This is a genomic window from Klebsiella sp. CN_Kp104 (assembly GCF_040064515.1).
Classification (GTDB): domain Bacteria; phylum Pseudomonadota; class Gammaproteobacteria; order Enterobacterales; family Enterobacteriaceae; genus Klebsiella; species Klebsiella aerogenes.
In genome coordinates this window covers 1-57,273 of the sequence record NZ_JBEAII010000030.1, presented here as the reverse complement: position 1 = coordinate 57,273, position 57,273 = coordinate 1, and the positions used below count along the sequence as shown (strand labels likewise).

Here is a 57,273-nt window from a genome sequence, read left to right as displayed (position 1 = left end):
TGTAGTCCTCACGCACGATCAGGCTGGCGTTGGTATAGGCTTCGGTGTATTCACGGTTGAATTTTTCGTTATTCAGCAGATACAGGATGACGCCCGACAGGAAGGTTATGTCGGTACCGGAACGAATCGGGGTATAGAAATCAGCCACCGACGCCGTACGCGTAAAGCGCGGATCGATAACGATGAGCTTGGCGCCGTTATGAATTTTGGCTTCCATCGCCCAGCGGAACCCCACCGGATGCGCTTCTGCGGCGTTACCGCCCATCACTACGACCAGGTTGGCGTTTTTAATATCAACCCAGTGGTTGGTCATCGCACCGCGACCAAATGTTGGAGCAAGACTTGCTACCGTTGGTCCGTGTCAGACACGCGCCTGGTTATCCACCGCCAGCATCCCGAGGGCGCGGGTGAATTTCTGCGTTAAATAGCCGGTTTCGTTACTGGAAGCGGAGGCGCACAGCATACCGGTGGTCAGCCAACGGTTAACGGTAGTGCCGGCGCTGTTTTGGGCGATAAAGTTGGCGTCACGGTCTTCTTTCATCAGCTTCGCGATGCGATCGAACGCTTCGTCCCAGCTGATTTGCTGCCATTTATCAGAACCTGGCGCGCGATATTCCGGGAATTTCAGGCGGCTTTCAGAATGGATAAAGTCCACCAGACCGGCCCCTTTCGGGCAGAGCGCACCACGGTTTACCGGATGGTCCGGATCGCCTTCGATATGGAAAATGGATGCTTTGGCGTTTTTCGCACCGTCGCCGAGGCTATACATCAATAGCCCGCAGCCAACGGAACAGTACGTACAGGTGTTGCGGGTTTCGCGAGTACGCAGCAGTTTGTACTGCCGGGTTTCCGCGAGCGCAGTAGCCGGGGCAAAGCCCAGCGCTGCTGCCGTCGTGCCTGCCATACCGCCAGCGCAGATCTTAAAGAACTGCCTTCTGCTGACCTGCATGGTTCGCTCCTTGTTTCGACATTGTCACATGTAGTTATTTACTTTGCGGTGAAGGCCGCAAAGGTTCAGAATTGAGTTAATTTCCCTCGGTCCTGGAGGGATATAAAAACAGAATACCACATTGTGTGTATGCCTGTTCCAATACGGTTAAATGAAAGTGAATAAGAACCTTCCTGAACAAATCAAAAATGTGACAGATGTCACAGGTTATCGCCAGGTTACCCTCTGGAAACGTGAGGATTTGCAACATCCTCAGCCAGACGAGGTAGCAGAAGAGGTACCCGTCGCTCTGGTTTATAACGGCATCTCGCACGTCGTCATGATGGCGACGCCACGTGACCTGGAACATTTCGCCGTCGGTTTTTCCCTATCTGAAGGGATTATACAAAGCCGACAAGAGATCTACGGGATGGACGTGGTACAGGCCTGTAACGGGGTAGAAGTGCAAATCGAACTCTCCAGCCGCCGGTTTATGGGGCTGAAAGAGCGCCGCCGGGCGCTCGCCGGGCGTACCGGCTGTGGAGTATGTGGCGTCGAGCAGCTAAATGATATCGGTAAGCCCGTTGAGCCACTGCCCTTTAGCCAGACTTTTGCGCTCTCTCATCTCGATCGCGCGCTCAAACAGTTAAATGAGGTTCAGCCAATCGGCCGCCTGACCGGCTGTACGCACGCCGCCGCGTGGGTGCGCCCTGACGGCGAACTGGCGGGCGGGCATGAAGATGTAGGCCGTCACGTTGCGCTGGATAAACTGCTGGGTCGCCGTAGTGCAGAAGGAGAGGGCTGGCAGCAGGGCGCGGCCTTAGTCTCCAGCCGCGCCAGTTATGAGATGGTACAGAAGGCCGCGATGTGTGGGGTGGAAATTCTGTTTGCGGTCTCCGCGGCGACGACGCTGGCGGTGGAAGTCGCCGAACGTTGTAATCTGACGCTGGTGGGGTTCTGCAGGCCAGGCAGAGCGACGATTTATACTCATCCGCAGCGTCTTATTGCCGGTTAAATGTTGGTCAGTTTTTTTGAAAGATGACAGCAAATCCTTCCGCTTTTAGTTACGGGATGTGAAGACTATTATTTATCACATCAAGGCACGGTGCCTTATCCAAACAACTAAATGAAAGGGTTTATATCATGAAAAGCATCAAAACTTTTGTCGCTGTTATCGCTCTGGCCGCTTCTTTCGGTTCTTTCGCCGCGCAATCCGTGACCGCCACCGCCTCCACTATGGACGCCGCGGAAGCGAAAATCGCCGCTCAGGCGCAGGCTGCCGGCGCGTCTTCTTACACCATTACCGAAGCGTTTAACGGTAACCGCGTGCATATGACCGCTGAACTGAACAAATAAGTTAGCAAGTAACTACCGTCGAAAGAGCGCCTCAGGGCGCTTTTTTAGTTTATGCCCGCCAGGCGTAGCAACGCCGTCACCACTGCCGCGGCGATAATCACCACGATAAGCGGCATCTTGCGCCAGGCAAGGAATACGGCAAAACCGACGCCCAGTACCCGCGCCATGCCGGAAAAATGCTCGCCTTCATAAAAGGTGGTCGCCAACGCCACGGAAAATAGCAACACCGTCGCGGCATCAGAAAGCAGCGCCTGCGAGCGCTCGGAAAACGCTAAACGACTGCCAAGCTTTGCCCCACCCAAACGCATCAGATATGTGCCGATCGACAGAATCGCGATCCCGGCGATAAACAGCGTCATATTGCCCATTATTTTTTCCTCGCCAGTAAGCCAAACAATGAGAGCAGAACCGGTAATCCAACCGGTGCGAAGGGCACGGCGGCCAGCGAAATAACCGCGCCGCTGCAGGCGCGAATCAGTGTGGTACGTTTTTTAAAAGCCGGTACCACCAGCGCCAGCAGGATGGCCGGGAATACCGCATCCAGGCCGATGGTTTCTGGAGCGGGTAACAATTTCCCGACCCCGGCGCCCAGCAGGGTACCGAGCGGCCAGATGAGCGCCACACCCAGGCCACAGAGCCAGTAGGCGGCTTTCCGTTGCTCCGGGGTTTTCTGCGACAAGCCGAACACCACGCTCTCATCATTCATAATGTGGCAGCCGAGCAGGCTGGCGGCGCGTGCGCCGACCAGATCGCGCACGGTGACGCCAAAAGGAACGTGGCGGGCGTTCACCAGTAAGCCTGCTGCTGCGGCGGCGAGAGGGTTACCGCCGCTGGCGACAATACCGATAAACATAAACTCAGAGGCGCCGGCCAGCACCGTAATGGAAAGGACAAACGGCACCCACAGCGGAAAACCGTAGGCCATCGCTAATGAACCGTAAGACATGCCGACCACACCAACCGCCAGGCATACCAGAACGATTGCTTTAATGGTGTCCCCACTGAGACAGGAAAATTTGTAACGCATACGCTTTAGCCATATCGAACGAATTTCCATTATAATGAACGCAACAGAATGGTTTTTCAAGGCGAACGATTCGTTCGATATAAAATACGAGGAGCGGTGTATGACACAGCCCATCAGCGTAATTGCTAAAAGCCTGACGCGCGAGCGCTCGCGCACTGGACTCTCACTGGCGGAGGTGGCGCGCCGCGCCGGGATAGCCAAATCGACCCTGTCACAGCTGGAATCCGGCAATGGCAACCCTAGCCTGGAAACATTGTGGGCGCTGTGCGTGGCGTTGGATATTCCCTTCGCCCGTTTGCTGGAACCGCAGGCCAACCAAACCCAGGTGATTCGCCGCGGCGAAGGCACCAAAGTGGTTGCTGAACAGGCCAACTATCAGGCCATTTTGCTGGCGGCTTGCCCTCCCGGCGCGCGTCGCGACATCTATCTGTTGTTGACGCAGCCCGGCGCCGATCGGATCTCGCACCCGCACCCGCCCGGGTCGGTCGAACATATTATTATCACTCAGGGGCGCGCGCGCGTTGGCCTCACCGAAGCGCCAGAAGAGCTGGGGGAAGGGGATTACATCTGCTACCCGGCCGATCGGGAACATCTCTTTCAGGCGCTGGAGCCGGATACCCAGGCGCTGCTGGTGGCAGAGCAAAATTAGTCATAATCTGCGCATTTTATTCTGATGCGCAGAAGATTATTTCATTTCCCATTAATGATTGAGTGAATTATTTATTCACTCATTTTCTTTATTGTTTTTCCATTTTTGTTTCCTTCCGTTTTGCCTGAAAACATGGGATTGATGTCACTCTTCCTGCCGGAAGGGGTTCGTATACTTAATTCGTGACATTGGGGCCTATTATGTTTTTAGAAGAACGTAGAAAGCATATCCTAAAATATTTAAACGATCATGAGCGTGGTTTTGTTAATTATTTTGCTGCTTATTTTAGTGTTTCAAAAGAAACCATTCGCAGTGATTTAAATATTCTTGCAGAAATGGGATTGGTGCAACGTTGTTATGGCGGAGCGATTATTTCCCGGCACAATTTAAAGGCTGAGCTTATTTCTGAAACCGGTGATAGTTTCGGCGTGCTGCTGCAGCCGATTAACCATCGGAAACCTACGGCGAGCGGTCAGCAGAAAGGAAAATCGATGAACGGCAAAGTGTGTGTATTCGGCTCATTTAATGTGGATATCGTGGCCCGAGTGGAGCGTTTTCCGCGCGGCGGGGAATCGCTACTGGCGCTCGCCAGCAGCCTTGGGCCCGGTGGCAAGGGGGCGAATCAGGCGACGGCGGCCAGTAAAGCCGGCGCGCAGGTCCATTTTGTCGCTAAGGTGGGCAAGGATCAGTTTAGCCACCTGGCGGCCGATCATCTCACTCGTTCAGAAATACACTCCTATACGCTTTATCAATCTGAGAGCGAACCTACCGGCAATGCCATTATTTATGTTTCGCAGGAAAATGGCGAAAATATGATTGCTATTTACTCCGGCGCCAATACTACAATAACTCATAATGAGATTGAGGCGATTATTCCTGAACTTAGCGCCTCCGACGTTTTACTTGTTCAGCTTGAGAATAATTTTGATGCCACTCATTCGCTAATAAAAATAGCCAGGGAACTCGGTAAGACAGTCATTCTCAATCCGGCGCCATACTCGGCGGAAATTATCAAAAGCATTCCTTATATCGATGTGATTACACCGAATGAAACCGAGGCTTCATTATTATCCGGTATCGACATTCACGATGTTGATACTGCCAAAGAAGCCGCGCTGCGCATCGCTGAATTAGGCGCAAAGAAAGTGCTGATTACCATGGGATCGCGCGGGGCGCTGCTGCTGGATAATCGCCAGTTTAGTCAAATTCGCGCCTTTCCGGCGGTTACCGTCGATACCACCGGCGCTGGCGATGCGTTTAATGGCGCGCTCGCCGCCTCGCTGGCTGCCGGCAACACCCTGGTTCAGGCTGCGACCTGGGCTTCTGCTTTCGCCTCTCTGGCCGTCGAGCTGGAGGGGGCTTCCAACATGCCTGACTTTGCGCAGGCAAATGCCCGACTCCGTACCCTCTAATCCAGGAAAAATACGATGAAAACGATTAACGGTGTTGTACCCGTCATGCTGACCCCTTTTACCGCTGACGACCAGATTGATTATCCGGCGCTGGCGAAGCTGATCGACTGGTATCTGGCAAAAGGCGTGGATGCGCTTTTTGCCGTCTGCCAGTCCAGCGAAATGCAATATCTCAACTTACAGGAGCGTGTCGAGCTGGCGCGTTTCGTGGTGCAACGCGTGGCGGGGCGCATTCCAGTCATTGCCTCGGGCCATATCAGCGATGATCTGGCGGCGCAAAAAGAGGAGTTGCTGGCAATGGCGCAGACCGGCATTGATGCGCTGGTGCTGGTCACTAATCATCTTGATCCGCGTAATGAGGGCAGTGAAGTCTTTTTCGCTACCCTGCAATCGCTGTTGGCGGCTTTACCTTCTTCCATGCCGCTGGGGCTGTATGAGTGCCCGGCGCCGTATCGCCGCCTGCTTAGCGACGACGAGTTCGCCTGGTGCGCCAACAGCGGTCGTTTCGTGGTGCTGAAAGATGTGAGCTGCGATCTGCCTACCGTTGAGCGCCGCGTGCGTCTGGCGCAGGGAACCCCGCTAAAGGTCATCAACGCCAATGCTGCGATCGCCTGGCCGGCGATGCTGGCGGGCGCCGAAGGTTTCAGCGGCGTGTTCACCAACTTCCATCCCGAACTGTATAGCTGGCTGTGGCGGGAAGGCAAAAATCAGCGGGCGCTGGCCGATGAACTGGCGATATTTCTGTCGCTGGGCGCGGTAACCGAAACGCTGGGCTACCCGAAAAACGCCAAAATTTACCATCAGCGCCTCGGGACCTTCGACAGTATCGCCTGCCGGGTTAATAAAGACGATGTGCTGAGCAAATTCTGGGGGCTGACGGTGATCCTCGACCAGATCCGCGCCGGGACTGAACTGTGGCAGCAGCGGATCGCCGGCTAAGGGAGGGATCATTATGATCGTATCGAGTCTGCAGGCGTGGCCTGCGCAACAGGCCGCGTTTCATCCGGCGATCCGCCAGGCGCTGGCGTTTATCGCCAGCCAGGATTTCCAGCGCTTCGCGCCGGGGAAAATCGACCTGATCCCCGGGAAACTTTTCTGCCTGCTGCAGGAGATGGAGAGCGTGCCTTTCGCGCAGGCACAGCCGGAGTCGCACAAGCAGTTTATTGATATTCAGTATCTGATTTCCGGCGAGGAGCGGATGGGTGTCAGCCGCGCAGAAAGCGGCTGTCCTCGCGTTACCGAGGATCGGACGCCGCAGCAGGACATCCTGTTCTGGCACGTCGAAGATGAGGAGATGCAGATAACCCTGAAGCCCGGCATGTTCGCCATTTTCTTTCCCCAGGACATCCATCGTCCCTGCTGCCATCCGCGCGATGGCGAGCGGCAACATATCCGTAAAGCGGTGATGAAAATCGATCGCGCCTTGCTGGAGGAGGGTTTATGAGTTCGCTAAATCAAACGGCGGCTGAAGCGATTGCGGCGCCGAAACTCTCGCGTCGACGTTGGGGCATTATTTTAATCCTGCTGCTGGCCGCGGTGGTCAATTACCTCGATCGCGCCAACCTGAGTATCGCGAACACCACCATCGCCAGGGAGTTTGGCTTCTCTGGTACTGAAATGGGGCTGCTATTGTCAGCGTTTCTCTGGCCCTATGCGCTGGCGAATTTGCCCGCCGGCTGGCTGGTAGACCGTTTCGGCGCGAAGAAAATGTTCAGCGGCGCGCTGGGATTGTGGTCAGCGGTAACGTTCTTAATGGGTTTCGTGAATACCTATAGCTTCTTCTATGGTTTGCGCATGCTGCTGGGCGTGGCGGAGTCACCGTTCTTCACTTCCGGTATCAAGATCACCCAGAGCTGGTTCTCGGAGAAAGAGCGCGGGCTGCCGACATCGATTATCAATACCGGTTCGCAAATCGCCAATGCGATAGCGCCGCCGGTGCTGACTATTTTGCTGTTATGGATCGGCTGGCGCGGCATGTTCATGGTTGTCGGCCTGCTCGGACTGCCATTGTTGCTGGCGTGGCTTAAATTTTATCGCGACCCGGACGCGCGCGAGGCGATGCTGATAAACACCGGCAAAGTCATGCGTCCCGAAGGTGAGCAGCCGAAGGTCAGCTGGGGCGAACTGTTTCGCCGGAAAACCACGTGGTTCATGATTGCCGGTAACTTCTGCATCATGTTTACCATTTGGGTTTATCTGACATGGCTGCCGGGATATCTGGAAACCTCGCTGGGCTTTAGCCTCAAGCAGACCGGTTTTATCGCCTCGATTCCTTTCTTTGCCGGTATTATCGGTGTGCTGTGTGGCGGGATGCTTTCTGACAGACTGGTGCGTAAAGGGATGAACGCCGTTACCGCGCGTAAAGTGCCGATTGTGGCGGGTGCCGCGCTGGCGGCCTGTTTCGTGATGCCGATTCCGTTTGTTGATAATAGCGGCGTTGCGATCGCCCTGCTGACGCTGGGCTACTTCTGTTCACAAATGCCTTCCGGCGTGATCTGGACGTTAGCGACCGATATGGCGCCGAAAGAACAGGTCGCCTCATTGGGTGCTATCCAGAACTTTGGCGGCTTTCTCGGCGCGGCGCTGGCGCCGATTATCACCGGCATTATTCTTGATGCTACCGGGCACTTTACCAACGTATTTATTCTCGGTGGAATACTGCTGTTTATGGGCGCCTGCTGCTACGGTTTCTTTGTGCGCAAAAATGCCTAATCCCTCTGGTAGCAAAAACGCCTGATTGTTCAGGCGTTTTCTTTATTACGCAAGGTAAAACACTTCACTCAGTTCAGCGCTTAGCGGGCTGTTATCCGGATTCGTCGGCATCACCTCGCGCATATAGCGCCACCAGCGTTGGCAGACCTCGGTTTCCGCCACCGCATTCCAGCGAGCTTCCGATTCAATTTCCACCGTGGCGAATAGCAGATGGCGCTGTTTGTCGAGATAGATTGCATAGTGGTGCGCGCCATGCGCTTTCAGCGTCGCTTCCAGTTCCGGCCAGATGGGATTATGACGGCGCCGATACTCCTCGTGGGCGTCGGGATTGACCTGCATCACGAAGGCTTTACGGATCATAACGCCTCCAGGTACAGCTCGCGTACCTCGTCGCGGCTGGCGCTGCGCGGGTTACAGGGCGCGCAGGGGTCGGCCAGCGCTTTATCCAGCCAGCCTTCGATATCAGCCTTACTCACGCCAAGCTGACTAAAACCTTCAGGAATACCGACTCGTTTGCTCAACGCGCGAATCGCGTTAATCGCCGCCATGCTGGCGGTTTCATCGCTCATGCCGCGCGTATCGACGCCCATCGCCTGGGCGATGCGGGCAAAACGCGCCATCGCGTTCGGGCGGTTAAAGTTTTCGATAATCGGTAGCAGGATGGCATTACAAACGCCGTGCGGCAAATTGTGGGTTGCGCCCGGCTGATGCGCCAGCGCGTGTACCAGACCAAGACCTGCGCTGTTGAACGCCATCCCTGCCAGATACTGGCCGTATGCCATCTGCTCGCGGGCCTGCAGATTGTGCCCGTCATCGACGGCCAGCGGCAGCCACTGGTGAATTAAGCGAATCGCTTCCAGCGCGTTGGCGTCGGTCAGCGGATGGGCGCCAACGGAGACAAACGCCTCGATAGCGTGGGTTAACGCATCCATACCGGTCGCGGCGGTAACCGACGGCGGAATATCCAGCATGACGCTGGCATCGTCGACGGCAATATCCGGGATGATGTTCGGGTCGATGATGACCTCTTTCACCTGACGTTCGCTATCGATAATCACCGCGTTGCTGGTCATTTCGGCGGCGGTTCCGGCGGTGGTGTTAATTGCCACCAGCGGCACGCCGGCATTTTTCACTTTGCCCACGCCGGAATAGGCCGTCGACGGCGCTGGGTTAGCGCTGAGGATTTTCACCGCCTTAGCGGTATCGATCGGGCTGCCGCCGCCGAAGGCGATAATATAGTCACACTTCGCCGCACGGAATGCGGCGATACCTTGCTGAACCAGCGCTTCGGTTGGGTTAGGAAAGACGTTATCGAACAGATGATAAGACAGTTGATGTGCTTCCAGCGCCTGGAAAAGGCTATCGAGCAGGCCCATTTCCACCAGATGACCGTCGGTGACAATCAGCGCTTTTCCCCATTGCTTGTCCGCCACCAGGTTCACCATATCGCCGATCGCGCCCGCGCCATGCAGGCTGATTTTCGGCAGTGCCAACATAAAGCTCATGATTATTCTCCTTAAAAGGCGGCTCGCTTTCTTAGAGCGCCAGCGCGCTGGCCAGCGGCGTGACGCCAAATCGTTGGGCTAACGCAATCAACTCTTCGCGGCTTATCGTCTGTTTCATGCCGCCCATCGAATAGACTTTCACCAATACCTCAGCGGACTTCTCGGCGGTATCGATCAGGCCGAAAGTTTCATCCAGCGTCGGGCCGCTGCCGAAGACGCCGTGGAATGGCCACAGCACCAGAGAATGTTTCTGCATTTCGCCGGCAGTCGCCTGGCCAATCTCGTCGGTACCCGGCACCATCCACGGCAGAATGCCAACGCCGTCCGGGAACACCACCAGGCATTCGGTGCTGCCTTCCCATAGCTTGCGGGTGAACAGATCGCTGTTGTTCTCCAGCACGTAGGTCAGGGCAATCAGGTTGGTGGCATGGCAGTGCATGATCACGCGGTCTTTGCCGCCGGTGGCTTTGATGCGCTCGCAATGCGAAAGGAAATGTGCCGGTAGTTCCGACGTCGGCACAGCTTCTTCCGTCAGTCCCCACAGAATGAAGTAGCCCGCGCCGTCGCTGTCCACTTTCACTACCCCGAGATTGGCGGCGGGATCGAGCTGCACATTACGGAAGAATTTACCGGATCCGGTGACGATAAACGGCTGATTAGCCAGTTCCGGCATCGGCTGGCTTAAGGCGATATAGCGCGGTTGGGGGTGAAAATCGGCTTTGAAGGGCGCGATATCCGCTTCATCCAGGCGCAGCGTCAGATTGCCGCCGTTACGTTCGTCCCAGCCTTTAAGCCAGGCGTCGGAGGTGGCTTTGATCATGCCCTGAACGAACCATGAATTGATAATGTTGTGCATAGTCTTGTCTTTCCTGTTGATTCGCAATAGGTGTGACTCCCCGAATAAGCCCTGTGCGGTGCAATCCGGGGAAGTCAGGCATTAGCCGCGCTGGCTCAGCACGTCTTTTTCATAGGTCCGCACGTTTTCCAGCCACTGGCTGCCTGCCGGGGTATCGTGACGTTGGCAGTACATTTCCCAGATGGCCTGCCACGGCAGCGATTTCTGCTCTTCGAGCAGCGCCAGGCGGGCGGTGTAATCACCGTCGTTTTCCAGCTGGCGCAGCAGCGCCGTCGGCTCCAGCAGCGCGCGCAGCAGGGCTTTTTTCATATTGCGGGTACCGATAACCCACGCCGCGATGCGGTTGATGGAGGCATCAAAGAAGTCGAGGCCGATATGCACGCGGTCGAACAGGTTGTGGCGGATAATTTCGCTGGCGATGGCCTGGGTTTCGTCATCCAGCAGCACCACGTGATCGCTGTCCCAGCGTACCGGGCGGCTGACGTGCAGCAGCAGGCGCGGGATATAGAGCATGGCGGCGGAGATTTTGTCGGAGATGACTTCCGTCGGATGGAAGTGGCCGGCATCCAGGCACAATGCGGTTTGACGGCTGGCGGCGTAGCCCATGTAGAATTCATTGGAACCAACGGTATAGCTTTCGGCGCCGATACCGAACAGTTTGCTCTCAACGGCGTCGATATGGTGCGCCGGATCGAGTTTTTCACTGATGACCTCATCCAGCGCGTTCAGCAGCCGCTGGCGCGGGGCGAAGCGGTCGACGGTAATATCTTTCATGCCGTCCGGCACCCAAATATTCATTACCGATGGCGTCCCAAGCTGCTCGCCGAAATAAGCGGATATGCGGCGGCTGGCTTTGCAGTGATCGATCCAGAACTGACGAATCTCCGGATTGGCGTGCGACAGCGTAAAGCCGTCGGCGCTTAGCGGATGTGAGAAGCAGGAAGGGTTAAAATCGAGCCCCAACTGGTGGCGTTTGGCCCATTCCACCCAGTGCTTAAAGTGTTCCGGCTTGATTTCGTTACGCGCTACCGGCGTGGTGGATTCGAGATAAATCGCGTGCAGATTAAGGCGCTTCGGCCCCGGTATCAGGCTTAGCGCCTGTTCGAGATCGGCGCGTAGCTCCTGGGCATTACGCGCTTTGCCGGGATAGTTGCCGGTGGCCTGAATGCCGCCGGTTAAGCTGCCTTCCGGGTTTTCAAAGCCCGCCACGTCATCGCCCTGCCAGCAGTGCATTGACACCGGCAGGCGGTCCAGCTGGCGCAGAGCTTCTTCGGCATCAACGCCGATGGCGGCATAGCGCTGCTTAGCAATTTCCCAGGCTTGTTCAAGTTGAGTGGTCATGCGCAAAGCTCCTTCGTAGGTTGTGGCTGAAATTGCGCGACGAAGCGGGCAATTTCGCTATCTGAATGTGGGGTGAACGTGGTGAGCGACGCGTTGTCGCCTACCACCTGACGGAATTCATCGACGTTGTGCAGTTCATCCAGCGTCATCAGCTGGATGCCGATATTGCCAAGCGTGGAGGCTTCAATGGGGCCGGCCACCACCGGCAGGCCGCAGGCATCGGCGCATAGCTGGTTAAGCAGCGCGTTCTGGCAGCCGCCGCCGACGATATGCAGCTGGCTGAAAGGGTGGCCGCGGAGTGCCGCCAGTTCGCCCAATACCCGGGCATACAGCAGCGCCAGGCTGTCAAAAATGCAGCGCGCCAGTTCGGCGGGAGTGACCGGGATCGGCTGGGCGGACTCCGCGCAGGCGGCCTGAATTTCGGCGCTCATATTGGCCGGGTTGATAAAGCGATCGTTATTGCAATCAATCAGATAACGACAGGCCGGTAGCTGCGCCGTGTCGACAATCAGCGCCTGCAGATCGCTAATGTTCTGCTCCTGCAGTACCTGCTGCAGCAGCCACAGGCCCATGATGTTTTTCAGTACCCGATAACGCCCCTCGGCGCCGCCTTCATTGGTGATATTCGCCTTCAGTGCCTGCTGGCTGGTGTAAGGCGTTTTACTTTCAAAGCCCATCAGCGACCAGGTGCCCGATGAGAGATAGGCGGCATTTTTGTCCGCCAGCGGCGAGGCGATCACGGCGCTGGCCGTATCGTGGCTGGCGACGGCGACCACCGGGATGCGGTTACCCTGCGGGCAGATCCAGTGGCCGATAACATTGCCCGGATGCGTCGGCGTACCGAACCAGTCCGGCTGCGCGCCGCTCCAGCGGATCAGCTCGTCATCCCAGTTATCGCTATTGATATTGACCAGTTGCGTGGTGGTGGCGTTGGTATATTCCCAGTTCATCGCGCCGGTCAGGCGGTAGCTGAAGTAGTCTGGGATCAGCAGCGCATGGGCAACCTGTTCCGCCAGCGCCGGCTGCTGGCTGACCAGCGCCCGCAATTGATAAAGGGTGTTAAACGGCAGAAACTGGATGCCGCTGCGGCAGTAGATATTGGCGCGGCCAAGTTGTTCGATTGCCTGCGCCATCAGGCCGTGAGTGCGGCTATCGCGGTAGGAAACCGGCAGGCCGACGCGCTGGCCGCGCTTATCCAGCAAGACGAAATCAACGCCCCAGGTGTCGATACCGATGCTGTCGATCAGGATCCCCTGTTCGCATACTTTCACCAGCCCACAACGAATTTCCGCTTCCAGGCTATCGATATCCCAGCAATTGTAGCCATCCACTTTCTGCAGGCGATTAATGAAACGGTGAACTTCACGCAGCGTTAGCGATCGCGTCGCGGTGTCATAATTCGCGAGCATGACCCGACCGCTGGAAGCGCCTAAATCAACGGCGACACAATGACGAATACTCATGGCACGACCCTTCTTAAAATCATTACAGGCAGTCTAAAAAAGGCGTCTCTGCGTCACCTTCTCGCTACTGACAGCGAAAGCGGGCGGCTGGCAACACAGCAAAGGTGACCGTGAGAAGCGTCACAGTTTCGTTTTATGGGCGGCGCGAGGCGGGGTGTGATGCTGGCCGCAGTTCCGGATATTTCCGGCTGGTTCTTGAAAAAACGGCAGGCTTTACGCGGTTTGCGGTCAAAAATTGAAGGCCGGATTGCCGGCCCTTAATTACTATTTGCGACGACGGTTGATAATTTTTCTCATTCGTGGAGGCTGCTATGACCGTGTTGCACAGTACGGATTTCTTTAAGGCCGGCGTCTCGGCGGTGGCGATTGAACCGCGTCTTCCTCAAGCGGCCTTTCCAGAGCATCACCATGATTTTCATGAGATTGTTATCGTTGAGCAGGGTACGGGCATTCACGTTTTCAACGGCCAGCCCTATACCATCAGCGGCGGTTCGGTCTGCTTTATTCGCGATCACGATCGTCATCTTTACGAACACACCAATAACCTGTGTCTGACCAACGTGCTCTACCGCGCGCCGGATGCTTTTCGTTTTCTGACTGGCGTGAACCAGCTGCTGCCGCAGGAGCAGGACGGTAACTATCTTTCACACTGGCGGGTCAACCAGACGGTACTGCAGCAGGTGCGGCAAATCGTCGGCCAGATGGAAAAGATCGGCCCTGGCGTCGAGCCGCATACCATCGCCAGCCGTGAAATCCTTTTTATGCAGCTACTGGTGCTACTGCACAGCAACAGCCTGGCGGAAGGCGCCGGCAACCACGAGGCGCGGCTGAATCAGCTGATGGCCTGGCTGGAAGACCATTTTGCCGAAGAGATATGCTGGGAGGAGGTAGCGGCGCGGTTTTCGCTCTCTTTACGCACCCTGCATCGCCAGTTAAAGCTGCAAACCGGGCTGACGCCCCAGCGCTACCTCAACCGGGTGCGCCTGATGAAAGCGCGGCACCTGCTGCGCCACAGCGATGATAGCGTGACAGAAATCGCTTATCGCTGCGGTTTTGGCGACAGTAACCATTTTTCGACGCTATTTCGCCGTGAATTCGACTGGTCGCCGCGCGATATTCGCCAGGGGCGCGACGCTATTCTTCAGTAACGCGAGAAGAGTCAACGTATTGCCTCACCAAAATGCGAATAATGGTTGGTTTCCGCGTCGGGAGTGAGAGTTGTGGCAGGTCAGCTGGTGCTTCGCAAAGATGAGTTTTTTGCCTCCCCCTCGCAGGCGGTGGCGGTGGCTGACCGCTACCCGCAAAACGTCTTCGCCGAGCATACCCATGAATTTTGCGAGCTGGTGCTGGTGTGGCGCGGCAACGGTCTGCATATCCTCAACGATCGCCCGTGGCGGATTACCCGCGGCGATCTCTTTTATATTCGCGCGGAAGATAAACACTCTTATGCGTCGGTCAACGACTTGGTGCTGCAGAATATTATTTATTGCCCGGATCGGCTGCGGCTCAATTTTGACTGGGCGGCGCATATTCCGGGATTATTCGGCACGCCGTGGCAGCCGCACTGGCGGATCGGCAGCAGCGGGATGGCGCAGGTCAGGCAGGTGATTAACCAGCTGGAGCACGAAAGCGCGCGGCAGGATGCGCAGGCGGATAGCATGGCGGAGCTGCTGTTTGCCCAACTGGTGTTGACGCTCCACCGCTATCGCTACGCCACTGATAACCTGGCGGCGACGCAAAGCGAAACACAGCTCGATAAACTGCTAACGGCGCTGGCCGGAAGTCTGAATCGCCCCTTTAATCTGGATAGCTTCTGTCTGCATGAAGGCTGCAGCGAACGTGCGTTACGCCAGCAGTTTCGCCAGCAAACGGGAATGACGATAACTCACTATTTGCGCCAGCTGCGGATCTGCCATGCGCAGTATTTACTGCAGCATACCGAGCGGTTAATCGGCGAGATCGCCATGCAGTGCGGGTTTGAGGACAGTAACTATTTTTCGGTGGTGTTTAATCGGGAAATTGGCATGACGCCGGGACAGTGGCGGCAGCGCAGTCGCGCCGCCGCGTAAGGGGAAATCAGTTAGCCATTCCCAGGCCGACGATATTCGCGGCGATGATAATCACCACGCAGCCGAGGCTGAGCACGCTGACCGGGCGGCGTCCGGCGTTGTTCCACTCTTTCAGCACCAGCCCAACCAGCCCGCCACACAGTACGTAGAAGCTCATATGCAGCATCCAGCTCATGTAGTCATACTGCGCCGGGATACTGGCGTGGCCCCAGGCATAGAAGAAGAACTGCAGATACCACATTAGCCCGCCCAATGCGGAAAGCAAAATGTTGCTGATGATAAGCGGTTTTGCCAGTGAGAAGTCGGCTTTTAGCGACAAATCCTTCACTTTGGCAAGGCGAATAAAACAAAAGCCGAGGTTAACCAGCGCGCCGCCGCCCATGATCACCACGTAGCTTGGCAGCGCGGTATACAGCGGGTCGACGCCCAGCGCCGCGGCGGCTTCATGCATTGGTTTAGCGGCGTTCATCGCAAATGACATGCCGGCGGAGAAAATACCGCACATTACCGCCAGCATCAGCCCTTTTTTCAGGTTGAACTCTTCCGCTTTGATGCCCATTTTGCGCTCTTTAAGCTGGCCGGCGCGAGTGACGATACCCACGCCAATCACTGCCACCAGCACGCCGAGCAGGGTCATTTGTCCGCCTTTGGTGTGAATCAACACATCAAAGTGGCCGTTGAGGATCGGCGTCATTAAGGTGCCGACGATAAGCGTAATGCCGATAGCGATACCGATACCCATCGACATCCCCAGATAGCGCATGGTCAGGCCATAGTTGATGTTACCTATGCCCACATCGCGCCGAACAAAAACACCGGCAGCAGCGTGGAAGCGCTAAATGAGCGATAGTAGGCCCAGAAATCGGGCAGCAGCATGGCGCTTATCGCCCACGGCAGAATTAGCCAGGAAACAATCCCGCCGATCGACCACATGGTTTCCCACGACCAGTGTTTCACCTTCTTGAAAGGGGCATAAAAACAGGCGGCACTGGCGGCGCCGATTAAATGCCAAAAAATTCCCATCGTAATCGCATGATTCATTGCCTTTACCCTCATCTGTGTTGGGTTGGATAGACTCTCTCCGATGCGATGAGTGTAAAAATTGCGCAGTTTTTACGCCTTTGAGCTGTTGCCACCTCAGACGAAACTCTGGCAATCAGGGGCTTAATGGGTTGTTTTGGCTCACAAACCGGCGTGTATCTATTTTGGGTATAACCTTAGTAAAACTACGGCATTGATAATCATTTTCAATATCATTTAATTAACTATAATGAACCGACTGCTTACGCGGCGTTAACACCCTCTGCCGCCCGATAATAATGGAGATGATTATGAGTTATACACTGCCATCCCTGCCGTACGCTTACGATGCTCTGGAACCGCATTTCGACAAGCAGACGATGGAGATCCATCATACTAAGCATCACCAGACCTACGTTAACAACGCTAACGCAGCGCTGGAAAGCCTGCCGGAATTCGCTAACCTGTCCGCGGAAGAGCTGATCACTAAGCTTGATCAACTGCCGGCTGACAAAAAAACCGTACTGCGTAACAACGCGGGCGGCCACGCTAACCACAGCCTGTTCTGGAAAGGCCTGAAAACCGGCACCACCCTGCAGGGCGACCTGAAAGCCGCTATCGAGCGTGATTTCGGTTCTGTGGACAACTTCAAAGCTGAATTCGAAAAAGCGGCAGCAACCCGCTTTGGTTCCGGCTGGGCGTGGCTGGTGCTGAAAGGCGACAAACTCGCCGTCGTTTCTACCGCTAACCAGGACTCCCCGCTGATGGGCGAAGCCATTTCCGGCGCTTCCGGCTTCCCGATTATCGGCCTGGATGTGTGGGAACACGCTTACTACCTGAAATTCCAGAACCGCCGTCCGGACTACATCAAAGCCTTCTGGGACGTGGTTAACTGGGACGAAGCAGCAGCGCGTTTTGCCGCCAAAAAATAAGGTTGCATTGTGCTAAGAGAGAAGCGAGTCTGATGACTCGCTTTTTTTATATCCGTAGCAAGGAGAGCAGCAATGCATCATCCGGTGAATGTCTTTGTCGGCAAAATCAGGGACTACGACGGTAGCCGCCCCAGCGCAATTGGCAAAATCCAGGTCGATGGCGAATTACAGCTCGGCGATCTCGGGCTGGAAGGGGACGAGCAGGCGGAAAAGAAAATTCACGGCGGGCCGGATCGCGCGCTGTGCCACTATCCCCGCGAGCATTACCTCGACTGGATCCGCGAATTCCCGCAGCAGGCCGATCTGTTCTGCGCCCCCGCATTCGGCGAAAACCTTTCTACCGAAGGGCTAACGGAAAAAAACGTCTATATCGGCGATATCTTTCGTTGGGGCGAGGCGCTAATTCAGGTCACTCAACCGCGCTCTCCCTGCTTCAAACTGAATTACCATTTCGGTATTAGCGATATGGCGCAACTGATGCAAAACAGCGGCAAGGTTGGCTGGCTCTACCGCATTATCGCCGGCGGCCGGGTTTCCAGTGATGCGCCGCTGGAGCTGGTATCGCGTCTGAGCGACGTGAGCGTGCATGAGGCTGGTGCGATTGCCTGGCATATGCCGTTTGATGACGACCAGTATCACCGTCTGCTATCGGCGGCAGGCCTGTCGGTAAGCTGGAGCAGAACCATGCAGAAACGGCGTTTAAGCGGGCAGATCGAGGATAATTCGCGCAGATTATGGGGGAAATAATTCCCCCATATTGAACGTTGCAACCAGTAGCCCGGCTCAGCGTAGCGCAAGCCGGGACAGGGTTAAGTACGCTTATACAGCGGCAGCCAGATTGTTAAACGCAGCCCACCCAGCGGGCTATCGTCGGCTTTAACCCAGCCGCGATGTTGCTGAATCGCCGTTTCGACAATCGCCAGCCCCAGACCGGTGCCGCCGGACTCGCGATCGCGAGCCTCGTCGGTACGATAGAACGGACGGAAAATCTGTTCGCGATCCTCCGGGCTGACGCCCGGGCCGTCATCATCGACGTTGACCGTGATTCCGTCTTTATCCACCGAGAAACTGACGGAAATTTTCGTGTGCGAGTAGCGCAGCGCATTGCGCACGATATTTTCCAGCGCGCTTTCCAGCGCATTGGGGTTACCGTACAGCGGCCAGGGGCCCGGCGGATACTCAACGGTAAAGGATTTCCCCATCTGCTCGGCTTCAAATGCCGCGTTGTCCAGCACTTCGCCCCACAGCTGATTCGCTTTCACCGTCTCGCTGACCAGCGCGTTTTTCGCCTGATTACGCGACATCACCAGCAGGTCGTTGATCATGCTATCCAGCCGATGCGCTTCGGTTTCGATACGCTCCAGCTCTTTGCTTTCACCGCTGCGGCGGCGCAGCAACGCGGTGCCTAACTGCAGGCGGGTTAACGGCGTGCGCAGCTCGTGCGAAATATCTGATAGCAGCCGCTGCTGGCTGGTCATCATTCGCTCAAGCGCGGTCACCATCTGGTTGAAGCTGGCCCCGGCGGCCAGAAACTCCTGCGGGCCGGCTTCCAGCTCCGGATGCTGCCGCAGGTTGCCCTGGGCAACTTCGTCGGCGGCGTTTTTCAGCTTACGCGCCGGTTTCGCCAGGCTCCACGCCAGCCAGAGCAGCAGCGGGGCGCTGACCAGCATCGTCACGATAAGCAGTAATAGCGGACGGTCAAATAGCAGGTTGATGAAGTCCGATTGTGAAGTGCTGGCAGGGCGGATGAGATAAAGTTGATAATTATCTTCACCATCCCTGACGGAAAACGGGCCGACCATCTCCAGGCGTCCGTAACGCTTCTTCTGCGGATGATCGGCATTATCGGCCTGGCCGATAAAGTTACGAATGATCTGCATTTCGTTGCGTTCTGCGCCGATCACGCGGCCTTCGCTGGTGACCAGCAACAGTCGCTGCCCCGGCGGCGCCCACTTATCGATGGCGCGAAACAGACGTCGCCACCACATCAGGTCATTAGGCGGGTCGTTCGCCAGTTCGGCCTCGACGTGCTGCTCAATCATGATGCCCTGACGTTGCTCGCTTTCCAGCAGCTCGGTCATCTGGCGCGAGTCCAGCTTGGGCAACATCAGTACCAGCATCAACACCAGCGCCAGCGTGAGCCAGAAGATAGCGAAGATGCGTGCGGTTAAACTTCCAATCATGAAGCAGAAACCATCAGATAGCCGCGTCCGCGCAATGTTTTAAACCACGGATGGCCGTCTTTGCGCTCCGGCAGCTTACGCCGCAGGTTGGAAATATGCATATCGATAGCGCGGTCGAACGGCGTCAGCCGCTTGCCCAGCACTTCCTGGCTTAAGTGTTCACGTGACACCACCTGACCAAGATGCTGCGCCAGCAGATACAGCAGGGTGAACTCGGTGCCGGTCAGCTCCAGCGTTTGCCCATCAAAATTGGCTTCCTGACGACCCGGATTGAGGCTTAACGCATCCACTTCCAGGGTCGGAGAACCGGATTCGGTGGTCTGCTGCTGCTCGCTCCAGTGGGAACGACGCAGAATCGCGCGTATACGGGCCACCAGCTCGCGATCGTTAAACGGCTTAGGCAAATAGTCATCCGCCCCGAGTTCGAGGCCGAGAACGCGATCCAGCTCGCTTCCGCGCGCCGTTAGCATGATAACCGGGGTCTGGTGTGTCTGACGTAATTCTTTAAGCGTGTCGATACCGTTTTTCTTCGGCATCATCACATCAAGCAAAAGGAGATCAATGCTGTCGTCAAGAAGCGCCAGCGCCTGTTCACCGTCATGGGCAACGAGCACATTAAAACCTTCCATATCGAGCAGCTCTTTTAACAGGGAGGTGAGCTCCCGGTCATCATCAACTAACAGGATTTTATTCATTGTTTAAATACCTCCGAGGCAGAAATTACGTCATCAAGGCTCGCTAATCCATGACTTTACGTTGTTTTACACCCCCTGACGCATGTTTGCAGCCTGAATCGTAAACTGTCTCTCGTTGAATCGCGACACAAACGTTTTGGGAGTATGTGATGCGCAATGTTATCGCTGCCGTCATGGCCTCAACGCTGGCGCTAAGTGCTACTAGCCAAGCCGCTGAAGTCGTTACCGGCGTTAACTGGCTCCACGGTGAAGAGGGAGCCCAGCGCAGCGGCCAGAGCCATATGTTTGACGGCATAAGTCTAACCGAACAGCAACGACAGCAGTTACGGGATCTTATGCAACGGGCGCGCCATGACCGGCTCCCTGTTAATGTTAGCGAACTGGAGACAATGCATAGCCTTGTCACCGCAGATAAATTTGATGAAAGCGCTGTGCGCGCTCAGGCAGAAAAGATGGCGCAGGAACAGGTTGCCCGCCAGGTAGAAATGGCGAAAGTCCGCAACCAGATGTACCACCTGCTAACTCCTGAGCAGCAAGCGGTTTTAAATGCTAAGCACCAGCAGCGTATGGATCAGTTGCGTGAGGTTGCAAGGATGCAGAAAGGCTCAGCCATGATGCTTTCCAGTAGTAGCAGTACCGTGCAACCCAAGTAACAAACCCTGTTTTCCTTGCCATAGACACCATCCCTGTCTTCCCCCACATGATGTGGGGGTTTTTTTTGTCTTTTTTCGCCTCAGCCGCCGCATGCCCGTTCATCTTCCGGGTAAAAGTTCAGGTTATACTAAGCGCATCGCCGGAAAAGGAGCGTTTATGAATCAATCTTATGGGCGGCTGGTGAGTCGCGCGGCTATTGCCGCGACGGCGATGGCCTCCGTGTTACTTTTGATCAAAATTTTTGCGTGGTGGTATACCGGTTCGGTGAGTATTCTGGCGGCGCTGGTGGATTCGCTGGTAGATATTGCCGCCTCGCTGACCAACCTGCTGGTGGTGCGTTACTCGCTACAACCTGCTGATGAAGAACATACTTTTGGCCATGGGAAAGCGGAATCGCTGGCGGCGTTGGCGCAGAGCATGTTTATTTCCGGTTCGGCGTTGTTTCTGTTCCTGACCGGGATCCAGCATCTGATTCGCCCTGAACCGATGCAGGCGGCGGGCGTCGGGATGGTGGTGACGCTGATCGCCTTGATAAGCACCCTGATGCTGGTGACCTTTCAGCGCTGGGTGGTCAGAAAAACCCAGAGCCAAGCCGTGCGTGCGGATATGCTTCATTATCAGTCTGATGTTATGATGAACGGCGCTATTCTTATCGCCCTCGGCCTCTCCTGGTACGGCTGGCACCGCGCCGATGCGCTGTTTGCATTAGGGATTGGCATCTATATTTTATATAGCGCGCTGCGTATGGGTTACGACGCGGTGCAATCGTTATTAGACCGTGCGCTTCCGGATGAGGAACGTCAGGAAATCATCAGTATCGTGAACAGCTGGCCCGGCGTCAGCGGCGCGCACGATCTACGAACGCGGCAGTCAGGGCCGACTCGCTTTATTCAAATACATTTGGAAATGGAAGATAACCTCCCACTGGTACAGGCGCACGTGATCGCCGACCAGGTGGAGCAGGCTATTTTACGCCGTTTCCCGGGATCGGATGTCATCATCCATCAGGATCCCTGTTCTGTGGTGCCGCCGGCGCGGCAGGGCGTTTTTTGAGCTTTCGGTTATAGTCTGTAAACTCGATGTAAAAATGTGGGGCGGGTAGGCATTTTTTGTATAAATTACCGCCATTTGGTCTGACCTGAATCAATTCAGCCAGAAGCGTTTGATATACTATTGCAATTATCGTCGTGCACTCCTGGTATGGGAGCGCTTCAGGCAACAGGATTATTTTTTGCTTCCTAAGTTCAGAGGTAGTCATGATTAAGAAAATCGGTGTGTTGACAAGTGGCGGTGATGCGCCGGGCATGAACGCAGCAATTCGCGGCGTTGTGCGCGCGGCATTAACGGAAGGTCTGGAAGTTTTTGGAATCTATGACGGTTACCTCGGCCTGTATGAAGATCGCATGGTTCAGCTTGACCGTTACAGCGTGTCCGACATGATCAACCGTGGCGGTACCTTCCTCGGCTCCGCTCGTTTCCCGGAATTCCGCGAAGAGCATATTCGCGCTGTCGCCATTGAAAATATGAAAAAGCGCGGCCTGGACGCGCTGGTTGTTATCGGCGGCGACGGTTCCTATATGGGTGCGATGCGTCTGACCGAGATGGGTTTCCCTTGCATCGGCCTGCCGGGCACCATCGACAACGACATCAAAGGTACTGACTACACCATCGGTTTCTTTACCGCGCTGAGCACCGTTGTTGAAGCGATTGACCGCCTGCGTGACACCTCCTCTTCGCACCAGCGTATCTCTGTGGTGGAAGTGATGGGCCGCTATTGCGGCGATCTGACTCTGGCGGCGGCGATTGCCGGCGGCTGTGAGTTCATCATGGTGCCGGAAGTAGAATATACCCGTGACGATCTGGTGGCTGAAATCAAAGCCGGCATCGCGAAAGGTAAGAAACACGCGATCGTGGCCATCACCGAGCACATGTGCGACGTTGACGAACTGGCTAGCTTCATTGAGAAAGAAACGGGCCGTGAAACTCGTGCGACCGTGCTGGGTCACATTCAGCGCGGCGGCTCTCCGGTTCCTTACGACCGTATTCTGGCTTCCCGTATGGGCGCATATGCTATTGAACTGCTGCTGCAGGGCTTTGGCGGCCGCTGTGTTGGTATCCAGAACGAGAAGCTGGTTCACCACGACATCATTGATGCTATCGAAAATATGAAGCGTCCGTTCAAGTCTGACTGGATGGATTGCGCGAAGAAACTGTACTAAGTTTCGCGGCATAACAAAAAGGCCTTCTCAGTGAGAAGGCCTTTTTTATTAGGGCGTTATAGAGCGCGTTATTCGATATCCAGCGCATCCTCGGAAAGGATGATACCGGTATTGTCGGCATACAGATGATCGCCGGAGAAGAAGGTGACGCCGCCGAAATTGACGCGCACGTCGCTTTCGCCGATACCTTCCCCTGCAGCGGCCACAGGAATGGCGGCTAACGCCTGGATACCGATATCTAAATCTTCCAGGTCGTCAACCTGGCGCACCGCGCCATAGACCACCAGCCCTTCCCATTCGTTCTGTACCGCCAGACGCGCCAGGTCGGCGTCAATTAACGCGCGTCGCACGGAACCGCCGCCGTCGATAAGGAGAATATGACCACGGCCATTCTGCTCGAGCAGATCGTAGAGCAACCCGTTATCCTCGAAACATTTTACCGTAATGATCTGTCCACCAAACGACGACCGCCCTCCAAAGTTGGAAAACAGCGGTTCCACGACATTGACATCTTCCTGGTAGATGTCGCAAAGCTCGGAAGTATCGTATTTCATAGGCTTAACGTTCAGTTGCTGCGAGAATTTTTAGTATATCCCGTGAACTGCATTGTTTGCAAAATCATCAATTGTTAATTGATATTTGTCAGTTATGCCGCCAGCTTGCTGCCGATAATCCCGATGACAAACAGCAGGTTGGTTAATAATGCCGCTTTGACCGTGCGTTCGAGCATCGGACGCATCGCCACCGGTTCGCGTTCACGCATGACAAAACGCGCCTGTTTTACCAGCAGCGGAATGGCGAGAATAAACAGCCAGCCCCATAGACTGTGCAGCGCCAGCAGGTTAAACAGCGCCAGGCACAACGGAGCGCCAAGCAGCAGGACGCTGTGATAACGGCGAGCGTTCACCGGCCCCAGACGAACCGCCAGCGTGTTTTTACCGTTCAGGCGGTCGCTATCGATATCGCGCAGGTTATTGATATTCAGAACCGCGGCGGCCAGCAGGCCACAGGCGGTAGCGGGCAGGAAAATAACCGCCTCGATGCTGTGCGCCTGCAGATACCAACTGCCGACGACGCTCAGCCAGCCGAAGAAAACCAGCACCGAGATATCGCCAAGGCCAATATAGCCGTAAGGACGCGTGCCAACGGTATAGGTGATAGCGGCGATAATCGACAACCCGCCGAGTACCATAAAGCCGATGAAGTCCGCCATTGTCTGCCAGGCGGAGAACAGCAACGCCAGGCCGGACAGGCAAATCAGCGCTACTGTTACGATCAGCGCGCGTTTCATCTGCGACTGGGTGATGGCGCCTTTTTGCATTCCGCGCAGCGGCCCGATACGGTCAGGTTTATCGCTGCCTTTGACGGCGTCGCCATAATCATTGGCGAGATTAGATAAAATTTGCAGCAAACCGGCGGTAATAAGCGCCAGCAGCGCGACCAGCGGATCGAAGTGGCCTTGCTGCCACGCCAACGCGGTGCCGACGATGATAGCGGAGAAAGCCAGAGGTAATGTTTTTGGACGCAGGCTTTCAAGCCAGGCCTTAGTGCGTGTTATCGGTTGTTCAGTCATTTCTTTCAGCCAAAAAAATGGGGCTATCATAGCCCCACCGTGTGTGATGAAAATGCATTGAACCGGATTATAGGATAAAACGGCTCAGATCTTCATCTGCCACCAGAACATCCAGGTGTTTACCGACATAATCGCCGTCGATGGTCACCGTCTGGCCGTTCATTTCGCTGGCATCATAAGAGATGTCTTCGATCAGACGTTCCAGCACCGTGTGCAGGCGACGCGCGCCGATGTTTTCGGTGGTTTCGTTAACCTGCCATGCCGCCTGAGCGATACGCTTGATACCATCTTCAGTGAATTCGATATTCACGCCTTCGGTCGCCATCAGCGCTTTGTACTGCACGGTGATAGAGGCATTCGGCTCGGTCAGAATACGTTCGAAATCATGGGTAGTCAGCGCTTTCAGCTCAACGCGGATCGGCAGACGGCCCTGCAGTTCCGGGATCAAATCTGATGGGCTGGCGACCTGGAACGCGCCGGAGGCGATAAACAGAATGTGATCGGTTTTCACCATCCCGTGTTTAGTGGAGACGGTGCAGCCTTCCACCAGCGGCAGCAGGTCGCGCTGAACGCCTTCACGAGACACATCCGGGCCGGAGGCGTTGCCGCCGCGCTTACAGATTTTGTCGATTTCGTCGATGAACACGATACCGTGCTGTTCAACGGCGTCGATAGCTTCTTGCTTCAGCTCTTCCGGGTTAACCAGCTTCGCCGCTTCTTCTTCGATAAGCAGCTTCATCGCGTCTTTGATTTTCAGCTTACGCGGTTTCTGTTTCTGGCCGCCCAGGTTCTGGAACATGGACTGCAGCTGGCTGGTCATCTCTTCCATGCCCGGAGGGGACATGATTTCAACGCCCATCGGCGCCGCGGCGAGATCGATTTCGATCTCTTTGTCGTCAAGCTGGCCTTCGCGCAGTTTCTTGCGGAATGCCTGGCGCGCAGCGGAAGGTTCCTGCGGCTGTTCAGCCTGGCCCCAGTTATTTTTCGCCGGCGGGATCAGCACGTCGAGGATACGCTCTTCGGCCATTTCTTCGGCGCGATAGCGGTTTTTATCGATGGACTGCATGCGTACCATTTTGATCGCAGCGTCGGTCAGATCGCGGATGATAGAGTCCACTTCTTTACCAACATAGCCCACTTCGGTGAACTTGGTCGCTTCAACTTTGATGAACGGCGCGTTGGCCAGCTTCGCCAGGCGACGGGCGATTTCGGTTTTACCGACGCCGGTCGGGCCTATCATCAGAATGTTTTTCGGCGTGACTTCATGACGCAGCTCTTCATTAAGCTGCATACGGCGCCAGCGGTTTCGCAGGGCGATAGCAACAGAACGCTTGGCCGCGTCCTGGCCGATAATATGTTTGTCCAGTTCGCTGACAATTTCGCGTGGGGTCATTTCAGACATGGGAGATCCTTACGCTTTAGAAGGTAATTCTTCGATGGTGTGGAAGTGGTTGGTATAGATGCAGATATCCCCTGCAATATCCAACGCTTTCTCGGCGATGTCGCGAGCGCCCATTTCGGTGTTTTCCAGCAGCGCGCGAGCGGCGGCCTGGGCATATGGCCCGCCGGAGCCAATCGCAATCAAATCGTTTTCTGGCTGAACCACGTCACCGTTACCGGTGATGATAAGCGACGCGTTTTCGTCAGCGACGGCGAGCAGCGCTTCCAGTTTGCGCAGCATGCGGTCGGTACGCCAGTCTTTCGCCAGCTCAACGGCGGCTTTCACCAGATGGCCCTGATGCATCTCCAGCTTACGCTCGAACAGTTCGAACAGGGTGAAGGCGTCAGCGGTGCCGCCAGCGAAACCAGCGATCACTTTGTCGTTGTACAGACGACGCACTTTCTTCACGTTGCCTTTCATCACGGTGTTGCCCAGCGTGGCCTGGCCATCACCGGCGATAACGACATGGCCATTACGGCGAACACTAACTATTGTTGTCACGAGCAGACCCCTTGGTTGCAAAAGCGGAATAGGGGCCCCGCGGGTTACGCGGGGCAGAATGCAATTATAGATGGGGGGGATTTTTGGGGTTTCAACCCCTGGCGGCGAGACGAATGCAGTTTGCGTGTCCGGCCATCTTGAGACGGTTGATCATATCGTTGGCGTTCTCTTTGCCTTTCAGCGGCCCAATCACTACCCGGTTCCAGCCGTTGTTGGTGGTGATATGCGAAGCAAAGCCCTCAAAGGCCAACTGAGCGCGCACGGTTTCGGCCTGCTCGGCGCCTTTAAAGGAACCACACTGAACCATCCAGCTGCGATCGTCTTTCTTCTCGGCGGCCGCGGCTTTCGGCGCTTCTTCTACGCGGGCGACCGGTGCGGCGGCCTGGGTTTTCGGCTGCGCAGTGGCGTTATGCGCCGGCGTCTGCAGCAGATCCTGGTACGGCTGCTGGTTGGACGCTGTTTGCTTCGGCTGCTGTTGCTGCACCGGCTTCGGCTGCTGGACGCGCGGCTGCTGCTGCGCGGTCTGCTGCTGCGTCTGCGCCCACTGCTGCTGTTGCGCCTGCTGCTGTTGCTGCGCCAGACGTTGACGCTGCAGCGTCTGCTGACGTTGCGCCGGCGTTTGTTCGTTCCACGGCACTTCAGTCAGCTGGGTAGGCTGCTGACGCATATCCGCCTGCATTTGCGCCAGCAACTGGCGCTGCTCGTCGGTAAGCTGCTCGGGTTTCATCACTTCGCCGCCGGCGGTTGGCTCAGTCGGCGCGCGAACGCCCGGCTGGCGGCTTTCCAGCTCTTTAATATAGCGCCAGCGCTCTTCCGGTTTCGGCGGGAGACCGTTGCCTGCCGCCTGACGGTTCTGCAGCGCCTCCGCTTCTTCTTTCTTGTGATGGGTAATGAAATACAGACCACCGATAAAGGCCACCAGCACGGCCGCTGCGATCGCAACCATAGTCGGTGAAATCGCCGGAAGGCTGCTCTGCTTTTTCCTTGAGCTTCGGGGGCTGCTCTTTTTGCGCCGCGAAGGAGCCGGTTGGCTGCGGCGTACATAATCTCGTTGTGCCACTATCGTTTCGCTGTCTTATATTCGTTCGTCAGCCCGCCATGTTACTTAAGCGGCGGGCCTTTGACCAGAAGAGCAGGCCCGAAAGCCTGATGGTTATCGTCTGATTTTTTGCGTACTGCCGCGAACGATCAGTTCGCAATCGAGCAGACGCGAGCCGCTGTTGACGTTACGGCCCTGCATTTGCTCGAGTAATAGCAGCATTCCTTCACGGCCGATATCAAAACGCGGCTGTGAAACGGTAGTTAACGGCGGATCGCAAAATTCAGACAACGCGATGTTATCAAACCCAACAATCGATAAATCTTCCGGCACCCTCAGGCCGCGACGTTTGGCCAGCGACAATGCGCCCAGCGCCATAACGTCGCTATGGCAAAAGACCGCGGTCGGCGGCACCGGCTGCGCCAGCAGTTGCTCCAGCGCGTTGGCCCCGGCTTCAAAAGTAAAGTTGCCGCGGGCGATGTAGTGCGGATCGACGGTGATACCGCTGCGGCGCAGCGCCTGAACATATCCCTGCAGCCGGTAATGGCACAGCGGCATATCCTCCGGCCCGGCGATACAGCCGATACGTTGATGCCCCAGTTCGTGGAGATAATTAACAGCATTAAACGCGGCGGTCAGGTTATCGATATGCACAGTAGGGAGCTCCAGCTCCGGCGCAAACTCGTTCGACATGACCATCGGCGGCAAATTACGCTGCTCTTCGACGCTGGCGTCGAACGGCAGGCGCGAACTCAGCAGCACCATACCGTCAATTTGTTTGGTGATAATGAGATCAATAAAGGTTTTTTCTTTCTGATTCTGATGGGCGCAATCGCCGATCAGCACCAGATAGCCTTCGTCGGCGGCGGTCACTTCAATGCCGCGAATCACCTCACTGAAGAAGGGATCGCAAATATCCGGCACGATCACAAGGATCGTCCGCGACTCATTGCGTTTCATGTTACGCCCGAGCGACTGCGGTAAATAGCCGACTTCCTGCGCCGCCTGCTCCACCCGACTGCGGGTTGCCTGCGACACTTTGTCGGGATTCATTAGCGCACGGGATACGGTTGCCGTTGAAACGTTTGCCTTCAGGGCGACGTCTTTCATGGTGGCGGCAACCATTTGTTTTTTGGGCTTCACCTGGTTTCTCCTCGCTGACTGCGCAGACACATCCCTTGCGTGCTGACATCAGCAACATTTTTAACAGATAGTACAGCCTGAGAGTTACAGAATTTTCATGAAAAACGTGACGGTTGTTGAATTTTTCGATCCGCCTCGCAAGAGAAGACTTAGCCTTCAATAGGATCGACATCCAGTACCCACTTCACTTTACGCGCTTCCGGCAGGGTGTTTATCAACGCCAGCGTACCGCTGACGATATGTTGTAGACGTATGCGGGAAGGGTGCTGCAGCAGAATTTGCCAGCGCCAGCGACCGCCGCGCTTTGGCGCCAGCGCGGGGACCGGGCCGAGTACCCACAGTTTATCATCGGCCAGCGGGCTGGCCTGCAACAGGTTACGTAACTGTTGTAAAAACAGCGGCGCCTGCTGGTTATTATGGTCTTCGGCGCGGATCAGCACGTGACTGGTCCACGGCGGTAGCTGCATGGTTTGCCGTTCCGCCAGCGCCTGCTCGGCAAACGCATCGTAGCCTTTATACAACAGGGTCTGCAGCAGCGGGTGTTCCGGATGATGGGTTTGCAGGATCACTTCACCCTGCTTGCCCGCGCGCCCGGCGCGGCCGGAGACCTGGGTATAGAGCTGGGCAAAACGCTCCGCCGAGCGGAAGTCGGCGGAAAACAGCGCGCCGTCGACATCCAGCAGCGACACCAGGGTGACGTCCGGGAAATGATGTCCCTTAGCCAGCATTTGGGTGCCAATCAGAATGCGTGCGCCGCCGCGATGGACGTCGGCAAGATATTGCTCCAGCGCCCCTTTACGGCTGGTGGTATCGCGGTCGATACGTGAGATTGGTACATCAGGGAACATCGGCGCCAGCGCCTGCTCCAGCTGTTCAGTCCCGAGACCCACTGGCACCAGGTGCGTCGACCCGCAGGAAGGACATTGGCGCGGAATGGGGCGCTGGCTGTCGCAGTGGTGGCAACGCAGATGATGCTGCGCCTGATGCAGGGTGTAGTAACTATCGCAGCGCGGACACTCCGCTATCCAGCCGCAGTCGTGGCACAGCAGCGCCGGGGCGAAACCGCGGCGGTTCAAAAACAGGATCACCTGATTGTCGGCCTGCAGATGCTGTCGCATGCGGTTAATCAGCGCAGGCGATAGGCCCGCCTGCAACTGCTGGCCTTTTAAATCCAGCACGTGCTGCTGCGCCGGGCGGGCGTTGCCCGCGCGTTTGGTCAGCTTTAACTCACGATACTTGCGCTGGCGCACGTTATAGAGCGTCTCCAGCGCCGGGGTCGCCGAGCCGAGGATAATCGGGATCTGTTCGCTATGGGCGCGCCATACCGCCAGGTCGCGAGCGTGATAACGCCAGCCTTCCTGTTGTTTATAGGAGCTATCGTGTTCTTCGTCGATGACAATAACGCCGAGGTCTTTAAACGGTGTAAACAGCGACGAGCGGGTGCCGATAACGATCGCCGCTTCGCCATTTTTCGCCTTTAACCATGATGCGAGGCGCTCGCTGTCGTTGAGACCCGAATGCAGGACCTCCACCGGGGCGTTAAAACGCTGGCGGAAGCGGGCGATAGTCTGCGGCGTCAGGCCGATTTCCGGCACCATCACCAGCGCCTGTCGACCCTGCGCCAGCACGTTCTCCAGCACGCTCAGATAGACCTCCGTTTTCCCTGAGCCGGTAATACCCGCCAGCAGCCAGGCGGAGAAACGGTCGGAGGCGCTATGAATTGCCCCGACGGCGGTCGCCTGCTCGGTATTCAGGCGCAGCCGTTCGCCGGGCACCGCGAAGCTGGTCCGCCAGTCAATAATCGCTGGCGCTTCGTAGGCTAGCTCCGCCAGCCCTTTGCCACGCAGCGCCTGTAGCGCCGCGTCATTGAATTCAAGTTCTGCGACCTGATAGCGCCAGATTTTGCCCTGGCGCAGCGCCGCCAGCGCCTGCTGCTGCTTCGGCGAGCGTTTAAGGTTGTTGATATCCAGCGCTTGTCCCTGTTCCGTCGCAAACCAGTACCACATTGGCGCGGCGCTGGCCGGTTTGCCCTGGCGCAGCATAATCGGCAGCGCGTGGAACAGCACGTCGCCGATGGGATGATGATAGTAATCCGCGGCCCATAGCAGCATGCGCCAGACGGTAGAGGAAAATACCGGTTCGCTATCCAGCGCTTCGGCGACCGGTTTGAGTTCGGCGAGCGGGAGTTCGCTACGTTCGCTGACCGACACCACGATACCGATCCGCTCCTGTTTGCCGAACGGCACGCGTACGCGACAGCCCGCCTTGACCGGGATGCCTTCAGGCAACAAATAGTCAAAGGTGCGGGGCAGCGGAACGGGCAGGGCGACATGAGCGACGGACATGGAATCTTCCTGACTTGAAATCTGGCGGGTTAGTATACACATTACCGAAGGTGACGCGGATAAGTTTGCATCTGCTGGTCAAATTCTGTATGATTCGCCGCCTTTGGTGCGCTTTATGCCGCATCAAACATCCCAAAACCCGGGAAATTCGCTAAGCCGGTTTACGCCAGCTGCGCGAAGGTCGTCGGGAAATTATTAATATCGCGTGGTGTCTGGCGTTAGGGCTGGAAGAGCGACGCGGCCTTAACTGAGGTTCTCCCATGAAAAAAGGTATTCACCCAAATTACGACGAAATTACTGCTACCTGTTCTTGCGGTAATGTCATGAAAATCCGTTCCACCGTTGGTCACGACCTGAACCTCGACGTGTGCGGTAAATGCCACCCGTTCTACACCGGCAAACAGCGTGATGTTGCTACCGGTGGCCGTGTTGACCGCTTCAACAAGCGCTTCAGCATCCCGGGCAGCAAGTAAGTTGCCAGAAAAAGCCGCCTCAGGGCGGCTTTTTTGTATCCTTCGTCTGGCCAGGCCGAGGGATAAAAAAAGCGGAAGATATCTTCCGCTTTTTTTATGTCTTAGTATTCCCACGTATCCGGGTCGATACCCAGTTCACGCATAATCTCTTTCGCCGCTTCCGGGATTTCATCGCTGCGCTCTTTACGCAGGTCTTCATCGTTAGGCAACGGTTGACCGGTAAAGGCATGCAGGAACGCCTCGCACAGCAGTTCGCTATTCGTGGCGTGACGCAGGTTGTTCACCTGACGACGCGTGCGTTCATCGGTGAGGATCTTTAACACCTTCAGAGGAATGGAAACCGTAATTTTTTTTACTTGCTCACTCTTCTTACCGTGCTCAGCGTATGGGCTGATATATTCGCCGCTCCATTCAGCCATGAGATACCTTAATCCTCTGTTTATTAGTTAAGGGCCAGAACATTACGCCCGACCATAATTGCGCGTAGTTTACCGTATGAGCGTGCTTTCCGACATGATATAAGCCGCCGCCGACGTGCGCTAATGCATATAATTTTAACGGCTATTTGTCTTTTGCTCAATCTATACGCAAAGAAGTTTAGATGTCCAGATGTATTGACGTCTATTGTGACAATGATTACTCTGAGGCCTGACTTCTCACCGAACAGCCCAGGAACTGTCCAACATGACGCGTAAACAGGCCACCATTGCAGTGCGTAGCGGTTTAAATGACGACGAACAGTACGGTTGCGTTGTCCCGCCGATCCACCTCTCCAGCACCTATAATTTCACCGGTTTCAACGAACCTCGCGCCCACGATTATTCCCGTCGCGGCAACCCGACTCGCGATGTCGTACAGCGCGCGCTGGCGGAACTGGAAGGCGGCGCGGGCGCGGTACTGACCAATACCGGAATGTCGGCTATTCTGCTGGTGACCACGGTGTTCCTGAAACCGGGCGATCTGCTGGTGGCGCCGCACGACTGTTATGGCGGCAGCTATCGTCTGTTTGACAGCCTGGCGAAACGCGGCTGCTATCGCGTGCGCTTTGTCGATCAAAGCGATGAACAGGCATTACGTGAAGCGCTAGCGGAACAACCGAAGCTGGTGCTGGTCGAAAGCCCGAGCAACCCATTGCTGCGGGTGGTCGATATTGCGAAAATCTGCGGGCTGGCGCGTGAAGCCGGCGCGGTGAGCGTGGTGGATAACACCTTCCTGAGCCCGGCGTTGCAAAATCCGCTGGCGCTGGGCGCCGATCTGGTGTTGCATTCGTGCACCAAATATCTCAACGGCCACTCTGATGTGGTCGCCGGGGTGGTGATTGCCAAAGATCCTGAAACTGTCACCGAACTGGCATGGTGGGCGAATAATATCGGCGTCACCGGCGGGGCGTTTGATAGCTATCTGTTATTGCGTGGTTTGCGTACCCTATCTCCGCGAATGGAAGTGGCGCAGCGCAACGCGCAGGCGATAGTCGACTATCTGAAAACCCAGCCACTGGTGAAAAAGCTGTATCATCCGTCCCTGCCGGAAAACCAGGGGCATGAGATTGCGGCGCGTCAGCAAAAAGGTTTTGGGGCGATGCTAAGCTTCGAGCTCGATGGCGATGAGCAGACGCTGCGTCGCTTCTTGAGCGGTTTATCGCTATTTACGCTGGCGGAATCGTTGGGGGGCGTTGAGAGCCTGATTTCCCATGCGGCGACGATGACGCATGCGGGCATGGCGCCGGAAGCGCGTGCGGCGGCAGGGATCTCGGAAACGCTCCTGCGTATTTCGACCGGTATTGAAGATGGTGAAGATTTAATTGCCGACCTGGAAAATGGCTTCCGGGCAGCAAACGAGGAATAAAGATGAGTGTGATTGCGCAGGCAGGGGCGAAGGGTCGTCAGCTGCACAAATTTGGTGGGAGTAGTTTAGCGGATGCGAAATGTTACCTGCGCGTCGCCGGGATCATGACCGACTATGCGCAGGCAGGCGATATGATGGTCGTCTCTGCCGCCGGTAGCACCACCAACCAGCTGATTAGCTGGCTGCAGCTAAGCCAGACCGATCGTCTTTCTGCGCATCAGGTGCAACAAGCGCTGCGTCGCTATCAAATGGATCTAATCGCCAGCCTGTTGCCGGCGGACGCCGCTGACGCGCTGATCGCGACGTTTATTCACGATCTTGAACGTCTGGCGGGCCTGCTGGATAGCGGCATCACCGATGCGGTATATGCTGAAGTCGTCGGCCACGGCGAAGTGTGGTCCGCACGCCTGATGGCGGCGGTACTGAATCACCTTGGCGTTGAAGCCGCCTGGCTGGACGCGCGCGCCTTCCTGCGCGCGGAACGCGCCGCGCAGCCGCAGGTTGATGAAGGCTTGTCCTACCCGTTGTTACAACAGTTGATGGCGCAGCACCCCAACAAACGGCTGGTGGTGACCGGCTTTATCGCCCGCAACAATGCCGGAGAAACCGTGCTGCTGGGCCGTAACGGTTCCGACTACTCCGCCACCCAAATTGGCGCGCTGGCCGGGGTCTCCCGCGTCACCATCTGGAGCGATGTGGCCGGGGTCTATAGCGCCGACCCGCGTAAAGTGAAAGATGCGTGCCTGCTGCCGCTGCTGCGCCTTGATGAGGCCAGCGAGCTGGCTCGCCTGGCGGCGCCGGTACTGCATGCGCGTACGCTACAGCCGGTTTCCGGCAGCGATATCGATTTACAGCTGCGCTGCAGCTATACCCCGGACCAGGGTTCGACGCGCATTGAGCGCGTGCTGGCATCTGGCACCGGCGCGCGTATTGTCACCAGTCACGACGACGTCTGCCTTATTGAATTCCAGGTGCCGGCTGGTCAGGATTTCAAACTGGCGCATAAAGAGCTGGATCAGATTTTCAAACGCGCGCAGCTGCGCCCGCTGGCGGTGGGCGTGCATGCCGACCGTAAGCTGCTGCAGTTCTGTTACACCTCTGAAGTGGCCGACAGCGCGCTGAAGCTGCTGGACGAGGCGGGCCTGCCGGGCGAGCTGCGTCTGCGCCAGAAGCTGGCGCTGGTGGCGATGGTCGGCGCGGGCGTGACCCGCAATCCGCTGCACTGCCACCGTTTCTGGCAGCAGTTGAAAGGGCAGCCAGTAGAGTTTACCTGGCAATCGGAAGAGGGCATCAGCCTGGTGGCGGTGCTGCGCGCCGGCCCAACCGAGAGCCTGATTCAGGGGCTGCATCATTCCGTGTTCCGCGCTGAGAAACGCATCGGTCTGGTGCTGTTTGGCAAAGGTAATATTGGCTCCCGCTGGCTGGAGTTGTTCGCGCGCGAGCAGAGCACGCTTTCCGCCCGCACCGGCTTTGAGTTCCTGCTGGCTGGGGTGGTGGATAGCCGACGTAGCCTGCTGAACTATGAAGGTCTGGATGCCAGTCGCGCATTGGCATTCTTTGAAGATGAAGCGGTTGAGCAGGATGAAGAATCGCTATTCCTGTGGATGCGCGCGCACCCTTATGATGATTTAGTGGTGCTGGACGTGACCGCCAGCGAACAGCTGGCCGATCAGTATCTGGATTTCGCCAGCCACGGTTTTCACGTGATCAGCGCCAATAAGCTGGCGGGCGCCAGCAGCAGCGATAAATATCGCCAGATCCACGACGCCTTCGAAAAGACTGGCCGTCACTGGCTGTATAACGCCACCGTCGGCGCAGGCTTGCCGGTTAACCATACGGTGCGCGATCTCATCGACAGCGGCGATACCATCCTGGGGCTGAGCGGTATCTTCTCCGGTACGCTCTCCTGGCTGTTCCTGCAGTTTGACGGCACGGTGCCATTTACCGAACTGGTGGATCAGGCCTGGCAGCAAGGGCTGACCGAACCGGACCCGCGTGTTGACCTGTCAGGTAAAGACGTGATGCGCAAGCTGGTGATCCTGGCGCGCGAAGCTGGTTACAATATCGAGCCGGATCAGGTGCGCGTGGAATCGCTGGTTCCGGCGCATTGCGAAGAGGGCTCGGTTGACCACTTCTTTGAGAACGGCGAAGAGCTGAACGAACAGATGCTGCAGCGCCTTGAAGCCGCCCGTGAGATGGGGCTGGTGTTGCGTTACGTGGCGCGTTTTGATGCTAACGGTAAAGCGCGCGTCGGGGTAGAAGCAGTGCGTCAGGAACATCCGCTGGCGGCGCTGCTGCCGTGCGATAACGTCTTCGCCATCGAGAGTCGCTGGTATCGCGATAATCCAATGGTGATCCGCGGGCCAGGCGCGGGTCGCGATGTCACCGCCGGGGCTATTCAGTCAGATATTAATCGTCTGGCGCAGTTGCTGTAATCTCTCCTCTCAGGCCGGCCCGTAGGGCCGGCCTTCATTATGCTCATTCCCGCGCCACCAGCTGCCCTGAGAGGGTGAGATGCTGCGTCGGCAGCGTGGGCTCTTTGATCTTGCGGATAATTAACGCGCCTGGCCTGACGCCAGATGAACTTTTTTCACTTTGACTGAAAATTCCTCACTGTTTACGCAGATTTTTCTATTGACGCCCGCCCGCTTTTCCGTCATTTTTACATCTGGACGTCTAAACGTATAGAAGTTCGCAACACGACTGATAAATATAATGCGATTGATGAGGTAAGGTATGAGCTTTTTTCACGCCAATCAGCGGGAAGCCCTGAATCAGAGCCTGGCGGAAGTCCAGGGCCAGATTAATGTGTCCTTTGAATTCTTTCCGCCGCGTACCAGTGAAATGGAGCAAACCCTGTGGAAATCCATCGATCGCTTAAGCAGCCTGAAGCCGAAGTTTGTTTCCGTCACCTACGGGGCGAACTCCGGCGAGCGCGACCGCACTCATAGCATTATCAAGGGCATTAAAGACCGCACCGGTCTGGAAGCAGCGCCGCACCTGACCTGTATCGACGCCAGCCGTGATGAACTGCGCGCGATTGCCCAGGATTACTGGAACAACGGTATCCGCCATATCGTCGCGCTGCGCGGCGACCTGCCGCCGGGTAGCGGCAAGCCGGAGATGTACGCCGCCGACCTGGTGACGCTGCTAAAAGACGTCGGTGATTTTGATATCTCCGTCGCCGCCTATCCGGAAGTGCATCCGGAAGCCAAAAGCGCGCAGGCCGACTTATTGAACCTGAAACGTAAAGTAGAAGCGGGCGCTAATCGCGCGATCACTCAGTTCTTTTTTGATGTCGAAAGCTACCTGCGTTTCCGTGACCGCTGCGTCTCCGCCGGTATCGATGTGGAAATTATTCCGGGCATTCTGCCAGTCTCCAACTTTAAACAGGCGAAGAAATTTGCCGATATGACGAACGTGCGTATTCCGACCTGGATGTCGAAAATGTTCGAAGGGTTGGATAACGATGCCGAAACGCGCCAACTGGTAGGGGCGAATATCGCCATGGACATGGTGAAAATTTTAAGCCGCGAAGGAGTGAAAGATTTCCACTTCTATACCCTGAATCGCGCCGAAATGAGCTATGCCATTTGCCATACCCTGGGCGTGCGTCCAGCGTAATTACCTGTTTTAACTATTTTTTCATTCCTGTCGGGGCGGCGAACTGCAATTCGCCGCCCTCTTTTTTCGCACGAAAAGTGCGCTCTGCCCTTAAGCAACCTGCCGCCAAAGAGAGTATAGTGCCCGCAAAAATCATGACGGTGGAGAAGTTATGACGGTTGCAAGGAACAGCAATCTCCTGGCCGGTTGCGGCCTCGTCCTGCTGACGCTTATCTGGAGCTACAGCTGGATTGCGATGAAACAGGTAACGCTCTATATCGGCGCTTTCGATTTTACCGCCCTGCGCTGTATTTTCGGCGCGATTGTGTTGATGGCGGTGTTGGCGCTGCGCGGGCGCGGCATGCGGCCAACGCCGTTTGGTTACACCCTGGCGATTGCGCTGCTGCAAACCTGCGGCATGGTCGGTCTGGCGCAGTGGGCGCTGATGAGCGGCGGCGCAGGTAAAGTCGCCATTCTCAGCTATACCATGCCGTTCTGGGTGGTGATCATGGCGGCGCTGTTTTTAGGCGAGCGCATGCGGCGGCTACAATATGCCGCTATCGTACTGGCGGCGTGCGGTCTACTGCTGGTGCTGCAGCCCTGGCAGTTGGATTTCTCCTCGATGAAAAGCGCGCTGCTGGCGATCCTCTCCGGCATCAGTTGGGGGGCGAGCGCGATTGTCGCCAAACGCATGTATCGCCGCTATCCGCGCCTCGATTTACTGTCGTTAACCGCCTGGCAGATGCTGTATGCCGCGCTGGTGATGAGCGTGGTGGCGTGGCTGGTGCCGCAGCGCAGCATTGACTGGCAACCTGGGGTTTTTTGGGCACTGGCCTATAGCGCAATCCTGGCGACGGCGGTGGCCTGGAGTCTGTGGCTGTATGTTCTGCGTAACCTGCCTGCCAGCGTCGCCGGCCTGAGTACGCTGGCGGTACCGGTTTGCGGCGTGCTGTTTTCCTGGTGGCTGCTGGGTGAAAATCCGGGGCTAGTGGAAGGCGCTGGTATTGTGCTGATCGTCGCGGCGCTGGCGATAATCAGCCTTAAAAAACGTCAACCTCAGATTACCAGGCAAGGTATTACTCGTTAAGCGTTATGCCCGGCAAATGCCGGGCATTTGGGGCAGGTTATTCCCACTCTTGCAGGAAACGCTGACCGTATTGGTCGGCAACCAGTAGCGCGGCGTAAACCTGGTCGGCACAGGCGCCGCCCGGCATGTTGTGGATGGTTTCGCCTTCGGCGCAGGCGGCCTCCGCGACCGTGCGCATTTTGGCCGGGATGTCGCCTTTAATATCGAGCTGCGCCAGCGTGATGGGCAGGCCGACGCTGTGACACAACGCCGCCGCGGTTTCTATCTCTTCCACCGGCGCGTTTTCCAGCACCAGCTGCGTCAGGGTACCAAACGCGACCTTCTCGCCGTGATAGAAGTGATGGGCGTCCGGGATGGCGGTCAAACCGTTGTGAATCGCGTGCGCCGCCGCCAGCCCACCGCTCTCAAAGCCGACGCCGCTCAGGTAGGTGTTGGCTTCGATCACCCGCTCGAGCGCTGGGGTAACCACATGCTGCTCGGCGGCAAGCATCGCCTTTTCGCCTTCTTCAACCAGCGTGTTGTAGCAGAGTTCCGCCAGTGCCAGCGCTGCCTGAGTGCATTTACCGCCCGCCATTGTGGTCGCACCGCTGCGCGAGCAGGCGCGGGCTTCAAACCAGGTCGCCAGCGCATCGCCAATCCCGGCGGCCAGCAGGCGAGCTGGCGCGGCCGCGACGATCTGCGTATCGACAACCACCATGTTCGGGTTGTGCGGCAGCATCAAATAGCTTTCGAATTCCCCATCGTCGGTATAGATAACAGACAACGCGCTGCACGGCGCGTCGGTGGAGGCGATGGTCGGCGCCACGACTACCGGCAGATGCATATAGTGAGCCAGCGCTTTCGCGGTATCCAAAGTCTTGCCGCCGCCGATGCCGAGCACCGCATGGCATTGGGCGCTGCTGGCTATATCGCGCAGGCGGTTGATTTCATTTTGCGAACATTCACCGCCGAACGGTGCGATTTCGGCCACCAGGCCAGCGCCGCCAAGGCTGGTACGCAACTGCTCTTCGGCAAAGCCAAGAACAAACTTATCGCCGATGATAAGCCACCGTTCGGCCAGCGGTTTAAGATATTCGCCGAGGCGCTTGATGGCGCCAGCGCCCTGAATGTATTTACCGGGTGATTGAATAATGCGATCCATTTCGATTCCTCCTCGATAACGTGCAAGCCGCCGACCGGCGGCAGACGATCGGATTACAGGTTCAACGTGCCAAATGCGTTATTCCAGTCCTGCTCGAACTTCTCTATGGCTGACTCTACCGCGGGGGTGCCGAGCATTTGTTGCGCTACGTCTAAGGGGAGGGTGATAGCTTCGCAGCCAGCTAACAGGCAATCCAAGGCCTGGCGCGGGGTTTTGAAGCTCGCGGCCAGGACTTTGCTTTCCGGGGCGTGCATTTCCAGCAGGGATTGCAGTTCTTGCACCATGCGAATGCCGTCACCGCCCTGGGCGTCGACGCGGTTGACATATGGCGCGACGTATTTCGCGCCGGCCAGCGCCGCCAGCAGCCCCTGGGAAGCGCTATAGACCGCGGTGCCAAGCGTCGGGATACCTTCTTTTTTCAGCAGTTTGATGGCGGCGAGACCTTCGGCGGTAACCGGGATTTTAACCACGACACCCGGCACGGCGTTGCTCAAGCGTTTGGCTTCTTCCACCATGCCCTGCGCATCGCGACTCATGGTCTGCGCGAACAGAACACCTTCCGGGCCGACGGCTTTTTGCAGGCGCGGCAGCACGTCCCAAACCGGGGTTTTGCCGGCGGCGATGATGCTCGGGTTGGTGGTGACGCCAGCCAGCGGATAAATGCGGGCCAGACGTTCAACTTCAGCGACGTTCGCGGTGTCCAGATAGAGTTCCATAACCATTCCTCGATGTGTAATTCAGTGATGTTGAGGAAAGGATACGGTTTTCGTTTGCTTGCTCGCCAGATGACAAATTTGCCAAAAACTGGATAAATGTACGCATTACGATTAAGGATGATTTAGATCACATTTGTCCGCCTGTTCCTGCTTATAAAGGTACGTGGCCAGCAATCAGCAGACAGTTACTTACAAAAATCTAGTTTTACGGCGCAGGGGATTTTTCCGTCAACTGGCTGTGATACTGGCGGCGGTATTCGGAAGGCGAACGTTCGGTGTTCTTGCGAAACAGGCGGCAGAAGTAGTTGCTGTCGGCGAAGCCGCAAGCGTGAGCAACGTCTTTCACTTTCATATCATGGCCTTTCAACAGCATGCGCGCCTGTTCGAGGCGGATATGATTGAGGTATTCGTTAAAGCCCATGGGTCCGCACTTCTGAAACAGATGCGAGAGATAGTTGGGAGAGAGATAAAACTCCTGGGCTACGGATTCCCGGCTCAGCGGCTCAGCGAAATGGAGATCGATATACTGGCGGATCGCCTCGAACAGCGCCTGGCTGCGCGATGAGGTTTGCGCCTGGCTACCCAGCAGATCGGTACAGTGGCTGAGTAGGCTAATCACGATGCTGCGGGCGGTTTGCTGCTCCTGCGGCTGCATACGTATTTCATTTAGCGCCTGTAGCAGGAATGAACCCACGCGCGGCCCGCGGCGCGGTACCTGGATCTTCTGGACCAGGCTTAGCGCCTCGCCGCTCCAGCGCTGCAGCGAAAATTCCAACTGCTGCTTGCCGAACAAGATGCTTAATAGCAGGCAGGGTGTCTGCCATTGCGGCCAGTTCCAGCTATCGCCCGCAATATACAATACATCGCGCGGCTGCAGCGGCGCGGCATTATCGCCGAGGGCGAGATCGTACAACTGCCCCTCAATGACAATATTCAGACGAGGAAAATCAACCTTGATCGCGGCGTCGGCAGGGGGGCGTGACTCACCGGTAAAATGTACTTCTGCAATACAGGTTTGTTTTTTCACTAATGAATCAATGAGCTGATTGATGCTGTTATCCATTTTTACCCCGCCAAAACGCCACGCATTTCATCATACCGGACATTTTTCCAGCGGTAAAAGCGCGAGCTTGTCGTTATTGCTTCTTGATTAAGATATGTTATATCGTAACATTTTATCGCAATCGATATTGAACTCAGGAGAGAGTAATGACCCGAAAGATCCCCATGCTCGCGTTTGGCTTAGGCATGGCGCTTGCGAGCGTCCAGGCGTTCGCCCACGGTAACCATAGCCATGGCCCAGCGTTGACCGACATAGAACGCCAGGCTAGCGAAGGCATTTTTGCCGATAAAGATGTGAAGGATCGCGCGTTGAGCGATTGGGATGGCGTCTGGCAGTCCGTTAATCCGTACCTGCTGAATGGCGACCTTGATCCGGTTCTGGAGCAGAAGGCGAAAAAGCCCGGCGGCAAGAGCGTGGAAGAGTATCGCGCCTATTATAAGAAGGGTTACGCCACCGACGTGGAACAGATTGGCATCGAAGATGACGTGATAGAGTTCCACGTCGGCAAGACCGTTAATAGCTGCAAATATACCTACTCAGGCTACAAAATCCTGCAATACGCCTCCGGCAAGAAGGGCGTTCGCTATCTGTTTGAGTGCCAACAGGGCGATGGTAACGCGCCGAAATTCGTCCAGTTCAGCGACCATATTATTGGCCCGCGCAAATCGCAGCATTTCCATATATTTATGGGCAATGAATCACAGGAGGCCTTGCTGAAAGAGATGGATAACTGGCCGACCTATTATCCCTATGCGCTGCATAAAGAGCAGATCGTCGATGAGATGTTGCATCACTAAAATGAGAGGGAAAATCCCCCGGCCGGGCGACCGGGGGAAACGGTGACTAGCCGGTATTACGCATCCCTGCCGCGACGCCGGCAATGGTGACCATCAGCGCTTGCTCAACGCGCGCATCCGGTTCCTCGCCAGCCTCTTCAGCCTGGCGCGAACGGTGCAACAGTTCGGCCTGCAGGACGTTAAGCGGGTCGGTATAGATGTTACGCAACTGGATGGATTCGGCGATCCACGGCAGGTCGGCCATCAGGTGGGAGTCATTAGCGATAGCCAGCACCACTTTGATATCGGCGGTTAACAGCTGACGTAGCTCTTCGCCTAGCTTCCACAGTTCCGGTTTCACCAGACGCTGATCGTAGTACTCCGCCAGCCACAGGTCGGCTTTTGAGTAGACCATTTCCAGCATTCCGAGGCGGGTCGAGAAGAACGGCCAGTCGCGGCACATGCTTTCCAGCTCGCTTTGCTTACCGCCCTCGACCACTTTCTGCAGCGCGGCACCGGCGCCCAGCCAGGCCGGCAGCATCAGGCGGTTCTGGGTCCAGGCGAAGATCCACGGGATGGCGCGCAGTGACTCGACGCCGCCGGTCGGGCGACGCTTCGCCGGGCGCGAGCCAAGCGGCAGTTTGCCCAGTTCTTGTTCCGGGGTCGCGGAGCGGAAATAAGGGACGAAGTCTTTGTTTTCCCGCACGTAGCCGCGGTACATCTTGCAGGAGACGTCGGACAGCTCGGCCATGATTTCGCGCCACTGCGGTTTTGGTTCCGGCGGCGGCAGCAGGTTGGCTTCCAGAATCGCGCTGGTGTACAACGACAGGCTGCTGATGGTCACTTCCGGCAGGCCGTACTTAAAGCGGATCATTTCGCCCTGTTCGGTGACGCGTAGGCCGCCTTTCAGGCTGCCCGGCGGCTGCGAGAGCAGCGCCGCGTGGGCCGGAGCGCCGCCGCGACCGATGGAGCCGCCGCGACCGTGGAATAGAGTCAGTTCAATACCGGCTTTTTCGCAGGTTTTGATTAGCGCGTCCTGTGCCTGGTACTGGGCCCAGGAGGCGGCCATCACGCCGGCATCTTTGGCCGAGTCGGAGTAACCGATCATGACCATCTGCTTGCCCTGAATAAAGCCGCGATACCAGTCAATATTCAGTAACTGAGTCATAACGTCGTTGGCGTTGTTCAGGTCGTCCAGCGTTTCAAACAGCGGCGCGACCGGCAGGGCAAAGCCGATACCGGCTTCTTTTAGCAGAAGATGAACCGCCAGCACGTCGGACGGCGTTTTGGCCATTGAGATCACATAAGCGGCGATCGATCCACGCGGCGCTTCGGCGATCACTTTACAGGTGTCGAGGACCTCGCGGGTCTCTTCGCTCGGCTCCCACTGACGCGGCAGCAGCGGGCGTTTGGAGTTCAGCTCACGGATCAGGAAGGCCTGCTTGTCGGCTTCCGACCAGCTTTCATAATCGCCGATCCCGAGGTAGCGGGTCATTTCGCCCAGCGCTTCGGTATGGCGGGTACTTTCCTGACGGATATCGATACGCACCAGCGGTACGCCGAAAGATTTCACCCGGCGCAGGGTATCGAGCAGTTCGCCGTTGGCGATGATGCCCATTCCGCAGGCCTGCAGCGATTTATAGCAGGCATACAGCGGTTCCCACAGCTGTTCGTTTTGCGTGATAAGCCCCGCCGGTTTCGGCAGTTTTTGCCCTTTCAGACGCGCTTCCAGCCAGGCCTGGGTCTCCATCAACTGGCTACGCAGCTTTTTCATCAGATAACGATACGGCTCTTGCGCGCCTTCCGCACCCGCCAAATCGCGGAGCTCGTCGGTGCATTCGACCATCGACAGCTCGGAGATAAGCACCTGGATATCTTTCAGGAACAGATCGGTCGCTTTCCAGCGGCTGAGCAACAGTACGTGGCGGGTGATATCGGCGGTGACGTTCGGGTTGCCGTCACGGTCGCCGCCCATCCAGGAAGTGAATCGTACCGGCACAAAATCAACCGGTAGCTGGTAGCCGAGGTTGGCTTCCAGCTGTTCGTTCAGCTCGCGCAGATAGTTCGGCACGCCTTCCCACAGGCTGTTTTCAACTACCGCGAAACCCCATTTGGCTTCATCGACCGGAGAAGGGCGGTGCTTACGAATTTCATCGGTATGCCAGGACTGGGCGATCAGCTGGCGCAGGCGGCGCATCAGCTGGTTGTGCTCATAGTCGGCGATATCTTTGTTATCCAACTGCTTAAGGCAGTTGTTCACTTCCACCATTTTATGGATCAGCGTCCGGCGGGTGATTTCGGTCGGGTGAGCGGTTAATACCAGCTCCAGCGACAGGGATTCCACCGCTTTTTTTATGGTGTCTTCGTTGAGATTGGGTTGGTCTTTGAGTTTTCTCAGGGTACGCGCAATAACTTCCGGATTGCTGGCGGCTTCGCCGTTGGGCGAAATGCTGTGATATTGCTCAGCGGTATTGGCCAGATTCAGGAACTGGCTAAAGGCGCGCGCCACCGGCAGCAGCTCGTCGTTGGACAAGTTTTGCAGCGTGGTAAGCAGCTCCTGGCGATTGGCTTCATTGCCCGCGCGAGAAGATTTGGACAACTTACGGATAGTTTCGACACGATCAAGAATGTTTTCTCCTAACGCATCCTTGATGGTGTCGCCCAGCACCTTACCGAGCATACTGACATTACTACGCAAAGCGGAATATTGTTCGTTCATGTTACCCCAGACACCCCATCTCATTTTATTTTGTTATATCCGGCGCTCCGTGATTTGAGCAGTGGATAAGCAACCCGTCTTTTATAAAGCCACGTAAATACCCCCGCGTCAATTGCTGCGAAATCGCTTCAGCAAACGAATAAATGGCGATAATTTGCGAAAGTTAACTCAGCGGTCGGCGGATAAGCATTACTTATGGAAGTGTGACGATCGTCACTCTCCCGCCTCCGGACGTGAAGGCGGGAAACTAGCAGCGATTAATGCCAGCAGAAGTGATGGACAACCTGAGTGATGAGCTCGCGCGTCGGCTTAATAAACCGCGTCTCCAGATATTCATCCGGCTGGTGGGCCTGGTTGATGGAGCCCGGTCCTAACACCAGCGTAGGACACAGCGTCTGGATAAACGGCGCTTCGGTGCAGTAGTTCACCACTTCGGTCTGCGCGCCGAGCAGTTTTTCAACCACTTCGACCAGCTTGTGGTCCGGCGGGCATTCATAGCCTGGAATCGGCGGATGCAGCTCAGAGACCGTCAGACGCCCCGGCCAGCGTTCGCTGACCGGCGCCAGCGCTTCATCCAGCAGGCCGTTCAGGTCGTTAAGCGTCATCCCCGGCAATGGACGAATATCCATGTGCAATTCGCAGCAGGCGCAGATGCGATTGGATGCATCGCCGCCGTGAATGGCGCCCAGGTTGAGCGTCGGATAAGGCACGGTGAAAGCGGCATAGTGGTAACGCTCTTTTAAATCATCGCGCAGTTGCATAATGCGGCCAATCGCATCGTGCATCAGTTCGATAGCGTTCACGCCGCGCGCCGGGTCGCTGGAGTGGCCGGACTGGCCCAGTACGCGTACCGCTGTTGAAATGTGGCCTTTATGCGCCCGCACCGGCTGCAGCGAGGTCGGCTCGCCGATGATGGCGCAATCCGGGCGCAGTTGCGTGGTTTCGGCAAAGTAGCGCGCGCCCGCCATGCTGGTTTCTTCGTCAGCGGTGGCCAGAATATACAGCGGTTTTTTCAATTTACTGACGTCAACGTCGCGCAGGGCATCGAGGATAAACGCGAAGAAGCCTTTCATATCGGCGGTGCCGAGCCCGTAGAGTTTGTTGTCGTGCTCCGTAAGTGTAAACGGGTCGCGGGTCCAGCGACCATCGTCGAAAGGCACGGTATCGGTATGCCCGGCGAGCAGCAGGCCGCCAGCGCCGTGGCCAGTGCTGGCCAACATATTGAATTTATTGCGCGTCTCAGGTACCGGCTGGATCTCGACGTTGAAGCCCAGATCGCGGAACCAGCCGCCGAGTAAATTGATTAAAGACTCATTGCTTTGATCCAGCGCTTCTTCGGTCGCGCTGATGGATGGTGTGGCGATCAATGCGCGGTAAATCTCGATAAAGGGCGGTAAATTGTTTTTCATTGTTGACACACCTCAGGTCATGATAGTATCAATATTCATGCAGTATTTGTGAATAAAAATACAATATCGTTGAGCGCAATAAAACCCATCGAATGTAAGGAGATGCTCTTCCAATGCTAAATACGCTGATCGTGGGAGCTAGCGGCTATGCCGGCGCAGAGCTGGTGGCCTATGTAAATCGCCACCCTCATATGAACATAACCGCTTTGACCGTCTCCGCGCAAAGCAATGATGCCGGAAAGTTAATTTCCGATATACATCCGCAGCTGAAAGGTATTGTCGACCTGCCGCTGCAGGCAATGTCCGATATCAGCGAATTTAGCGCCGGCGCGGATGTAGTGTTCCTCGCCACCGCGCATGAAGTTAGCCACGATCTGGCGCCGCAGTTTTTGGCCGCGGGCTGCGTGGTGTTCGATTTATCCGGCGCGTTTCGCGTCAACGATGGCGCGTTCTACGAAAAATACTACGGTTTCACTCATCAGCATTCCGATCTGCTTAAGCAGGCGGTATACGGTCTGGCGGAGTGGAACGTAGAAGCATTGAAAGAGGCGAATTTGATCGCGGTGCCTGGCTGCTACCCGACGGCGGCGCAGCTGGCGTTAAAACCGCTGATCGATGCCGGTCTGCTGGATCTGAAGCAGTGGCCGGTGATCAACGCCACCAGCGGCGTCAGCGGCGCCGGGCGTAAGGCGGCGATGAGCAATAGCTTCTGCGAAGTCAGCCTGCAGCCGTACGGCGTTTTCAATCATCGCCATCATCCAGAAATTGCCACCCATCTGGGTGCAGAGGTGATCTTCACTCCCCATTTGGGCAATTTTAAACGCGGTATTCTGGAAACCATTACCTGTCGCCTGAAGCCGGGCGTCGGTAAAGAGCAGGTGGCTGAGGTCTTCCAGCAGGCCTATGCCAATAAGCCGTTGGTCCGTTTATACGATAAAGGCGTACCGGCGCTGAAAAACGTAGTTGGGCTGCCATTCTGTGATATCGGTTTTGCCGTCCAGGATGAACATATTATCGTCGTGGCCGCAGAAGATAACCTGCTGAAAGGCGCGGCAGCGCAGGCCGTGCAGTGCGCTAACATTCGTTTCGGCTTCGCTGAGACGCAGTCTTTAATTTAAGGTGTGATGATGAACAATCCATTGATTATCAAACTTGGCGGCGTGTTGTTGGATAGCGAAGAAGCGCTGGAACGTCTGTTTACCGCCTTGGTGCACTACCGCGAAACACACCAGCGTCCGCTGGTTATCGTCCACGGCGGCGGCTGCGTGGTGGATGAGCTGATGAAACAGCTTAATCTGCCGGTGAAAAAGAAAAATGGCCTGCGCGTAACGCCTGCCGATCAGATTGACATCATTACCGGCGCGCTGGCGGGAACTGCCAATAAAACGCTGCTGGCATGGGCGAAAAAGCATGGTCTTTCCTCGGTAGGGCTGTTCCTCGGCGATGGCGATAGCGTGAAGGTGACTCAGTTGGATGAAGAACTGGGCCACGTCGGTAAAGCGCAGGCAGGCTCGCCGACGCTTATCAATACGCTGTTGGCGGGCGGCTACCTGCCTGTCGTGAGCTCGATTGGCGTCACCGACGAAGGACAACTGATGAACGTCAACGCCGATCAGGCAGCGACGGCGCTGGCGGCGACGTTGGGCGCGGATCTTATCTTGCTGTCCGATGTTAGCGGCATTCTCGACGGTAAAGGTCAGCGGATTGCGGAAATGACCGCCTCCAGGGCCGAGCAACTGATTGAACAGGGCATTATTACCGACGGCATGATTGTGAAAGTGAACGCGGCGCTGGACGCGGCGCGCGAGCTGGGCCGCCCGGTGGATATCGCTTCCTGGCGCCATGCCGAGCAGCTGCCGGCATTATTTAACGGTACCCCGATCGGTACGCGTATTTTGGCTTAAGATTGAATGCCCGGCGGCGCGTTGCTTGCCGGGGCGACAAGACCGTAGACCGGGTAAGCGCAGCGCGACCCGGCAGAACTCACGAATAAAGGAAGCATGTTATGGCACTTTGGGGCGGGCGTTTTACACAGGCAGCAGATCAGCGGTTCAAACAATTCAACGACTCTTTACGCTTTGACTATCGTCTGGCGGAACAGGATATCGTGGGATCCGTCGCCTGGTCCAAAGCGCTGGTAACCGTAGGCGTACTGACCGCCGATGAGCAGCTGCAGCTGGAAGAGGCGCTGAACGTCTTGCTGGAAGAGGTACGCGCCAACCCGCAGCAAATCCTTGAAAGCGATGCCGAAGATATCCATAGCTGGGTCGAAGGAAAACTGATCGATAAAGTCGGCCAGTTGGGCAAAAAACTGCATACCGGACGTAGTCGTAATGACCAGGTCGCCACCGATCTCAAGCTGTGGTGCAAAGAGACCGTCACCGAGTTGCTGACCGCGACCCGCCAACTGCAAAGCGCGCTGGTGGAAACCGCTGGCAACAATCAGGATGCGGTGATGCCGGGTTATACCCATTTGCAACGCGCGCAACCAGTGACTTTTGCGCACTGGTGTCTGGCCTACGTTGAAATGCTGGCCCGTGATGAAAGCCGTCTGCAGGACGCGCTCAAGCGCCTCGATGTCAGCCCGCTGGGCTGCGGCGCGCTGGCGGGAACCGCTTATGAAATCGACCGTGAGCAGCTGGCCGGTTGGTTGGGTTTCGCATCGGCGACCCGTAACAGCCTCGATAGCGTCTCCGATCGCGATCACGTGCTGGAACTGCTTTCCGATGCCTCTATCGGCATGGTGCACCTGTCGCGTTTTGCCGAAGATCTGATTTTCTTCAATACCGGCGAAGCGGGTTTTGTTGAACTGTCTGACCGCGTTACTTCCGGTTCGTCGCTGATGCCGCAGAAGAAAAACCCGGATGCGCTGGAACTGATCCGCGGTAAATGCGGCCGAGTGCAGGGCGCGCTGACCGGCATGATGATGACCCTGAAAGGGCTACCGCTGGCCTACAACAAAGATATGCAGGAAGACAAAGAAGGGCTGTTCGATGCGCTGGACACCTGGCTTGACTGCCTGCACATGGCGGCGCTGGTGCTGGACGGTATCCAGGTGAAACGTCCGCGCTGTGCGGAAGCGGCGCAGCAGGGTTACGCCAACGCTACCGAGCTGGCGGATTACCTGGTGGCAAAAGGCGTTCCGTTCCGCGAAGCACACCATATCGTCGGTGAAGCGGTGGTTGAAGCGATTGCTCAGGGCAAAGCGCTGGAAGATTTACCGTTAAGCGACCTGCAAAAGTTCAGCAACGTTATCGGCGATGACGTCTATCCGATCCTGTCGTTGCAGTCCTGCCTTGATAAACGTGCGGCCAAAGGCGGCGTCTCGCCGCAGCAGGTGGCGCAGGCGATTGCCGACGCCAGACAGCGCCTGGTGTAAGAGATTACACCGATGTTGAATGAGCCTGGGTAATCCCCGGGCTTTTTTACGCAAAAAAAAGCGGACACGAGGTCCGCAAAAGTTCACGTTGGCTTTAGTTGTTCGGGTAGGGAAACTGTGAGGCGACTCAATGATTTTCAGATGTTCTCCTCGTTTCTGTGGTTATTATTGAACAGAAAACTTGATAGGGATAATCGTTCGTTGCTATTCTATCTATCGCCATGGACTATCGTGGCGATGGAGGATGAATAATGAATATTCGCGATCTTGAATACCTGGTAGCGCTGGCTGAACATCGCCACTTCCGACGTGCGGCAGATTCCTGCCACGTCAGTCAGCCTACGCTTAGCGGACAAATTCGCAAGCTGGAAGATGAACTTGGGGTGATGTTGCTGGAGCGCACCAGCCGTAAGGTTCTGTTCACTCAGGCGGGTTTGCTGCTGGTGGATCAGGCGCGTACCGTGCTACGCGAAGTAAAAGTGCTCAAGGAGATGGCAAGCCAGCAAGGGGAAACCATGTCCGGGCCGCTGCATATCGGCCTGATCCCAACGGTGGGGCCATATTTGCTGCCGCACATAATTCCGATGCTGCATCAGACTTTCCCGAAGCTGGAAATGTATCTGCATGAGGCGCAAACCCATCAGCTGCTGGCGCAGCTCGATAGCGGTAAGCTCGACTGCGCGATCCTCGCGCTGGTCAAAGAGAGTGAAGCCTTTATCGAAGTGCCGCTGTTCGATGAGCCGATGATGCTGGCTATCTACGAAGACCATCCGTGGGCAGAGCGCGATCGCGTGCCGATGGCGGATTTAGCGGGTGAAAAGCTGTTGATGCTGGAAGACGGACACTGTCTGCGCGACCAGGCGATGGGCTTCTGCTTTGAAGCGGGTGCGGACGAAGATACCCACTTCCGCGCGACCAGCCTTGAAACGCTGCGCAACATGGTTGCCGCCGGAAGTGGTATTACACTACTGCCTGCGCTGGCGGTGCCGCAGGAGAGAAAACGCGATGGCGTGGTCTATATTCCGTGCATTAAGCCGGAACCAAGACGCACCATCGGGCTGGTTTATCGTCCTGGTTCGCCGCTGCGTAGCCGCTATGAGCATTTGGCGGAGGCCATCCGCAGTACTATGGATGGCCACTTCGATAAGGCGTTAAAAGAGGCGGTTTAAGCCGTTTAACGCCGCTACCCGATAGGCTTCGGCCATGGTCGGGTAGTTAAAGGTGGTGTTAACGAAGTACTCAATGGTGTTACCGCCGCCTTTCTGCTCCATAATCGCCTGGCCGATATGAATAATTTCGGCCGCGCGCTCACCAAAGCAGTGGATGCCGAGGATCTCTTTCGTCTCGCGATGGAACAGAATCTTCAGCGTACCCACGCTCATACCGACGATTTGCGCCCGCGCCAGATGTTTAAACTGTGCGCGACCTACCTCATAAGGCACCTTCATCGCGGTTAGCTGCTGCTCGGTTTTACCCACCGAGCTGATTTCCGGAATGGTGTAGATCCCGGTCGGGATATCTTCAATCAGATGCGCGGAGGCTTCGCCTTTGATCAGCGCCTGCGCGGCGATGCGTCCCTGATCGTAAGCCGCTGACGCCAGGCTTGGATAACCGATAACGTCACCGACGGCATAGATGTGCGGTAGGGCGGTCTGATACATGCTGTTTACTTTCAGCTGGCCGCGGCTGTCGGTTTGCAGACCGATATTTTCCAGCGCCAGCGTATCGGTGTTACCGGTACGACCGTTGGCGTACAGCAGGCAGTCAGCTTTCAGCTTCTTACCAGACTTCAGATGCATGATCACGCCGTCATCGACGCCTTCGATTTTCTCGTACTCTTCGTTATGGCGGATAACCACGCCGCTGTTCCAGAAGTGATAGGAGAGCGAATCGGACATCTCCTGATCGAGGAACGCCAGTAGACGATCGCGGGTATTGATCAGATCGACCTTAACCTCCATACCGCGGAAGATCGACGCGTACTCGCAGCCGATCACCCCGGCGCCGTAAATGATCACATGGCGCGGTTCGTGGTGCAGGCTAAGAATGGAATCGCTGTCGTAAATACGCGGGTGGTGGAAATCGACGTCGGCCGGATGATACGGGCGCGAGCCGCAGGCGATAACGAATTTCTCGGCGGTGACCGTTTCTACGGTGCCATCGTGACACTCCAGCGCCAGCGTGTGCTCATCAACAAAGTGGGCGTTGCCCTGCAGAATTTCGCAGTGGTTGCGCTCATAGAAACCCTGACGCATATGGGTTTGCTGGTTAATGACGCTGTCGGCATGGTTGAGGATGTCGGCGAAGGAAGAACGGAGAAGACGGGAATGGTCGCTGTAGAGGGGGTTTTGGTTAAACTCGATAATACGGCTGACGGCATGGCGAAGCGCTTTTGACGGGATGGTTCCCCAGTGGGTACAACCACCGCCGACGTTATGGTAGCGTTCGATAACGGCAACACGAGCTCCCTGTTTCACCAGTCCCATAGCGGCGCCTTCACCGCCAGGACCGGAACCAATCACTATTGCATCATAATCCCAAGAGTGTGACATGGCATTACTCACCTGTTTTATACACAAAATAAACACGATGATAACATTTGGCGAGCTTTAACCCAATTATCGTTGTGCTTTTTTGCGGCATAAAAGCAGAAACGGCTCATAAACAATCATTCACAATCCAGTACAAACCGATTAGTTTTAATCTCTGGTATAGTGCCGACAGGGCTATTGGAAGGATTCATACATCGTGATGGGCGTAAGAGCACAACAAAAAGAAAAAACCCGCCGCTCGCTGGTGGAAGCGGCATTTAGCCAACTTAGCGCTGAGCGAAGCTTTGCCAGCCTGAGCTTGCGTGAGGTTGCGCGGGAAGCAGGGATCGCGCCGACGTCCTTTTATCGTCATTTTCGCGATGTCGATGAGTTAGGCCTGACGATGGTAGACGAAAGCGGGCTAATGCTGCGCCAGCTGATGCGCCAGGCGCGCCAGCGCATTGCGAAAGGCGGCAGCGTCATCCGCACCTCCGTCTCTACCTTTATGGAGTTTATTGGTAACAACCCGAACGCCTTCCGCCTGCTGTTGCGTGAGCGTTCTGGCACATCCGCGGCGTTTCGAGCCGCTGTAGCGCGCGAGATCCAGCATTTCATCGCGGAACTTGCCGACTATTTAGAACTCGAAAACCATATGCCGCGCGCCTTTACCGAAGCGCAGGCTGAAGCTATGGTCACCATCGTATTCAACGCCGGTGCGGAAGCGTTGGACGTCAGTCCGGAGCAGCGCCGACAGCTGGAAGAGCGGCTGGTACTGCAGCTCAGAATGATTTCAAAAGGCGCGTATTACTGGTATCGCCGTGAACAAGAAAAAATGTCACATCATTCCGAATAACGTGAAGGACGAGCAATGAAACACTCAGTTCAAGATAAAGGTACGCTACTGCTGGCGCTGATCGCGGGTCTGTCCATTAATGGCACCTTCGCCGCGCTGTTCAGCTCAATCGTTCCCTTTTCCATCTTCCCGGTTCTGTCGCTGCTGCTGACGGTATACTGTCTGCACCAGCGCTATCAGAACCGCAGTATGCCGGTCGGGCTGCCGGGGCTTTCCGCCGCCTGCTTTATTCTCGGCGTTCTGCTGTATAGCACCGTGGTGCGCGCAGAATATCCGGATATCGGCTCTAACTTCTTCCCGGCGGTGCTGTCTGTCGCGATGGTGTTCTGGATCGGTTACAAGATGCGCAACCGCAAAGATACCGCGGCGGAGTAATCCGCCAGGCAATAACCCGGCAACGTTGCGTTCGCCGGGTTTTTTTATGCGTTTATTTCTTCGTTAACAGTACGCCGCATTCCATATGGTGGGTATACGGGAACTGATCGAATAGCGCCAGGCGGGTGACATTGTGCGTCTGGCTGAGGGTTTCCAGGTTCTGGCACAGTGTTTCCGGGTTGCAGGAGATATAGAGAATTCGTGGATAGGCCTGGACCATTTTTTCGGTCTCGCTATCCAGCCCGCTGCGCGGCGGATCGACAAAAATGGTTTCGCACTGATAGCTTTGCAGATCGATACCCTGCAGGCGGTTAAACTCCCGCACGCCGTTCATCGCCTGGGTAAATTCTTCCGCCGCCATACGGATAATTTGCACGTTATCGATATGGTTGGCGGCAATGTTGTATTGCGCGGAGGCGACTGACGGTTTAGCGATTTCCGTCGCCAGCACGCGATCGAAGTTACGCGCCAGCGCCAGCGAGAAGTTGCCGTTGCCGCAGTAGAGCTCCAGCAGATCGCCGGTGGAACCTTTGGTGACGTCCAGCGCCCACTCCAGCATCTGAATATTCATCGCCGCGTTTGGCTGGGTAAAGCTGTTTTCCACCTGACGATAGATCATTTCGCGCCCGCCAACCGGCAGACGTTCATCGACATAATCCCTATCGAGCTCGATTTTGGTTTTAGTGGCGCGGCCTATCAGCTGCACGTTGAGATTTTGCGCGCGTAGGGCATCGCGCAGCGCTTCCGCATGCTGGCGCCATTCGTCGTCGAGTTTCTTGTGATAGAGCAGCGAGACGATGGCCTGGTTGCTCATGGTCGTCAGATAATCAATCTGGAAAAGTTTATGGCGCAGGACCGGGTTATGGCGCACGCCGTCGAGCATTGCCGGCATCAGCTGGTTGATGAGCTCGCTGGCGGCGGGGAAGGTATCGACGCGAATACGTGACTTGGTCTGCTGATCGAAGATGATGTGATAGAGGTCGTCGCCGTCGTGCCACAGGCGAAATTCAGCGCGCATCCGGTAGTGGCTGACCGGCGAACGAAACACCTCCGGAACCGGCGCGGCAAAAGGGGCCATCATTTTCTGCAAACGGACGACTTTTTCTGCCAGTTGCGCTTCGTATTGCTCGGTAGGGAGGTGTTCGGGGGTCATGATGCATCCTGAATAAAATAAGTACGCGGGGATTGTAGGGAAAGCATTGGGGATGTCCAGCCCTGGTTGCGGATGAAATATCGTTATAGCAGTCTGGACATCTATATGTTTCTAATTGTAGCATCTTGCAACCGGTCCTCTGAGTTAATAGGGAATCCAGTGCGAATCTGGAGCTGACGCGCAGCGGTAAGGAAAGGCGAGAAATAAGCGCACTCGGTGCAGACACTGCGGTTAGCCGTGGGAAGTCATTATTTCTTAAAGCAGCCTCCAAGCCCGAAGACCTGCCGGATACGTCGCATTTGGTTTCTATCATCGCGAGCTACTGATAGAGCCGGCGGCATCCTCTCTATATTATGGATGCTTTTACAATGATTAAAAAAGCTTCGCTGATGACGGCTTTATCCGTCACGGCATTTTCCGGCTGGGCGCAGGACAGCAATTCAAATACGTTAGTGGTGACGGCAAACCGTGTGGCGCAACCTATCGAGACCGTGCTGGCGCCGGTGAGCGTGGTGACGCGGCAGGATATCGATCGCTGGCAGTCAACCTCTCTCACCGATGTGATGCGCCGCCTGCCGGGCGTGGACATCGCGCAAAACGGCGGCATGGGGCAGCAGAGCTCTCTTTTCGTACGCGGCACCAACTCCAGCCATGTCTTAATCCTGGTGGATGGCGTACGTCTGAATCAGGCGGGCGTCAGCGGCTCTTCCGACTTAAGCCAGTTCCCTATCGCTCTGGTACAGCGCATTGAATACGTTCGTGGCCCGCGCTCGGCGGTCTACGGTTCGGATGCGATCGGCGGGGTGGTAAACATTATTACCACTCGCGACCAGGACGGCACCACGCTCAATGCCGGCGTGGGCTCAAATGGCTACCAGAACTATGGCGGCAGCACGCAGCAGACTTTCGGCGGTCATACCCGCGTCACCCTGGCGGGCGACTACACCTATACCAAAGGATTTGATGTGGTTGCGGAAGGCAATACCGGCGGCGTTCGCCAGCCGGATCGCGATGGCTTTATGAGCAAAACGATCTACGGCGCGCTGGAGCATAGCTTCTCCAATGAGTGGAGCGGCTTTGTGCGTGGGTACGGCTATGACAACCGGACGGCCTACGACGGCTCTCCTTATGGCGGCGTATTAGTCGACACTCGCCAGTTGTATAGCCAGACCTGGGATGCCGGCCTGCGTTTTAATCAGGATATCTTCCACTCGCAGCTGACTTCCAGCTATAGCCACAGCAAGGACTACAATTACGATCCGCGACTGGGGCGCTATGACACCTCGGCGACGCTGGATGAAGTGAAACAGTACAATGTGCAGTGGGCGAACACGGTCGATGTTGGCCACGGCAACGTTGGCGCTGGAATTGACTGGCAAAAACAAACCACCGAGCCTGGCACGAACTATGTGACCGATGGCTATGAAATCCGTAATACCGGCCTGTTTATCACTGGCTTGCAAAAGTTGGGCGATTTCACTCTGGAAGGGGCGGCGCGTAGTGATGATAACTCGCAGTTTGGCCAGCATGGTACCTGGCAGAGCAGCGCCGCGTGGGAATTTATCGACGGCTACCGCTTTATCGCCTCTTATGGCACCGCCTACAAAGCGCCGAATCTCGGCCAGCTGTACGGCTTCTACGGTAATCAGAATCTCGACCCGGAAGAGAGCAAGCAGTGGGAAGGGGCCTTTGAAGGCCTGACGTCTGGGGTGACATGGCGTCTGTCCGGATATCGTAACGACATCGACAATCTGATCGACTACGACTCGCAGCTGATGAAATATTACAACGTCGGCAAGGCGCGTATTAAAGGTATTGAAGCGACGGCGTCGTTTGATACCGGGCCGCTGGCGCACAGCATCAGCTATGACTATGTCGATGCGCGTGATGCGAAAACCAACGAGCTGCTGGTGCGCCGGGCAAAACAGCAGGTGAAATACCAGCTGGACTGGCAGGTTTATGATTTCGACTGGGGTGTGACCTATCACTATCTTGGCACCCGTTATGACAACACTTACGACCCGGTAACCTATGCGCCTGAGAGCGTTAAGTTGGGCGGCGTAAGCTTGTGGGATCTCGCAGTTTCGTATCCAGTCACCTCACATCTCACAGTTCGTGGTAAAATAGCCAACCTGTTCGATAAAGATTACGAGACAGTATATGGCTACCAAACTGCAGGACGGGAATACACCTTGTCTGGCAGCTACACCTTCTGATCCACGCCCCACCGTGCTGGTGTTTGATTCCGGCGTCGGTGGGTTGTCGGTATATAACGAGATTCGGCAGCTGTTGCCGGATCTACATTATATTTATGCTTTCGATAACGTTGCCTTCCCCTATGGCGAGAAGAGCGAGGAGTTTATCGTTGAGCGTGTTGTTGAAATCGTGACTGCCGTTCAGCAACGCTATCCTCTGGCGCTGGCGGTCATCGCCTGTAATACCGCCAGTACCGTTTCCCTGCCAGCCCTACGTGAAAAGTTCGCTTTCCCGGTGGTCGGCGTGGTGCCGGCGATTAAGCCTGCCGCGCGCTTAACGGCGAACGGTATTGTCGGCCTGCTGGCGACACGCGGAACCGTCAAGCGTCCTTATACTCGTGAACTCATTGACCGCTTTGCCAATGAATGCCGCATCGAAATGCTGGGTTCCGCTGAGCTGGTGGAACTGGCAGAGGCGAAGCTGCACGGCGAAGCGGTACCGTTGGAAGAGCTGCGTCGAATTCTGCGCCCGTGGCTACGGATGCAGGAACCGCCCGATACGGTCGTATTAGGTTGTACGCACTTCCCACTACTGGCGGAAGAACTGCAACAGGTTATGCCGGAAGGAACGCGGTTTATCGATTCCGGCGCGGCGATTGCTCGACGCACCGCCTGGCTGCTGGAGCATGAAGCGCCGGATGCCAAATCGAATGATGCCAATAAGGCTTTTTGCATGGCGATTACCCCGGATACTGAACAGCTTTTACCCGTTTTACAGCGTTATGGCTTTGAAACGCTGGAAAAACTACCGCTTTAAAGGCGTTTTGCGCAAAAAAAAGACGGTTGAAAAGTTTTTTGAAAACAGGGCTTGTCAACGTCTCAGAACTCCCTA

52 protein-coding genes, 2 pseudogenes and 1 riboswitch (1 of these 55 only partly in view) are annotated in these 57,273 nt (G+C 56.2%); of the genes and pseudogenes, 28 read left to right on the top strand and 26 right to left on the bottom strand.

What is annotated here, in order from left to right; translation table 11 throughout:
- On the bottom strand, positions 1–949 hold the 5' portion of the coding sequence (fdnG, locus tag ABLU80_RS16530; protein WP_086538089.1) for a formate dehydrogenase-N subunit alpha. Its footprint begins 2,102 nt before the window's first position; only the first 949 of its 3,051 coding nucleotides appear in the window; its start codon is at positions 947–949; its stop codon lies off the left edge, out of view.
- A gap of 157 nt (positions 950–1,106) precedes the next feature.
- Between fdnG and fdhD the strand changes: the two genes are divergently transcribed.
- On the top strand, positions 1,107–1,943 hold the full coding sequence (gene fdhD, locus ABLU80_RS16525; protein WP_026612185.1) for a formate dehydrogenase accessory sulfurtransferase FdhD: 837 nt from the start codon (positions 1,107–1,109) through the stop codon (positions 1,941–1,943).
- 128 nt (positions 1,944–2,071) lie between these two features.
- The gene (locus ABLU80_RS16520) at positions 2,072–2,284 is read left to right on the top strand and encodes a YdgH/BhsA/McbA-like domain containing protein (RefSeq protein WP_015368957.1); all 213 of its coding nucleotides are present in this window, start codon (positions 2,072–2,074) and stop codon (positions 2,282–2,284) included.
- A gap of 44 nt (positions 2,285–2,328) precedes the next feature.
- Here the strand turns inward: ABLU80_RS16520 and ABLU80_RS16515 are convergent, their stop codons facing one another.
- On the bottom strand, positions 2,329–2,652 hold the full coding sequence (locus tag ABLU80_RS16515; protein ID WP_015368956.1) for an AzlD domain-containing protein: 324 nt from the start codon (positions 2,650–2,652) through the stop codon (positions 2,329–2,331).
- Entirely contained in the window at positions 2,652–3,311 is a 660-nt protein-coding gene (locus ABLU80_RS16510) for an AzlC family ABC transporter permease (protein ID WP_015703937.1), read from the bottom strand. Before ABLU80_RS16510 ends, ABLU80_RS16515 begins: the two co-directional genes overlap by 1 nt.
- Before the next feature lie 100 nt (positions 3,312–3,411).
- Here ABLU80_RS16510 and ABLU80_RS16505 point away from each other — a divergent pair, with 100 nt between their 5' ends.
- The 5 genes from ABLU80_RS16505 (at position 3,412) to ABLU80_RS16485 (ending at position 8,084) form a co-directional block, all read left to right on the top strand.
- Positions 3,412–3,960 (top strand): helix-turn-helix domain-containing protein, encoded by a 549-nt coding sequence (locus ABLU80_RS16505; RefSeq protein ID WP_015368954.1) that lies wholly within the window; start codon positions 3,412–3,414, stop codon positions 3,958–3,960.
- Between the two features lie 200 nt (positions 3,961–4,160).
- On the top strand, positions 4,161–5,372 hold the full coding sequence (locus ABLU80_RS16500) for a ribokinase (protein ID WP_045362496.1): 1,212 nt from the start codon (positions 4,161–4,163) through the stop codon (positions 5,370–5,372).
- Positions 5,373–5,387: 15 nt separating this feature from the next.
- Positions 5,388–6,311, top strand: coding sequence for a dihydrodipicolinate synthase family protein (locus tag ABLU80_RS16495; protein ID WP_047080264.1), 924 nt, complete (start codon positions 5,388–5,390; stop codon positions 6,309–6,311).
- Positions 6,312–6,324: 13 nt separating this feature from the next.
- Entirely contained in the window at positions 6,325–6,816 is a 492-nt protein-coding gene (locus tag ABLU80_RS16490; protein ID WP_335208691.1) for a YhcH/YjgK/YiaL family protein, read from the top strand.
- The gene (locus ABLU80_RS16485) at positions 6,813–8,084 is read left to right on the top strand and encodes an MFS transporter (protein WP_015368950.1); all 1,272 of its coding nucleotides are present in this window, start codon (positions 6,813–6,815) and stop codon (positions 8,082–8,084) included. Before ABLU80_RS16490 ends, ABLU80_RS16485 begins: the two co-directional genes overlap by 4 nt.
- Before the next feature lie 45 nt (positions 8,085–8,129).
- Here ABLU80_RS16485 and rhaM read toward each other — a convergent pair whose 3' ends face one another.
- The 5 genes from rhaM to rhaB all read right to left on the bottom strand — a co-directional run bounded on the left by rhaM (position 8,130) and on the right by rhaB (position 13,249).
- Entirely contained in the window at positions 8,130–8,444 is a 315-nt protein-coding gene (gene rhaM, locus ABLU80_RS16480) for an L-rhamnose mutarotase (RefSeq protein WP_015368949.1), read from the bottom strand.
- Complete coding sequence (gene fucO / locus ABLU80_RS16475) at positions 8,441–9,589, bottom strand: lactaldehyde reductase (RefSeq protein WP_047080262.1); 1,149 nt, start codon at positions 9,587–9,589, stop codon at positions 8,441–8,443. The genes rhaM and fucO overlap by 4 nt, the downstream gene beginning before the upstream one ends.
- Positions 9,590–9,620: 31 nt before the next feature.
- Complete coding sequence (rhaD, locus tag ABLU80_RS16470; protein ID WP_047080261.1) at positions 9,621–10,445, bottom strand: rhamnulose-1-phosphate aldolase; 825 nt, start codon at positions 10,443–10,445, stop codon at positions 9,621–9,623.
- A gap of 81 nt (positions 10,446–10,526) precedes the next feature.
- The gene (rhaA, locus tag ABLU80_RS16465) at positions 10,527–11,786 is read right to left on the bottom strand and encodes an L-rhamnose isomerase (RefSeq protein WP_045378815.1); all 1,260 of its coding nucleotides are present in this window, start codon (positions 11,784–11,786) and stop codon (positions 10,527–10,529) included.
- Positions 11,783–13,249, bottom strand: a complete 1,467-nt coding sequence (rhaB, locus tag ABLU80_RS16460) for a rhamnulokinase (protein ID WP_059304592.1) — start codon at positions 13,247–13,249, stop codon at positions 11,783–11,785. Before rhaB ends, rhaA begins: the two co-directional genes overlap by 4 nt.
- Before the next feature lie 311 nt (positions 13,250–13,560).
- Here rhaB and rhaS point away from each other — a divergent pair, with 311 nt between their 5' ends.
- Positions 13,561–14,397, top strand: a complete 837-nt coding sequence (gene rhaS, locus ABLU80_RS16455; protein ID WP_047080259.1) for an HTH-type transcriptional activator RhaS — start codon at positions 13,561–13,563, stop codon at positions 14,395–14,397.
- Between the two features lie 72 nt (positions 14,398–14,469).
- Positions 14,470–15,318 (top strand): HTH-type transcriptional activator RhaR, encoded by an 849-nt coding sequence (gene rhaR / locus ABLU80_RS16450; protein WP_047080258.1) that lies wholly within the window; start codon positions 14,470–14,472, stop codon positions 15,316–15,318.
- A gap of 7 nt (positions 15,319–15,325) precedes the next feature.
- Here rhaR and rhaT read toward each other — a convergent pair.
- Positions 15,326–16,359 (bottom strand): annotated as a pseudogene (rhaT, locus tag ABLU80_RS16445) (L-rhamnose/proton symporter RhaT).
- A 290-nt stretch (positions 16,360–16,649) separates the two neighbouring features.
- Here rhaT and sodA point away from each other — a divergent pair.
- Positions 16,650–17,270: a superoxide dismutase [Mn] gene (gene sodA / locus ABLU80_RS16440; protein WP_015368940.1), complete on the top strand. Its 621-nt coding sequence runs from the start codon at positions 16,650–16,652 to the stop codon at positions 17,268–17,270.
- 72 nt (positions 17,271–17,342) lie between these two features.
- Positions 17,343–18,017: a 6-hydroxyaminopurine reductase gene (gene yiiM, locus ABLU80_RS16435; protein WP_348850214.1), complete on the top strand. Its 675-nt coding sequence runs from the start codon at positions 17,343–17,345 to the stop codon at positions 18,015–18,017.
- A 62-nt stretch (positions 18,018–18,079) separates the two neighbouring features.
- Here the strand turns inward: yiiM and cpxA are convergent, their stop codons facing one another.
- Positions 18,080–19,453 (bottom strand): envelope stress sensor histidine kinase CpxA, encoded by a 1,374-nt coding sequence (cpxA, locus tag ABLU80_RS16430; RefSeq protein ID WP_015368938.1) that lies wholly within the window; start codon positions 19,451–19,453, stop codon positions 18,080–18,082.
- Positions 19,450–20,148, bottom strand: a complete 699-nt coding sequence (gene cpxR / locus ABLU80_RS16425; RefSeq protein ID WP_015368937.1) for an envelope stress response regulator transcription factor CpxR — start codon at positions 20,146–20,148, stop codon at positions 19,450–19,452. The genes cpxA and cpxR overlap by 4 nt, the downstream gene beginning before the upstream one ends.
- A gap of 149 nt (positions 20,149–20,297) precedes the next feature.
- Between cpxR and cpxP the strand changes: the two genes are divergently transcribed.
- From cpxP to pfkA, 3 genes are all read left to right on the top strand, one after another.
- The gene (gene cpxP, locus ABLU80_RS16420; protein WP_015368936.1) at positions 20,298–20,801 is read left to right on the top strand and encodes a cell-envelope stress modulator CpxP; all 504 of its coding nucleotides are present in this window, start codon (positions 20,298–20,300) and stop codon (positions 20,799–20,801) included.
- A 157-nt stretch (positions 20,802–20,958) separates the two neighbouring features.
- A complete protein-coding gene (gene fieF, locus ABLU80_RS16415) occupies positions 20,959–21,855 on the top strand; it encodes a CDF family cation-efflux transporter FieF (RefSeq protein ID WP_015368935.1) in 897 nt (298 codons plus the stop codon).
- 203 nt (positions 21,856–22,058) lie between these two features.
- Positions 22,059–23,021, top strand: a complete 963-nt coding sequence (gene pfkA, locus ABLU80_RS16410; RefSeq protein WP_015368934.1) for a 6-phosphofructokinase — start codon at positions 22,059–22,061, stop codon at positions 23,019–23,021.
- 68 nt (positions 23,022–23,089) lie between these two features.
- Here pfkA and rraA read toward each other — a convergent pair whose 3' ends face one another.
- From rraA to priA, 7 genes are all read right to left on the bottom strand, one after another.
- Positions 23,090–23,575: a ribonuclease E activity regulator RraA gene (rraA, locus tag ABLU80_RS16405; RefSeq protein WP_015703948.1), complete on the bottom strand. Its 486-nt coding sequence runs from the start codon at positions 23,573–23,575 to the stop codon at positions 23,090–23,092.
- Positions 23,576–23,667: 92 nt separating this feature from the next.
- Positions 23,668–24,594, bottom strand: a complete 927-nt coding sequence (gene menA / locus ABLU80_RS16400) for a 1,4-dihydroxy-2-naphthoate polyprenyltransferase (protein ID WP_026612186.1) — start codon at positions 24,592–24,594, stop codon at positions 23,668–23,670.
- Between the two features lie 67 nt (positions 24,595–24,661).
- A complete protein-coding gene (gene hslU, locus ABLU80_RS16395; RefSeq protein WP_015368931.1) occupies positions 24,662–25,996 on the bottom strand; it encodes an HslU--HslV peptidase ATPase subunit in 1,335 nt (444 codons plus the stop codon).
- Positions 25,997–26,005: 9 nt separating this feature from the next.
- Positions 26,006–26,536, bottom strand: a complete 531-nt coding sequence (gene hslV / locus ABLU80_RS16390) for an ATP-dependent protease subunit HslV (RefSeq protein WP_015368930.1) — start codon at positions 26,534–26,536, stop codon at positions 26,006–26,008.
- 91 nt (positions 26,537–26,627) lie between these two features.
- Positions 26,628–27,596 (bottom strand): cell division protein FtsN, encoded by a 969-nt coding sequence (ftsN, locus tag ABLU80_RS16385; protein WP_072058443.1) that lies wholly within the window; start codon positions 27,594–27,596, stop codon positions 26,628–26,630.
- Between the two features lie 93 nt (positions 27,597–27,689).
- The gene (cytR, locus tag ABLU80_RS16380) at positions 27,690–28,718 is read right to left on the bottom strand and encodes a DNA-binding transcriptional regulator CytR (RefSeq protein WP_015368928.1); all 1,029 of its coding nucleotides are present in this window, start codon (positions 28,716–28,718) and stop codon (positions 27,690–27,692) included.
- A gap of 149 nt (positions 28,719–28,867) precedes the next feature.
- The gene (gene priA, locus ABLU80_RS16375) at positions 28,868–31,063 is read right to left on the bottom strand and encodes a primosomal protein N' (protein WP_348850212.1); all 2,196 of its coding nucleotides are present in this window, start codon (positions 31,061–31,063) and stop codon (positions 28,868–28,870) included.
- 260 nt (positions 31,064–31,323) lie between these two features.
- Between priA and rpmE the strand changes: the two genes are divergently transcribed.
- Positions 31,324–31,536: a 50S ribosomal protein L31 gene (rpmE, locus tag ABLU80_RS16370; protein WP_015368925.1), complete on the top strand. Its 213-nt coding sequence runs from the start codon at positions 31,324–31,326 to the stop codon at positions 31,534–31,536.
- A gap of 101 nt (positions 31,537–31,637) precedes the next feature.
- On the opposite strand, the gene metJ is transcribed toward rpmE, so the two are convergent.
- On the bottom strand, positions 31,638–31,955 hold the full coding sequence (metJ, locus tag ABLU80_RS16365; RefSeq protein ID WP_004107547.1) for a met regulon transcriptional regulator MetJ: 318 nt from the start codon (positions 31,953–31,955) through the stop codon (positions 31,638–31,640).
- Positions 31,956–32,220: 265 nt separating this feature from the next.
- Between metJ and metB the strand changes: the two genes are divergently transcribed.
- The 4 genes from metB to ABLU80_RS16345 all read left to right on the top strand — a co-directional run bounded on the left by metB (position 32,221) and on the right by ABLU80_RS16345 (position 38,071).
- Entirely contained in the window at positions 32,221–33,381 is a 1,161-nt protein-coding gene (metB, locus tag ABLU80_RS16360) for a cystathionine gamma-synthase (RefSeq protein ID WP_015368924.1), read from the top strand.
- A 2-nt stretch (positions 33,382–33,383) separates the two neighbouring features.
- Complete coding sequence (locus ABLU80_RS16355) at positions 33,384–35,816, top strand: bifunctional aspartate kinase/homoserine dehydrogenase II (protein ID WP_015703951.1); 2,433 nt, start codon at positions 33,384–33,386, stop codon at positions 35,814–35,816.
- 301 nt (positions 35,817–36,117) lie between these two features.
- A complete protein-coding gene (metF, locus tag ABLU80_RS16350) occupies positions 36,118–37,005 on the top strand; it encodes a methylenetetrahydrofolate reductase (RefSeq protein WP_015368922.1) in 888 nt (295 codons plus the stop codon).
- A 151-nt stretch (positions 37,006–37,156) separates the two neighbouring features.
- Entirely contained in the window at positions 37,157–38,071 is a 915-nt protein-coding gene (locus tag ABLU80_RS16345) for a DMT family transporter (RefSeq protein WP_015368920.1), read from the top strand.
- Positions 38,072–38,108: 37 nt separating this feature from the next.
- On the opposite strand, the gene ABLU80_RS16340 is transcribed toward ABLU80_RS16345, so the two are convergent.
- The 3 genes and pseudogenes from ABLU80_RS16340 to ABLU80_RS16330 form a co-directional block, all read right to left on the bottom strand.
- Positions 38,109–39,212, bottom strand: coding sequence for a glycerol dehydrogenase (locus ABLU80_RS16340; protein WP_015703952.1), 1,104 nt, complete (start codon positions 39,210–39,212; stop codon positions 38,109–38,111).
- Positions 39,213–39,265: 53 nt separating this feature from the next.
- Positions 39,266–39,928, bottom strand: coding sequence for a fructose-6-phosphate aldolase (fsa, locus tag ABLU80_RS16335; RefSeq protein WP_285199149.1), 663 nt, complete (start codon positions 39,926–39,928; stop codon positions 39,266–39,268).
- Between the two features lie 205 nt (positions 39,929–40,133).
- Positions 40,134–41,113: pseudogene (locus ABLU80_RS16330) on the bottom strand (AraC family transcriptional regulator).
- A gap of 24 nt (positions 41,114–41,137) precedes the next feature.
- Here ABLU80_RS16330 and zinT point away from each other — a divergent pair.
- Positions 41,138–41,788, top strand: coding sequence for a metal-binding protein ZinT (gene zinT / locus ABLU80_RS16325; protein ID WP_015368916.1), 651 nt, complete (start codon positions 41,138–41,140; stop codon positions 41,786–41,788).
- 46 nt (positions 41,789–41,834) lie between these two features.
- On the opposite strand, the gene ppc is transcribed toward zinT, so the two are convergent.
- Both ppc and argE read right to left on the bottom strand, forming a co-directional pair.
- Positions 41,835–44,486 carry a phosphoenolpyruvate carboxylase gene (gene ppc / locus ABLU80_RS16320; RefSeq protein WP_015368915.1) on the bottom strand — a complete coding sequence of 884 codons (2,652 nt, stop codon included), beginning with the start codon at positions 44,484–44,486 and terminating at the stop codon, positions 41,835–41,837.
- A gap of 257 nt (positions 44,487–44,743) precedes the next feature.
- On the bottom strand, positions 44,744–45,895 hold the full coding sequence (gene argE, locus ABLU80_RS16315) for an acetylornithine deacetylase (protein ID WP_015368914.1): 1,152 nt from the start codon (positions 45,893–45,895) through the stop codon (positions 44,744–44,746).
- Positions 45,896–46,008: 113 nt separating this feature from the next.
- Here argE and argC point away from each other — a divergent pair, with 113 nt between their 5' ends.
- The 4 genes from argC (at position 46,009) to oxyR (ending at position 50,443) form a co-directional block, all read left to right on the top strand.
- Positions 46,009–47,013: an N-acetyl-gamma-glutamyl-phosphate reductase gene (argC, locus tag ABLU80_RS16310; protein ID WP_348850210.1), complete on the top strand. Its 1,005-nt coding sequence runs from the start codon at positions 46,009–46,011 to the stop codon at positions 47,011–47,013.
- 9 nt (positions 47,014–47,022) lie between these two features.
- Positions 47,023–47,799 carry an acetylglutamate kinase gene (gene argB, locus ABLU80_RS16305; protein ID WP_015368912.1) on the top strand — a complete coding sequence of 259 codons (777 nt, stop codon included), beginning with the start codon at positions 47,023–47,025 and terminating at the stop codon, positions 47,797–47,799.
- A 101-nt stretch (positions 47,800–47,900) separates the two neighbouring features.
- Positions 47,901–49,274, top strand: coding sequence for an argininosuccinate lyase (gene argH / locus ABLU80_RS16300; RefSeq protein WP_042894760.1), 1,374 nt, complete (start codon positions 47,901–47,903; stop codon positions 49,272–49,274).
- Between the two features lie 251 nt (positions 49,275–49,525).
- Positions 49,526–50,443, top strand: coding sequence for a DNA-binding transcriptional regulator OxyR (oxyR, locus tag ABLU80_RS16295; protein ID WP_015368909.1), 918 nt, complete (start codon positions 49,526–49,528; stop codon positions 50,441–50,443).
- Here the strand turns inward: oxyR and sthA are convergent.
- Positions 50,426–51,826: a Si-specific NAD(P)(+) transhydrogenase gene (gene sthA / locus ABLU80_RS16290; RefSeq protein ID WP_015368908.1), complete on the bottom strand. Its 1,401-nt coding sequence runs from the start codon at positions 51,824–51,826 to the stop codon at positions 50,426–50,428. The two genes, oxyR and sthA, sit on opposite strands and share 18 nt — an antisense overlap.
- A 196-nt stretch (positions 51,827–52,022) precedes the next feature.
- Here sthA and fabR point away from each other — a divergent pair, with 196 nt between their 5' ends.
- Both fabR and ABLU80_RS16280 read left to right on the top strand, forming a co-directional pair.
- Positions 52,023–52,658, top strand: a complete 636-nt coding sequence (gene fabR / locus ABLU80_RS16285) for an HTH-type transcriptional repressor FabR (protein WP_015368907.1) — start codon at positions 52,023–52,025, stop codon at positions 52,656–52,658.
- A 15-nt stretch (positions 52,659–52,673) separates the two neighbouring features.
- Positions 52,674–53,033: a YijD family membrane protein gene (locus tag ABLU80_RS16280; RefSeq protein ID WP_015368906.1), complete on the top strand. Its 360-nt coding sequence runs from the start codon at positions 52,674–52,676 to the stop codon at positions 53,031–53,033.
- Between the two features lie 52 nt (positions 53,034–53,085).
- Here the strand turns inward: ABLU80_RS16280 and trmA are convergent, their stop codons facing one another.
- On the bottom strand, positions 53,086–54,186 hold the full coding sequence (gene trmA, locus ABLU80_RS16275) for a tRNA (uridine(54)-C5)-methyltransferase TrmA (protein WP_020077583.1): 1,101 nt from the start codon (positions 54,184–54,186) through the stop codon (positions 53,086–53,088).
- 115 nt (positions 54,187–54,301) lie between these two features.
- Positions 54,302–54,490: riboswitch (cobalamin riboswitch) on the top strand.
- A gap of 64 nt (positions 54,491–54,554) precedes the next feature.
- On the opposite strand from trmA, the gene btuB reads away from it, so the two are divergent.
- Positions 54,555–56,402 carry a TonB-dependent vitamin B12 receptor BtuB gene (gene btuB / locus ABLU80_RS16270; RefSeq protein WP_015368904.1) on the top strand — a complete coding sequence of 616 codons (1,848 nt, stop codon included), beginning with the start codon at positions 54,555–54,557 and terminating at the stop codon, positions 56,400–56,402.
- The gene (murI, locus tag ABLU80_RS16265) at positions 56,347–57,198 is read left to right on the top strand and encodes a glutamate racemase (protein ID WP_015703959.1); all 852 of its coding nucleotides are present in this window, start codon (positions 56,347–56,349) and stop codon (positions 57,196–57,198) included. Before btuB ends, murI begins: the two co-directional genes overlap by 56 nt.
- Positions 57,199–57,273 lie beyond the last annotated feature (75 nt).

What these genes read in the sequence shown, in the direction of transcription:
- ppc (WP_015368915.1), bottom strand. Translation starts at nt 44,486, where the DNA reads ATGAACGAACAATATTCCGCTTTGCGTAGTAATGTCAGTATGCTCGGT.
- btuB (WP_015368904.1), top strand. Translation starts at nt 54,555, where the DNA reads ATGATTAAAAAAGCTTCGCTGATGACGGCTTTATCCGTCACGGCATTT.
- ABLU80_RS16280 (WP_015368906.1), top strand. Translation starts at nt 52,674, where the DNA reads ATGAAACACTCAGTTCAAGATAAAGGTACGCTACTGCTGGCGCTGATC.
- argH (WP_042894760.1), top strand. Translation starts at nt 47,901, where the DNA reads ATGGCACTTTGGGGCGGGCGTTTTACACAGGCAGCAGATCAGCGGTTC.
- ABLU80_RS16515 (WP_015368956.1), bottom strand. Translation starts at nt 2,652, where the DNA reads ATGGGCAATATGACGCTGTTTATCGCCGGGATCGCGATTCTGTCGATC.
- murI (WP_015703959.1), top strand. Translation starts at nt 56,347, where the DNA reads ATGGCTACCAAACTGCAGGACGGGAATACACCTTGTCTGGCAGCTACA.
- ABLU80_RS16345 (WP_015368920.1), top strand. Translation starts at nt 37,157, where the DNA reads ATGACGGTTGCAAGGAACAGCAATCTCCTGGCCGGTTGCGGCCTCGTC.
- cpxA (WP_015368938.1), bottom strand. Translation starts at nt 19,453, where the DNA reads ATGATTGGAAGTTTAACCGCACGCATCTTCGCTATCTTCTGGCTCACG.
- rhaD (WP_047080261.1), bottom strand. Translation starts at nt 10,445, where the DNA reads ATGCACAACATTATCAATTCATGGTTCGTTCAGGGCATGATCAAAGCC.
- metB (WP_015368924.1), top strand. Translation starts at nt 32,221, where the DNA reads ATGACGCGTAAACAGGCCACCATTGCAGTGCGTAGCGGTTTAAATGAC.
- ABLU80_RS16500 (WP_045362496.1), top strand. Translation starts at nt 4,161, where the DNA reads ATGTTTTTAGAAGAACGTAGAAAGCATATCCTAAAATATTTAAACGAT.
- ABLU80_RS16490 (WP_335208691.1), top strand. Translation starts at nt 6,325, where the DNA reads ATGATCGTATCGAGTCTGCAGGCGTGGCCTGCGCAACAGGCCGCGTTT.
- metJ (WP_004107547.1), bottom strand. Translation starts at nt 31,955, where the DNA reads ATGGCTGAATGGAGCGGCGAATATATCAGCCCATACGCTGAGCACGGT.
- argB (WP_015368912.1), top strand. Translation starts at nt 47,023, where the DNA reads ATGAACAATCCATTGATTATCAAACTTGGCGGCGTGTTGTTGGATAGC.
- fieF (WP_015368935.1), top strand. Translation starts at nt 20,959, where the DNA reads ATGAATCAATCTTATGGGCGGCTGGTGAGTCGCGCGGCTATTGCCGCG.
- priA (WP_348850212.1), bottom strand. Translation starts at nt 31,063, where the DNA reads ATGTCCGTCGCTCATGTCGCCCTGCCCGTTCCGCTGCCCCGCACCTTT.
- ABLU80_RS16340 (WP_015703952.1), bottom strand. Translation starts at nt 39,212, where the DNA reads ATGGATCGCATTATTCAATCACCCGGTAAATACATTCAGGGCGCTGGC.
- ABLU80_RS16485 (WP_015368950.1), top strand. Translation starts at nt 6,813, where the DNA reads ATGAGTTCGCTAAATCAAACGGCGGCTGAAGCGATTGCGGCGCCGAAA.
- rraA (WP_015703948.1), bottom strand. Translation starts at nt 23,575, where the DNA reads ATGAAATACGATACTTCCGAGCTTTGCGACATCTACCAGGAAGATGTC.
- yiiM (WP_348850214.1), top strand. Translation starts at nt 17,343, where the DNA reads ATGCATCATCCGGTGAATGTCTTTGTCGGCAAAATCAGGGACTACGAC.
- menA (WP_026612186.1), bottom strand. Translation starts at nt 24,594, where the DNA reads ATGACTGAACAACCGATAACACGCACTAAGGCCTGGCTTGAAAGCCTG.
- ABLU80_RS16510 (WP_015703937.1), bottom strand. Translation starts at nt 3,311, where the DNA reads ATGCGTTACAAATTTTCCTGTCTCAGTGGGGACACCATTAAAGCAATC.
- ABLU80_RS16495 (WP_047080264.1), top strand. Translation starts at nt 5,388, where the DNA reads ATGAAAACGATTAACGGTGTTGTACCCGTCATGCTGACCCCTTTTACC.
- ABLU80_RS16355 (WP_015703951.1), top strand. Translation starts at nt 33,384, where the DNA reads ATGAGTGTGATTGCGCAGGCAGGGGCGAAGGGTCGTCAGCTGCACAAA.
- fsa (WP_285199149.1), bottom strand. Translation starts at nt 39,928, where the DNA reads ATGGAACTCTATCTGGACACCGCGAACGTCGCTGAAGTTGAACGTCTG.
- rhaB (WP_059304592.1), bottom strand. Translation starts at nt 13,249, where the DNA reads ATGAGTATTCGTCATTGTGTCGCCGTTGATTTAGGCGCTTCCAGCGGT.
- cpxR (WP_015368937.1), bottom strand. Translation starts at nt 20,148, where the DNA reads ATGAATAAAATCCTGTTAGTTGATGATGACCGGGAGCTCACCTCCCTG.
- oxyR (WP_015368909.1), top strand. Translation starts at nt 49,526, where the DNA reads ATGAATATTCGCGATCTTGAATACCTGGTAGCGCTGGCTGAACATCGC.
- zinT (WP_015368916.1), top strand. Translation starts at nt 41,138, where the DNA reads ATGACCCGAAAGATCCCCATGCTCGCGTTTGGCTTAGGCATGGCGCTT.
- metF (WP_015368922.1), top strand. Translation starts at nt 36,118, where the DNA reads ATGAGCTTTTTTCACGCCAATCAGCGGGAAGCCCTGAATCAGAGCCTG.
- rhaA (WP_045378815.1), bottom strand. Translation starts at nt 11,786, where the DNA reads ATGACCACTCAACTTGAACAAGCCTGGGAAATTGCTAAGCAGCGCTAT.
- argC (WP_348850210.1), top strand. Translation starts at nt 46,009, where the DNA reads ATGCTAAATACGCTGATCGTGGGAGCTAGCGGCTATGCCGGCGCAGAG.
- rhaS (WP_047080259.1), top strand. Translation starts at nt 13,561, where the DNA reads ATGACCGTGTTGCACAGTACGGATTTCTTTAAGGCCGGCGTCTCGGCG.
- trmA (WP_020077583.1), bottom strand. Translation starts at nt 54,186, where the DNA reads ATGACCCCCGAACACCTCCCTACCGAGCAATACGAAGCGCAACTGGCA.
- hslU (WP_015368931.1), bottom strand. Translation starts at nt 25,996, where the DNA reads ATGTCTGAAATGACCCCACGCGAAATTGTCAGCGAACTGGACAAACAT.
- sodA (WP_015368940.1), top strand. Translation starts at nt 16,650, where the DNA reads ATGAGTTATACACTGCCATCCCTGCCGTACGCTTACGATGCTCTGGAA.
- argE (WP_015368914.1), bottom strand. Translation starts at nt 45,895, where the DNA reads ATGAAAAACAATTTACCGCCCTTTATCGAGATTTACCGCGCATTGATC.
- cpxP (WP_015368936.1), top strand. Translation starts at nt 20,298, where the DNA reads ATGCGCAATGTTATCGCTGCCGTCATGGCCTCAACGCTGGCGCTAAGT.
- rhaM (WP_015368949.1), bottom strand. Translation starts at nt 8,444, where the DNA reads ATGATCCGTAAAGCCTTCGTGATGCAGGTCAATCCCGACGCCCACGAG.
- ABLU80_RS16505 (WP_015368954.1), top strand. Translation starts at nt 3,412, where the DNA reads ATGACACAGCCCATCAGCGTAATTGCTAAAAGCCTGACGCGCGAGCGC.
- ABLU80_RS16520 (WP_015368957.1), top strand. Translation starts at nt 2,072, where the DNA reads ATGAAAAGCATCAAAACTTTTGTCGCTGTTATCGCTCTGGCCGCTTCT.
- pfkA (WP_015368934.1), top strand. Translation starts at nt 22,059, where the DNA reads ATGATTAAGAAAATCGGTGTGTTGACAAGTGGCGGTGATGCGCCGGGC.
- fucO (WP_047080262.1), bottom strand. Translation starts at nt 9,589, where the DNA reads ATGAGCTTTATGTTGGCACTGCCGAAAATCAGCCTGCATGGCGCGGGC.
- rpmE (WP_015368925.1), top strand. Translation starts at nt 31,324, where the DNA reads ATGAAAAAAGGTATTCACCCAAATTACGACGAAATTACTGCTACCTGT.
- sthA (WP_015368908.1), bottom strand. Translation starts at nt 51,826, where the DNA reads ATGTCACACTCTTGGGATTATGATGCAATAGTGATTGGTTCCGGTCCT.